At 41.3% G+C, this 57,671-nt stretch carries 41 protein-coding genes (2 of these 41 cut by a window edge); 20 read left to right on the forward strand and 21 right to left on the reverse strand.

Annotated features, from left to right (window positions below):
• Positions 1 to 381, reverse strand: the 5' portion of a protein-coding gene (locus ACXAC4_RS22615) for a GNAT family N-acetyltransferase (protein ID WP_475165755.1). The gene continues 126 nt to the left of window position 1, outside the view; the window shows 381 of its 507 coding nt (coding positions 1-381); the start codon lies at positions 379 to 381; the stop codon falls past the left edge of the window.
• A gap of 248 nt (positions 382 to 629) precedes the next feature.
• On the opposite strand from ACXAC4_RS22615, the gene ACXAC4_RS22620 reads away from it, so the two are divergent.
• Both ACXAC4_RS22620 and ACXAC4_RS22625 read left to right on the forward strand, forming a co-directional pair.
• Positions 630 to 1,193 carry a hypothetical protein gene (locus tag ACXAC4_RS22620; RefSeq protein ID WP_475165759.1) on the forward strand — a complete coding sequence of 188 codons (564 nt, stop codon included), beginning with the start codon at positions 630 to 632 and terminating at the stop codon, positions 1,191 to 1,193.
• Between the two features lie 78 nt (positions 1,194 to 1,271).
• Positions 1,272 to 2,558, forward strand: coding sequence for an oligosaccharide flippase family protein (locus ACXAC4_RS22625; RefSeq protein WP_475165761.1), 1,287 nt, complete (start codon positions 1,272 to 1,274; stop codon positions 2,556 to 2,558).
• 56 nt (positions 2,559 to 2,614) lie between these two features.
• On the opposite strand, the gene ACXAC4_RS22630 is transcribed toward ACXAC4_RS22625, so the two are convergent.
• Positions 2,615 to 4,744 (reverse strand): cation:dicarboxylate symporter family transporter, encoded by a 2,130-nt coding sequence (locus tag ACXAC4_RS22630; protein ID WP_475167714.1) that lies wholly within the window; start codon positions 4,742 to 4,744, stop codon positions 2,615 to 2,617.
• 554 nt (positions 4,745 to 5,298) lie between these two features.
• Between ACXAC4_RS22630 and ACXAC4_RS22635 the strand changes: the two genes are divergently transcribed.
• Positions 5,299 to 7,209: a pre-peptidase C-terminal domain-containing protein gene (locus ACXAC4_RS22635; protein WP_475165764.1), complete on the forward strand. Its 1,911-nt coding sequence runs from the start codon at positions 5,299 to 5,301 to the stop codon at positions 7,207 to 7,209.
• Between the two features lie 118 nt (positions 7,210 to 7,327).
• Here ACXAC4_RS22635 and ACXAC4_RS22640 read toward each other — a convergent pair whose 3' ends face one another.
• Positions 7,328 to 8,707, reverse strand: a complete 1,380-nt coding sequence (locus tag ACXAC4_RS22640) for a M28 family metallopeptidase (RefSeq protein WP_475165768.1) — start codon at positions 8,705 to 8,707, stop codon at positions 7,328 to 7,330.
• Positions 8,708 to 9,323: 616 nt separating this feature from the next.
• Between ACXAC4_RS22640 and ACXAC4_RS22645 the strand changes: the two genes are divergently transcribed.
• A complete protein-coding gene (locus ACXAC4_RS22645; RefSeq protein ID WP_475165770.1) occupies positions 9,324 to 9,929 on the forward strand; it encodes an arylesterase in 606 nt (201 codons plus the stop codon).
• 37 nt (positions 9,930 to 9,966) lie between these two features.
• Entirely contained in the window at positions 9,967 to 10,293 is a 327-nt protein-coding gene (locus ACXAC4_RS22650) for a hypothetical protein (RefSeq protein ID WP_475165773.1), read from the forward strand.
• A gap of 84 nt (positions 10,294 to 10,377) precedes the next feature.
• Here the strand turns inward: ACXAC4_RS22650 and ACXAC4_RS22655 are convergent, their stop codons facing one another.
• Entirely contained in the window at positions 10,378 to 12,240 is a 1,863-nt protein-coding gene (locus tag ACXAC4_RS22655; protein WP_475165776.1) for a DUF885 domain-containing protein, read from the reverse strand.
• A 372-nt stretch (positions 12,241 to 12,612) separates the two neighbouring features.
• On the opposite strand from ACXAC4_RS22655, the gene ACXAC4_RS22660 reads away from it, so the two are divergent.
• The 6 genes from ACXAC4_RS22660 to ACXAC4_RS22685 all read left to right on the forward strand — a co-directional run bounded on the left by ACXAC4_RS22660 (position 12,613) and on the right by ACXAC4_RS22685 (position 18,804).
• Positions 12,613 to 12,780 (forward strand): DUF2986 domain-containing protein, encoded by a 168-nt coding sequence (locus ACXAC4_RS22660; RefSeq protein WP_083496681.1) that lies wholly within the window; start codon positions 12,613 to 12,615, stop codon positions 12,778 to 12,780.
• 68 nt (positions 12,781 to 12,848) lie between these two features.
• Positions 12,849 to 13,949, forward strand: a complete 1,101-nt coding sequence (locus ACXAC4_RS22665) for a hypothetical protein (protein ID WP_475165778.1) — start codon at positions 12,849 to 12,851, stop codon at positions 13,947 to 13,949.
• Between the two features lie 87 nt (positions 13,950 to 14,036).
• Positions 14,037 to 14,696: a hypothetical protein gene (locus ACXAC4_RS22670; RefSeq protein ID WP_475165781.1), complete on the forward strand. Its 660-nt coding sequence runs from the start codon at positions 14,037 to 14,039 to the stop codon at positions 14,694 to 14,696.
• A 1-nt stretch (position 14,697) separates the two neighbouring features.
• Positions 14,698 to 15,441, forward strand: coding sequence for a DUF3307 domain-containing protein (locus ACXAC4_RS22675; protein ID WP_475165784.1), 744 nt, complete (start codon positions 14,698 to 14,700; stop codon positions 15,439 to 15,441).
• Positions 15,442 to 15,540: 99 nt separating this feature from the next.
• Entirely contained in the window at positions 15,541 to 16,308 is a 768-nt protein-coding gene (locus ACXAC4_RS22680; RefSeq protein ID WP_475165786.1) for a substrate-binding periplasmic protein, read from the forward strand.
• Positions 16,309 to 16,497: 189 nt separating this feature from the next.
• Entirely contained in the window at positions 16,498 to 18,804 is a 2,307-nt protein-coding gene (locus tag ACXAC4_RS22685; RefSeq protein ID WP_475165788.1) for a collagenase, read from the forward strand.
• 113 nt (positions 18,805 to 18,917) lie between these two features.
• On the opposite strand, the gene zapE is transcribed toward ACXAC4_RS22685, so the two are convergent.
• Positions 18,918 to 19,997 carry a cell division protein ZapE gene (gene zapE / locus ACXAC4_RS22690; protein WP_475165791.1) on the reverse strand — a complete coding sequence of 360 codons (1,080 nt, stop codon included), beginning with the start codon at positions 19,995 to 19,997 and terminating at the stop codon, positions 18,918 to 18,920.
• A gap of 210 nt (positions 19,998 to 20,207) precedes the next feature.
• Positions 20,208 to 23,006 carry a pullulanase-type alpha-1,6-glucosidase gene (gene pulA, locus ACXAC4_RS22695; protein WP_475165793.1) on the reverse strand — a complete coding sequence of 933 codons (2,799 nt, stop codon included), beginning with the start codon at positions 23,004 to 23,006 and terminating at the stop codon, positions 20,208 to 20,210.
• Positions 23,007 to 23,294: 288 nt separating this feature from the next.
• Here pulA and ACXAC4_RS22700 point away from each other — a divergent pair, with 288 nt between their 5' ends.
• The 3 genes from ACXAC4_RS22700 (at position 23,295) to ACXAC4_RS22710 (ending at position 29,088) form a co-directional block, all read left to right on the forward strand.
• Positions 23,295 to 26,087, forward strand: a complete 2,793-nt coding sequence (locus ACXAC4_RS22700; RefSeq protein ID WP_475165795.1) for a TonB-dependent receptor — start codon at positions 23,295 to 23,297, stop codon at positions 26,085 to 26,087.
• Positions 26,088 to 26,161: 74 nt separating this feature from the next.
• On the forward strand, positions 26,162 to 27,661 hold the full coding sequence (locus ACXAC4_RS22705) for a tryptophan halogenase family protein (protein WP_475165797.1): 1,500 nt from the start codon (positions 26,162 to 26,164) through the stop codon (positions 27,659 to 27,661).
• 179 nt (positions 27,662 to 27,840) lie between these two features.
• Positions 27,841 to 29,088, forward strand: a complete 1,248-nt coding sequence (locus tag ACXAC4_RS22710) for a glutamate-5-semialdehyde dehydrogenase (RefSeq protein ID WP_475165802.1) — start codon at positions 27,841 to 27,843, stop codon at positions 29,086 to 29,088.
• 236 nt (positions 29,089 to 29,324) lie between these two features.
• Here ACXAC4_RS22710 and ACXAC4_RS22715 read toward each other — a convergent pair whose 3' ends face one another.
• The 8 genes from ACXAC4_RS22715 to ACXAC4_RS22750 form a co-directional block, all read right to left on the reverse strand.
• Positions 29,325 to 35,129 carry a DNA repair ATPase gene (locus ACXAC4_RS22715; protein WP_475165804.1) on the reverse strand — a complete coding sequence of 1,935 codons (5,805 nt, stop codon included), beginning with the start codon at positions 35,127 to 35,129 and terminating at the stop codon, positions 29,325 to 29,327.
• Positions 35,130 to 35,344: 215 nt separating this feature from the next.
• A complete protein-coding gene (locus tag ACXAC4_RS22720) occupies positions 35,345 to 37,507 on the reverse strand; it encodes a flotillin family protein (RefSeq protein ID WP_475165807.1) in 2,163 nt (720 codons plus the stop codon).
• An 84-nt stretch (positions 37,508 to 37,591) separates the two neighbouring features.
• Entirely contained in the window at positions 37,592 to 38,194 is a 603-nt protein-coding gene (locus tag ACXAC4_RS22725) for a DUF1449 domain-containing protein (protein WP_475165810.1), read from the reverse strand.
• Between the two features lie 38 nt (positions 38,195 to 38,232).
• On the reverse strand, positions 38,233 to 38,565 hold the full coding sequence (locus ACXAC4_RS22730; RefSeq protein WP_475165814.1) for a hypothetical protein: 333 nt from the start codon (positions 38,563 to 38,565) through the stop codon (positions 38,233 to 38,235).
• Between the two features lie 5 nt (positions 38,566 to 38,570).
• Positions 38,571 to 39,257, reverse strand: coding sequence for a PspA/IM30 family protein (locus ACXAC4_RS22735; protein WP_130255954.1), 687 nt, complete (start codon positions 39,255 to 39,257; stop codon positions 38,571 to 38,573).
• A gap of 14 nt (positions 39,258 to 39,271) precedes the next feature.
• Entirely contained in the window at positions 39,272 to 39,682 is a 411-nt protein-coding gene (locus tag ACXAC4_RS22740) for a YjfI family protein (protein ID WP_130255955.1), read from the reverse strand.
• Between the two features lie 198 nt (positions 39,683 to 39,880).
• Positions 39,881 to 40,354 carry an NYN domain-containing protein gene (locus ACXAC4_RS22745; protein ID WP_475165818.1) on the reverse strand — a complete coding sequence of 158 codons (474 nt, stop codon included), beginning with the start codon at positions 40,352 to 40,354 and terminating at the stop codon, positions 39,881 to 39,883.
• A gap of 98 nt (positions 40,355 to 40,452) precedes the next feature.
• A complete protein-coding gene (locus ACXAC4_RS22750; protein ID WP_349286896.1) occupies positions 40,453 to 40,659 on the reverse strand; it encodes a hypothetical protein in 207 nt (68 codons plus the stop codon).
• Positions 40,660 to 40,916: 257 nt separating this feature from the next.
• Here ACXAC4_RS22750 and ACXAC4_RS22755 point away from each other — a divergent pair, with 257 nt between their 5' ends.
• On the forward strand, positions 40,917 to 41,432 hold the full coding sequence (locus tag ACXAC4_RS22755) for an RNA methyltransferase (protein ID WP_475165823.1): 516 nt from the start codon (positions 40,917 to 40,919) through the stop codon (positions 41,430 to 41,432).
• Between the two features lie 11 nt (positions 41,433 to 41,443).
• Here ACXAC4_RS22755 and ACXAC4_RS22760 read toward each other — a convergent pair whose 3' ends face one another.
• Positions 41,444 to 41,977 carry a DUF6436 domain-containing protein gene (locus ACXAC4_RS22760; protein WP_475165827.1) on the reverse strand — a complete coding sequence of 178 codons (534 nt, stop codon included), beginning with the start codon at positions 41,975 to 41,977 and terminating at the stop codon, positions 41,444 to 41,446.
• On the reverse strand, positions 41,967 to 43,448 hold the full coding sequence (locus ACXAC4_RS22765; protein WP_475165830.1) for a methyl-accepting chemotaxis protein: 1,482 nt from the start codon (positions 43,446 to 43,448) through the stop codon (positions 41,967 to 41,969). Before ACXAC4_RS22765 ends, ACXAC4_RS22760 begins: the two co-directional genes overlap by 11 nt.
• Before the next feature lie 344 nt (positions 43,449 to 43,792).
• On the opposite strand from ACXAC4_RS22765, the gene ACXAC4_RS22770 reads away from it, so the two are divergent.
• On the forward strand, positions 43,793 to 46,570 hold the full coding sequence (locus ACXAC4_RS22770) for a hypothetical protein (protein WP_475165834.1): 2,778 nt from the start codon (positions 43,793 to 43,795) through the stop codon (positions 46,568 to 46,570).
• A 39-nt stretch (positions 46,571 to 46,609) separates the two neighbouring features.
• On the opposite strand, the gene ACXAC4_RS22775 is transcribed toward ACXAC4_RS22770, so the two are convergent.
• Entirely contained in the window at positions 46,610 to 47,398 is a 789-nt protein-coding gene (locus tag ACXAC4_RS22775; protein WP_421965565.1) for a thioesterase family protein, read from the reverse strand.
• Between the two features lie 244 nt (positions 47,399 to 47,642).
• Between ACXAC4_RS22775 and ACXAC4_RS22780 the strand changes: the two genes are divergently transcribed.
• The gene (locus tag ACXAC4_RS22780; RefSeq protein WP_421965564.1) at positions 47,643 to 47,780 is read left to right on the forward strand and encodes a hypothetical protein; all 138 of its coding nucleotides are present in this window, start codon (positions 47,643 to 47,645) and stop codon (positions 47,778 to 47,780) included.
• A 147-nt stretch (positions 47,781 to 47,927) separates the two neighbouring features.
• Here ACXAC4_RS22780 and ACXAC4_RS22785 read toward each other — a convergent pair whose 3' ends face one another.
• A complete protein-coding gene (locus ACXAC4_RS22785) occupies positions 47,928 to 48,056 on the reverse strand; it encodes a hypothetical protein (RefSeq protein ID WP_475165843.1) in 129 nt (42 codons plus the stop codon).
• A gap of 101 nt (positions 48,057 to 48,157) precedes the next feature.
• On the opposite strand from ACXAC4_RS22785, the gene ACXAC4_RS22790 reads away from it, so the two are divergent.
• Together ACXAC4_RS22790 and ACXAC4_RS22795 are read left to right on the forward strand one after the other, a co-directional pair.
• Complete coding sequence (locus ACXAC4_RS22790) at positions 48,158 to 49,594, forward strand: chitinase (protein ID WP_475165845.1); 1,437 nt, start codon at positions 48,158 to 48,160, stop codon at positions 49,592 to 49,594.
• Between the two features lie 261 nt (positions 49,595 to 49,855).
• The gene (locus ACXAC4_RS22795) at positions 49,856 to 51,679 is read left to right on the forward strand and encodes a PKD domain-containing protein (RefSeq protein WP_475165846.1); all 1,824 of its coding nucleotides are present in this window, start codon (positions 49,856 to 49,858) and stop codon (positions 51,677 to 51,679) included.
• A gap of 73 nt (positions 51,680 to 51,752) precedes the next feature.
• Here the strand turns inward: ACXAC4_RS22795 and ACXAC4_RS22800 are convergent, their stop codons facing one another.
• The 3 genes from ACXAC4_RS22800 to ACXAC4_RS22810 form a co-directional block, all read right to left on the reverse strand.
• Positions 51,753 to 53,855: a PDC sensor domain-containing protein gene (locus ACXAC4_RS22800; RefSeq protein WP_475165848.1), complete on the reverse strand. Its 2,103-nt coding sequence runs from the start codon at positions 53,853 to 53,855 to the stop codon at positions 51,753 to 51,755.
• A 277-nt stretch (positions 53,856 to 54,132) separates the two neighbouring features.
• Positions 54,133 to 55,995, reverse strand: coding sequence for a S8 family peptidase (locus ACXAC4_RS22805; RefSeq protein WP_475165850.1), 1,863 nt, complete (start codon positions 55,993 to 55,995; stop codon positions 54,133 to 54,135).
• A gap of 203 nt (positions 55,996 to 56,198) precedes the next feature.
• Positions 56,199 to 57,299 carry an MBL fold metallo-hydrolase gene (locus ACXAC4_RS22810; RefSeq protein ID WP_475165852.1) on the reverse strand — a complete coding sequence of 367 codons (1,101 nt, stop codon included), beginning with the start codon at positions 57,297 to 57,299 and terminating at the stop codon, positions 56,199 to 56,201.
• Between the two features lie 121 nt (positions 57,300 to 57,420).
• Between ACXAC4_RS22810 and ACXAC4_RS22815 the strand changes: the two genes are divergently transcribed.
• Positions 57,421 to 57,671: the 5' portion of a TetR/AcrR family transcriptional regulator gene (locus ACXAC4_RS22815; RefSeq protein ID WP_475165854.1), read on the forward strand. It continues 352 nt past the right edge of the window; the window shows 251 of its 603 coding nt (coding positions 1-251); it begins with the start codon at positions 57,421 to 57,423; its stop codon lies off the right edge, out of view.

Genomic DNA, 57,671 nt, shown 5'->3' on the forward strand with positions numbered 1-57,671 from the left:
TTCTAGACTCAAACGTTTTACACCGTTGAGTTTGGCATACTGAATAACATGCTCGAGCAATTGACGACCCACTCCTGTGCCTCTAGCTTTATTACTAGTGCGCATTGATTTTATTTCACAGTGATAAGGTGATAAATATTTAATCGCGACACATCCTACGGCTTCATCACCGCGCCACGCACTCCAAAATTTAATGGTCTCACTTTGTAGTGCATTAATATTTAGAGTATGCACGCACTCTTCTGGTGAGGTTGCATACATATCAATAATATGCTCTTTCAAAAGCTTGATCACTTGTCGCTCTTCAAGCCCACCTATGCGTATTTGAGCTGGTAAAAAATGAAGGGAAGCTGTGTTTTGGTAACATAATGCCGCTGTCATAATAAAGTCACTTTTAAATTTATCCGACAACTTACAAGCAACTCCTAGACCATATTTTTCGCTCTGATTTTATTGAAAAAAATTCACTGCTATTTTTGTATTGCACCAACTTAGTATTTTTAACTGGCTATAACAGTGCAATGGCTTTCAAAAGCTTCATATATGCACTTTTCAGCCTGTCGGATTCTTTTGCTTTTTATATCACCTCACCTTTATCGTGACGTTATCAATAATAAAGGGACACTCTCATGAATAAGTTAGCTCTCGGCATAGGCGCCATACTCTCTATTGTTTTACTTGGCTGCCAAGTTACAGACTCAACCAAACTGGATGAAACGCAATGGCGTTATGCAACTGATCCTCACGGTAGCCAAGCTATTTTGAATGGCTCACTCGTCACCACTGAGCGTGTAGAAATTGCTTTTAAACGAGTTCCTCGAGTAGACAAGCTGAACAACTCTTGGGTTGAGCTCATTTACGACCTCCCAAGCAAGCAGTTGCCTGAGCAGGCTAGTATTACTCTGACCTATCAAAGTGATAAAGATATGGTCATCAAGTTATCGCAAAAAGACTATGGGGGAGAAGGCGATAAAACATATGCTCATTACCAAACTGTTTTACCTGCAGCCAGTACTTGGACGACTCAGACGGTCACCCTAAATGACTTTCAACGACCGAGTTGGACACCCGCTTCTTCAATTGATAAAGGCATTATTACAAATCATGTCTCTGCGCTGTATTTTGTCCCAGACTTAACCGATGCTAAAGGTGGTGAGGCTTACATCAAAATACAAAGCGTGAGTGTTAAATAATATCTCAGGCTGTCTACTTCCACATTCTATTCAAAGTTTAGTGATAATTTATTAAAAAACGCGAATTAGGGTAAGAATGTGGAAGACCAAAAAAACTATTTAAGCCGAGGTACCTGGCTACTCGTTTTCTCAATCATCTTTGGTTATGCAGCTGATTATTGGTTCAATGTCACCTTAAGTCAGCACTTAGAAGCACATCAATATGGTGACTATAAAGTCGCATACAGTATCACTATGCTTGCATCAGTATTAGTTTTACTTGGTGGTGACAGACTTGCCCCTCGAATTTTATCTAAGCATATCGCTAATAAAGATAACTCAGCGGTATCTGCGTATTTAGCTTGCTATATAAAACGTGCGTTTATCATTTCAATTTTTATTATCTCACTGATTTGGTTTTTAAGTTATTTCCACGTTATTCATTTCGATGCTGATGGTCACCATGCCCTATCTTTAATGATTGTTGCAGTCCCTATTATTGCGCTGGGTGCTCTACTAAGCCGAGTACTGCAAAGCGCCAAACTACTGGCTTTTTCTAATTTACCATGGCGTGTTGCTCTCCCTCTTTTAAAAACATGCGCAGTCCTAGCGTTAGCGTACTTTTATATTGATATCAGTGTTGAACTTGTCATTTTTGCGGGGATCATGATCGTGATTGTCATTGTGGTATGGCAAATATGGTTATTATTTCAAAAGAATATCATTACTCTCATGCCTTTTGAGCCCGCCACTCCTGACAAAGCATTGCTAAAACAATCAATACCCATGATGTTAGCTATGTTGGTAACGCTAATGTTAAATCAAACTGATTTATTAATGCTTGAATGGTTGGCAAATGAGCACGATGTTGGGCATTTTTCTGCAGCCAATACCCTTGCGCATATCATTCCTGTGACGCAGGTTACAATTGCGAGTTTATTTCTGCCACTCATTGGCAGGCAACTTGATAATAATACAGATTTAGCTAGCAAACTTTTTGGTAAAGCACGGTTTATTACTCTAGTTATGACCACTGTAGTCGGTTCATTACTTTGGTTTATCTCTGATGACTTATTGAAACTGTTCGGTACAGACTATTCTGATGCGAAAAATGCCCTACTGATTTTAATTCCAAGTTATGCGATAACGGCTGTTGCGGCGCTCACTGCAACTTGGCTGCAATATACTGGGCAAGGTAAGCAAGTTGTGGAATTTGGTATGATTGCAGTTGCAATAAATGTGATTGCCAATATGTTGTTTATTCCTAAATTTGGTTTAACTGGTGCTGCGCTTGCCACGGCTCTCTCATTATCGACATGGAGTTTGGCTATTCTTTTGCATCACCGCTTAGATAATAATAATTTACTCAGTTCCGTTGAGAACTAAGTCAAAAAGAGCACGGAATTAACTCGTGCTCTCACTCTAATATTTCTGGTGCTTCGCTACTCTTTCTTGTCGGACTCTATCACATCATCAAGTACCGACCAGCGGGTTTCTTTTGACTGGGTTCCCTGCCCTAAAATCCAATAATTGTAGGCATTATCAATGCTGCCATTGGTTTGTTGAATAGCCAGCCAAGCATCGACATAACTCAATAAGTCTAGATTGCGTTTTGCAACGGCAAAACCAATCGGGTACTTTTGCATTCCGCCTGCAGGCACAACGACACCATATTCAGGGTAGAACATACTCCATGCAAACCCTGCTTCAGCACTAATGACTAAACCATCAAATTGCTCTGATAATTTAAAGTAATCTTGCAAAGTCGTCAGCTGTTTAAACTGAATTGAGCTGGTGCGCTGGCTTACCTGCTTTAACAAAGGGCCATATTCCATATGCGCAAAGTTTAAATCACCTGAGCTTCTAATTTGCTCAATGCTTTTAAAACGCGCGAGTTCATAGTCTTTCGCTAAAATTGCCAATTGCAGTTCTAACACCTTGTGGCTGAAACGCACTTTTGTTAAGTCGGCTACATTTATCTCGAGGCCCGACATCGCAATATCGAAATATCCTTTATTAAGGTATTCGCTCAATTGATACTTTTTGAATGGAATAAATTCGACTTCAACATCTAAGTCACTGGCTAATTTATGGGCCAGGCTAATGTCAAAGCCTACAAGTTCATTTTTCTGATTGAAATAGCTAAACGGTACATTATCGACTACATAGCCAATACGCAGTAAGTTACGTCTCTTAATAACGTCAATATTTGTTAAAGACAATTCACCGCTTTGATAAGCTTTTGGCACATGGTTTAACACATGTGCTGGCACTTTGTCTGACACCACCATGTTCGCTATGACTTCATTCGCTGCTTTGCTGCTCGCAGCCAGTTGAGTGTTAAGGGTAAAACTGGCCAGCATAAAAGCAGGCAATAACGCCGATGGCAAAATAACATAATAAGCCGCTCTTAACCTTTTAAAATGCAGCTGTTTTCGACAATAAAAAATACTCAATAGTACAAAGGCAAAGATATACACCACTGTGGTTGGCGAGACAACTTTGGCACTAAGTACCGACATTGAAAGATAGAGTTGGTAGCTGTCAGCGGGGATCCGCAAGCTGTCTAATAAAAACGGGATCGCAATATGTACGTTTGCAAAATAGCTCAACATAGCCGAGAGCGTCACATTGGGAATATCGCTAAAACTAACGGGATTGCCCGTTAACCAAGCCGCGAACATAACAAATATCAGGGTCGTTAATTTACCTAAACTCGGGAAAGTATATGCAATTGGTACCAAAACCTCGGCAATATGATCTGACTGTTCATCATTACGACCAATTTTACGCATGTGGGCTTTAATCCCTTCGGTGATCACTGGCAGCACAATAAATACATTGCCTGTACTAAAAGCCGTTATCCAGGCATTTCGCATCACATAAATTAAGTCTCTGTATTTTATTGGCGTTGCAGCCGCCACTGACATTGGCAATAACACCAGCATTAAATATAAGCCTAAGCACAGTACCAACACCCAATACACTTGCAAGTTATGTAATTGCTCTACGCTCAATGTACCTGCTGTACTGGCAGTCATTGCAAAAATACCGATAGGGAAAATAGCGATGATTTTTTTAGAGATCACGGTCAGCCCTTGACCTACAACTTCAAGAAAGTCTAAGACTTGGCTTTTTCGTTTGTTAGCAATCAGTGACATACCTAAAGCAATACAGAAAATCACAATAGCCGGTACATTACCTTCAGCTAAGGAGGCAAAAGGGTTATCTGGAATATACTGTGCAACAAAGTCAATCGATGTCGCCGGAGAGATCAGAGCAGGAGAGAAAAACGTACCCGCATCATGCTTTGGTAAAGTGAGGGTAAAGCACCATATAGCGGCTAGACCAACGATCCACAAAGTTACCATCACAGTCGCTGCTTTTACTAAAATGCTTTTTACTTGTTCAGGATTAAATTTGCCAAGACCTACTATCAGGCTCACAACAATGTAAGGAAATATGGTTATTTGCATCAACTTCACGAAGCCGGTACCAATGGGTTGCAAAAATGCCACCCGCTCACCAAATATCAAACCAGTTGCAACCCCAAGCAATAATGCCCATAACATCCAGTTTCGATTGCCTAAAAATGCCAATATGGATTTCACGCTATCACTCACACCTTATTTTTATCTATTAATCATAGTCGTTGTTGAAAAAGTGCGGGGATTATAAAACCTTAACCTGACCTGTATCTGAATATCCCGATAAAAAGCCTACATAAACTCTGTCCTTACCCAACAACTCTGTGTGCACTCAGTTATTTGATGCTTTCGGTCACTCATCACAAGCCAAGTTGAACCCTCAAAAAGCTAATACTTTTGTATATACACCAACATAATATTAAAAAATTTCATCTGCAATATTTTTTATTTTAATAATCGCAACAACCTTACTAATTAACGAAATAACAGAATCGATTCATTTAAAATCATACACTTAAAAACAAACCCAATTTAGACTTAGGAAACCTTGTAGCCGTCTATATTTCTAAACTGAAGGAATTTTAAAAACTTAATATTAAAACATTATTAACATTAAATTTACCTACTGAGTTTTCTAAGCTAGTTTTACCGCCGGTACTTAGTACCAATAAAAATACAAAGTTGAAGGAAACTATAAAATGAAATTAAAAATGTTACTGCCAATTCTTGGCGTTGCTTCTGCCTCTGCACTGGCTCAAGCACCATTAACCGAAGCGCAAATGATGAAATACACTTCAAAAGCGCAAAAAACCACAATTGGTAAAGCCTCTAAACTGAATTTGCCGCTTAGCAGTCAGTTTGCAACGGCGAGCATGAACGGTCAGTCTGTGATCACACAAACTGTTTCGCATCCCAATGCAAGCTATATCAAACTCCACTTCAAAAATATCAAACTGCAAAATGGTGGTAAGTTGGTGGTTCGCTCAGAAGATGGCAGCGAGCGCTATGAATACACAGAATTTAATATGAATGCAGCGACGACTGCGCAAGGTGATGATGGCGTGTCTTCTTTCTACGCTATGTCTGTTTCTGCGGACAAAGTCGTTGTTGAATATACGCCTGGAAACAATGTGGGTAATGCGCTTTTGGCACAGAGTGAAATGAATACAGTAAATGCTGAGATAGACAGCTACTATCATGGCACTGAAAATGAACTCGTTCAGCCAGCTGAGACTGACACGGGCATATACTCAACCTGTGGTGCCATGGAGCGAAAAGATGTGCAGTGCTGGGCAAATTCTAACCCAACTGAGTTTGAGCGCTCACGCCCTGTTGCTCGACTGCTTATGAACGGTGCAGGCTTATGTACAGGTTGGCGTGTAGGTAGTGACAACCGCATGTTTACCAACAACCACTGTGTAGATTCAAGTGCAGAGCTTGCCAACACAGAAGTTTGGTTCAATTATCAGCATACCTCATGTAATGGTTCAACATTAGATACCGTTGTAAAAGTAACAGGTAAAGATCTCCTTAAAACTGACTACACGCTTGACTACACGCTATTTACTATCAATGATTTCGCGAAAGCGGCACCATTTGGTTATTTTGGTCTTGATGTGCGTAATGCCACTCAAGGCGAGCGAATTTACATCCCTCAACATGGTTCAGGTAACCCTAAAGAGTTATCAATTGAATCAGATCGTGATGCGACAGGCTTATGTTCAGTCAATGACGCAAACGCAACAGGTCGTGGAACGGGCACTGATTTAGGTTACTACTGTGACACCATTGGTGGTTCGTCAGGTTCTCCTGTTTTAGCAGCTCAAACAAATAAAGTCATTGCTCTTCACCATTTAGGTGGTTGTACTAACAAAGGCGCTAAAATCAGCCTGATCTGGCCACAAGTATCGAGTCACTTCAACGGACAGATCCCGAATGGCGATAATGGTACTGGCCCTGTTGATCCGGTCGATCCACCAAGCAATGAACTTCAAGATGGTGTTGCAGTATCAATCTCTGGCGCGACTAATTCAGAGCAATTCTTTACTTTTGATGTACCAGCAAACAAAGCAGAAGTATCGTTCAACATGACTGGGGGCTCTGGTGATGCTGATTTATACATCCAACAAGGTACTAAACCTTCGAAGTCGTCTTATAGCTGTCGTCCATACAAAAATGGTAACGAAGAAACGTGTACTGTAAATAACCCAACTGCGGGTACTTGGCATGTCATGGTTCATGGTTATCAAGCTTTCTCTGGTGTATCGTTGAAAGCTCAGACTGCTGATGGCACAAGTTGTGGTGAAAGCTGTTTGCAAAATGGTGTGCCTAAAACCAACCTATCTGGCGCTTCTAACTCTCAAGTAGTTTACACCATTGATGTTCCTGCGGGCGTAACGCTTAATGTAAATACCTCAGGTGGCACAGGTGATGCAGATCTGTATGTTAGAAAAGGTCAAGCACCGACAACTTCGACCTATGACTGTCGCCCTTACCGTAACGGAAATACCGAAAGCTGTAGCTTAAATTCGGGTACCGGTGGCACTTACTACATTATGTTACGTGGTTACAACGCTTACAGTGGTTTAACGCTGACTGCCAGCCACTAATTTCTAAAGAAGTTCATTTTCTTACTAAAAAGCCTCAGTCATGACTGAGGCTTTTTTATTTATGTCTGGAGCATAACTAGCTTTGTATTGTTCTTCATAGCCACTATCAGTACATACTTCAGTCCCCAAAATCTCCAGCATGACCAGGGAACACCACTGGGCTTTCAAACCCGTCTTTACTGACACTGGCAACGCCAAAGAAGTAGTTATCAATCACTACGTTTTTCAGTATATAGCTATTAACTTTGCCAACGAACTTGCTGTATTGCCATTGCGGTGCATCAGTTAGTCGCCAATAAATTTTATAGCCTGCTAGCTGTGGGTTTTCTTTGTTATCTGCCAGTTGCCACGACAGTGTGGTATCGGGTGAAACAGCGCCTTTTATGCTGACTTTTGCTGGTGGCGTCGGTGCCCAAGCCATGCCAGCAAGTGAGACGGCGTTGAGCGCGGTTAATTTAGCCGCATAATCGAAGTTGACGCCATCAATGGTGTCACCATAGACAATACCGCTTTCGGTGCGTAAATCTTGATGCTGTCGGTTATAGTTCTCATTAGTTTCCATAATACGAACACCTGGGAAACCTAAATCATTAAATGGACGATGATGTCCACCGCGGCGAAACCTATCTAAACGATACACCACCATGGTATCTAGGTTTGGAATGTAGCGGTCAGCCATCCAGTCTATATAACGAGCCAGATTACGGCTTGGCGAGTCAACCTCGCCACCTCGAAAACGGCGATTGCGAATATCGTCTTCGCTTTCTGTTTGTCGAGTGCCTTCGGCAAATATGCGTGCTGTAGTGTTATTGATCACCCCATTCACGCCTTCGATATTGCCGATCATGTCGTTATTCAATACCGCCTTTAATCGCCAGCCATCAGCCCTTGCTTGCTTTGCCATGATCTTGCCACCGAACAAGCCCTGCTCTTCACCTGCAAGCGCCGCATAGACAATACTGCTATTAAACTTGTATTTACTTAGTACGCGGGCAGCTTCTAAGGTGCCAGCCAAGCCAGAAGCATTATCATTTGCACCCGGTGCATCATCGGTGAAATTCATCACGTCTGTGATGCGAGAATCTATGTCACCCGACATCATCACATAGCGATTAGGGTCTGTTTGCCCTCGCTGTACAGCGATAACACTCACCACTTCAGTTGGGTTTGGTATGCGCTTTTCACTACTGATAACATCTGATTGATAATACACCTCTAAGCAGCCACCACAGGCTTTTGAAATAGCTTCAAACTCAGCCTTTATCCAGCGCCTAGCTGCGCCAATACCTCGAGTATCCGACTTTGTTTCTGACAACGTATGGCGCGTGCCAAAGCTGACAAGTTTTTTGATGTCTTTTTCAATATTCTCCGCCGATATGGCTTGATTGATGTCATGAAGTTTTTGTTGATCGATGTATTCTATTTGCGTGTTTGCATTCACTGTTGTCGCAACCAGACTGAATAACGATGACAGTGCAATGGGTATGAAGCTCTTCATGTATTGTCGCCTTTTTTATTGTTCTAACGTTTAAGTTATGCCTTTACGGCAAGTCTCACAAGTAGAGTCATCTTGCTATACGGTGAGTTCATCCCGTACGTTTTCATAGTGGAAACATTTTTATCAATGCGCCGTCTGTATCATTAAAAATTAATAATAAAGGATGTTTTTATCTGTATTCTAGCGACAATAGTTGCAAGTTATAAAAATCAGGTGCAAATTTAGGAACTTGATAATGATTCTTAATAAACTTTTTAATAGGGCGTCTCTTTTAAATGGCAAAACAAGTCTTTAAACCAAGCTCATATTTTTTAGCTGCGTTTTGTTTTTTGGCTTTATTGGTATTCAATATGATTGAAGATAACATTTATAGTGTAATGTTATTTTTCTGCTTATTTTTCCTTTCTTTGCTCTTTGGTATTAACCAACGTTTTAACCTACTTAAATTTAAAGAGCAGAAAACGAAAAAGCCTACTACGTTTAACACCTTTCAATAGGTGAATAACGTAATCCTAATTGTTGCTTCTTAAAGCAGTCCTTTATATTCTTTTCAATCGTTTACTTGATGTTGCTAATATCTTGTTTAAAGCAATTTTCTCACAGCTAAGGTTTAAGCATGCAGTTTTTGAAAATATTCAGCTTACTTTTCATTTTCTTTTTAACAGGATGCAGTGATGCGCCTAAGCTAACCCGTTTACAGCAACATGATGTTATTCTGGCCTTTGGTGACAGCTTAACGCAAGGTGTTGGGGTGTCTAAGCAATATAGTTATCCAAGCGTGCTTGAGACACTCTCTGGTGTGAAAGTAATCAACGCTGGTGTGTCAGGAGAAACAACCAGTGAGGGGCTAAATCGATTTACCGATGTCATTGAGCAACATGCGCCTGCTATTGTCATTTTATTAGAAGGCGGGAATGATATTTTACAAAATAAAAACCTTGACGAAACCCAAGCAAACCTTAATGACATGATAGACATAGCGAAAAGCTACGGTGTTGAGGTTGTGCTCATTGGTGTACCTCAAAAAAGTCTTTTTTCGAGTTCTGCGCCGCTTTATCAAGCTCTAGCAGACAAGCATCAAATTGTATTTGAGCCCTCATTAATCGCTAAGCTAATGAAAAAGCCATCCATGAAATCTGATTACATTCACTTCAATAGGGCCGGTTATGAAGCGATGGCAGAATCAATTCATCTACTTCTAAAAGAAAATGGTGCGTTTTAATCAGAGATTATTCTAGATATAGACAGCTCCCCTTCATGTGAGTAGTATTAATTTTGTTCATACTGATAATTTAATAGCTCAAATGAATTTGTCAGATGTGAAAGGAAAAAAACTAAAAATGAAGGATACTAAAATGAAAAAACTAATTTTAACTGCATTAATTGCAGCAAGCACGTTCTCTTTTAGCGCTACCACAGATGCTAGAGGTTCAAGTATAGAAGATTTTCGCTATTATCATTTCCAGTGTTTAGACAGTAATAGTAAACAATTATGGTTTGAAATTTCTTCAACTTATGATCGCTCTATAGGTGCACGTTGTGCAGCAGATGGTGGAACTATGCGAGTGACTAAAGTTTTTTGGTAAGTTGAACCAAAGCTGAGAGACCATGGCCACTTACGTGGCCATTTTTGATCACAAATGTAATGACGTTGTCATTTTCTTTAACTATCAGAGTTTTTGTACTGCAATCCAAGCATCGACATCGCTTTCAACGATCGTAAGAGGTCGCGCTCCTTTAAGCAAAATCAAATCATGAAACGCTTTAATATCAAACTTGTCACCAAGCTCTGTTCTAGCTTTATCACGCAATTCAACAAACTTAATCATCCCTAACTTATAACCTAACGCCTGACCCGGCCATGCAATATAGCGGTCTATTGCCGATACTACATCACTCATGGCTGAACCCGTGGCTTCTGCGAAATATTCGATTGCTTGCTGACGAGTCCATCGCTTGTGGTGCAAACCGGTATCAACCACTAAACGCGCCGCGCGGTAAGCTTCTGCTTGAAGGCGGCCCAGATCGCCAAATGGGTCATTTTGGTACATCCCCATTTCATAAGCGACTAGTTCAGAGTACAGCGCCCAGCCCTCAATAAAGCCGTTAAACGATGCGTTTTGACGCATTAAACCAATATCTGTTTGCAACATATTTAATGCAATTTGGAAGTGATGGCCTGGTACAGCTTCATGATAAGTCAGTGTTTTTAAGCCAAAGCTTGGGACAGCTTTCATGTCTTTTAGATTAATCGCAAAAATACCCGGGCGACTACCGTCAAGTGATGGGGCATTGTAGTAACCACCTGGTGCTCCGGCTTCGACGGCTTTGGGAATGCGTTTTACTTCAACCGCTTGAGGAGGCAAAGATGAGAATAGATTGAGCGCTTTCTCTTCTATGGTTTTAATTTCACCACGTAAAAACGCTAGTAACTCTTCACGGCCTTCATCGCTGTCAGCAAATAAGAAGCGCGGCTCTTCGCTTAACTTTTGCATGCGCTCGCCAACTGAGCCTTCTGTGTACCCGTTCGCTGTTAAAATCGCATCCATCTGCTCTGAAATACGTTTTACTTCAGCTAAACCCACATTATGGATTTCTTCTGCTGTCATAGTTGAGTCGGCTAAATAAGTGATCTCATGTTGATAAAACGCTTCACCGTTTGGCTGTGCCCAAATGCCTACTTTTGTCGGCGCAGTTGCCTCAAGGGCTTGCATATCTTTACTTACTTTAGCAAAAGCAGGATAAATCTCCGACTCAACAATATTCGCTGCTTTTTTAACTAAAACTGCTTTGGTTTTATCATCAAGCGTATTGAGCTCATTAAGTTTCTCAGCAAAACTACTCACCAATGGGTGTTCAGATGCATCTGGTGCTGTGAAATTATTTAAATACCCTAAGGTGTTCGGAAAAAGTGGTTTAGGTAAGATAATGCCTTTGCTAGCATCATCTGCCAACTTGCTGCGTACCTGTTCTGTTAAATTTGCAAACGCAGCCAAACGCTTAAGATAATCTGTTGCATCTTTTTCTGACGTAACAGCGTGCTGATCTTTTAATATATTTGGAATATCAATTAATGGGCCTGAAATTTGATTTACTACATATGGTAAATGCCCGCCCCACGTATCAATATAACCACCACTGAACTGCTTATCACCCGCATAATAACGAGCTATCACTTCATTTACGGCAACATGTAAGCGGTCTTTCTCAGAGAGGTTTTTACTCTGTAATGCGTTAAGTTGCTCCGCCGCTTTGTCCATATCAATTTGCAGGGCTTGCATGCCTGCCAATGAGTAATTTGGTAAACGATTTGCGTACTGACCAAACTCAGCACTATCAAGTTTTAAAGACGTTGCTAAAGCAGGTTGATGATTGATGAAGTTTTTCGTGTAGGTATTAACCACGCTGTCAACTTCAGCTCGACTTACTTGAGCTTGTTGCGCCGCTTCTGACTTTGTTTTATGTGTTGTTTCAGTAGAGCAACTGGCGAGTACCGCACAAACGGCAAGTGCAGTTAGGGCTTGTTTGATCATATTTGGCTCCAAGGTATTCTCATCAATATCCAGATTTTATTTACCTGTGAATATTGGTCATTTTTATTATTAAGTTCACTTTGCACATTGTATACAATTAAAGGCGTTGTGCTAGTACAATAAGAAAGTACTTGTCGCTTTTTTACCTATTGAAAAACAGTTATACCAGCCCTCTTAATTAAGCGCTCTATTTTTAGGCAAGGAAAACTGCTCGATAGCACGGCAAAAATTTTGCTGTTTAGTTGTTCTAAAAAAAATTTTTAACAAAGCTAGCGTCAGTTTTAGTCCCTCAAAATGATTGAGTATTATTGAGGGTTAGTATTAAAATAGCGCTCTATCAACTTAACGGGATTGGCTGCATACGCCCCAACTATGAATAGACGTAAGAAAATCTACGAAAAGCTAAAGAAGAAAGACAAAAAAGCAAATGAAAAATTGCATAAAAGCAATAAGCCAAAGTACATTTCTAAAGCTGAACGTGCCAAGTTAGAAGCCGAACAACAAGCTCAAACTGACAGTTCAACAGAAATTTGCGATTAGCAGTCATTCCTGTTTAATATGCGCTAATCAAAATACGTTTTATGCTGCTTTTAAGGATGAATAGCACAATGAAGTTGAGCCTCTTTTCTTTTACTTTTTTACTTATCACACTTGCATCTACCTCAGGGTGTAACAGCACTTTAGGGCTAAAAAAACAACAAACTAATCGTGCGCCTCACTGGTTTATCAAACCGGTTCATAATCAAATCATCGGATTTATTGGTGCAGCAGCAAAGTATGACAGCCTAGGTAGAATTAATATCTCTGGCAGCAGAAAAGCGGCCTTAGTCAAATTACAAAGCCATCATCAATTCGCTATAACAGAGATAGACGCTAAGCAACTTGCAAATACCGCTAAGCTCCTTTTACCTTCAGGAAACACAGTGCGGTTTATGCCTGAGTTTTTCTATCAAGGGGTTATTTATAGTTACGCAACATTAGAGCAAGATGCTTTTGCCTTGAGCCAACAACAGACCCTCACAAGTTTATCCACGTGCCAATTTAATCAATGTAATCCAACATGGCTATGTGATGAGCAAGCAAACACCATTACTGGCGTAAGTTTTTATACCAGCTCACCCCATCAGCAGCTTTCAATGGCGCAACAAAATGCCAACTTAATCGCTAATCTACTGAGTAATAGCCAAGTACGTGCAACTGAATTTATTAGCCAATCTTCGGACTCTCACTCGAATCGCCACACTGTCAGTTTTAATCAGCAAAGTGATGTGAAAGCAAAGGTGGACCAGCATCATGGTATGATTTTAAATGAGCTCTGTGAGTATCATGGCACGCTGATCGGTAATTTTGTATTGCCCATTAATTCAATTGAACTAGAAGAGAATTGGCAATCTCAAGCTATTTACCAAGACCGCAGTTTGATCCGAGGCAGCTTTGGTCATGGTGGAGCTATCTCGTCAGATTTATTACTCAGTACAGCCATAGAGTTAGCTATTAAAGACGCCTTAATAGAGTTAGCTAAAATCAAAGGGATCGCCATTGAAAATAACAGTACCTTGTCATTTAACGATGGATTTTATTTTCTCTCGAAAAGTAAAATGACAGTCAATGAGCTGGTCTCAGGGCAACTCCTCGATATCAAAATCAGCTATCAGAAAGAAAACCCCATCGTGAATGTCTGGGTTCTTGAAGCAAACAATCAAATTTAAAACCTAGTGATATCTGCAAATAGAAAACCACCAGAAATGTAACCAATAGTGGTTACATTTGAATAGGTAACCAAATTAAGTTACATTATGTCAAGTTACTCATTTTGGTTACTTATTATGCCGATTTCACAAGAAAACTATATGGGCGTGATCACCGCTGACATTGTGAACTCACAGTCACTCCGTCAAAGTGATTATGAGCAATTGCTTGTTCAATTAAAATATTACCTAACCGCTTTAAGAGCTGAATTTGGCGCAGAGTTTCATATTTTCCGTGGCGATAGCTTCCAAATCGCCCTGCCAAAAGCACGAGCCATATTCAAACAGGCCATTGCAATAAGACTATTCTTTATACAGCGAGGTTTAGATGTAAAAGTGAGCCTTGCCCACGGCCCAATTAAATTATCATTAGGTGGACTTGCCACAGCAACGGGTGAAGCATTGGTAAAAGCCGGTCATGGCCTTGATAATATCAAGCATCAACGCTTGGTCTATAACAATGCCTGTGACGAAAGCTTTTTACTGAATATTCGATTTATTGATCTATTACTGGGTAAATTAAGCCACAAACAAGCCCAAGTACTGCTTTTATATCTACAACAAGATAAACCTGAGCATGCGCAGCTTGCAACACAACTCAGTACCAGTAGGGCAAATGTGACTAAATTACTTAATTTAGCTAACTACACCTTAATTGATGCATTTATCACATTGAGCAAGTCTTATATTTTCAGCAAGGAGACGTAATATGGCTGAATGGCAAACACTTTTATTATGGCTGGTCCTTGGTCATGTTATCGCCGACTTTTATCTGCAACCCATGAGTTGGGTGCATGACAGAAATAATCGGCACTTTAAATCAACTAAAGTCGTTTGGCACAGTTTAGTGCATGGTGTACTTGCCTTTATCGCACTGGTGGTATGGCAACACTACTATGACTTTGGGGTCAGTGGTGCAGCTTTTGGTTATGCGACGCTTATAACTATCAGCCACTATTTTATTGATATTGGTAAATCATATTCGAGTAAGGGAGTGATACCGTTTTTGCTCGACCAACTGGCGCATTTATTCGTCATTTTACTCATAACCCTTAATTTATCTGAGTCACTCTATATAAGTGAGCAGTTACTCTCATTCATTAGCACACCTAGTAACCTCATCATTGGAATTGGCTATTTATTGGTACTGACACCAGCCTCTGTGATGATCAGAATGCTACTTGAGCGCTGGGCATACATGGGGAACGAAGAAGAAAGCTTACCGCAAGCGGGTAATTTAATCGGGCAACTTGAGCGAGTGCTTTTACTAACTTGTATTCTTATCGATAGCTGGGCAGCTGTTGGCTTTATTTTAGCGGCTAAATCAGTATTTCGTTTTGGCGATTTAACCGCAAGTAAAGACAGAAAGCTCACTGAATATGTGATGTTAGGCACGCTTGTAAGCATTTTAGTTACATTGAGTGTGGCTGGATTAATTTCAACTTTCTTATAGTATGATAGCCTTGCTCAAAAATTGATAAGAAAAAACAAAAAGCCGAACAGCACATTATTAAATGGACTATGATTAAACCAGTTACAGTAAGGATAAACAATGCTCGTAAAAATCGTCACTTTTTGTTTTTTTCTAATCGCAATAAACATATATGCCACACCAGACTGCCAGCAAATAACTATATCAGCACACCCTAACTACCCTCCTTTTCATTGGCGAAATGGAAATACCCTGACCGGAGCATCAATTGAAGTAAGTGAACGTATATTTGCAGAGTTAGATGTAAAAACACATGTTGTTTACATGGGACCTTGGAAAAGAGTTCTAAAAAGCGCCAAAGATAACAAAATAGACTTTATACCCGCTCTGAAAAAAACGCCTGAAAGAAGGGCATATTTAGAATTTACAGAAGAGAGCTTTGCGGCTAACCCAGTTGCTGTGTTTACTCGAAAAGGAGAAATAGCGCAACTCAATGGTTTGTGGCAACTATCGAATAGTCACGGCAGCATAAATGCAGGGGATAGGCATGGTGAACAGATAGATACTTTTCTAAAACAACAACACAATATTCAGCAGATCCATGGTATTGCTCAGAACTTTCAAATGTTAAAGATGAAACGAGTTGATTATGTGCTCACAGGTTTATTATCTGCCCAAAATTATTTAAAAAGCAACGCGTTAGAAAATCAATTTGATGTTGTATTAAAGCTAAATAACTATGATGTACACAATGCCTTTACTCTGCACTTTTCAAAAGAATGCCCGCAAGTAGTAAAACAGTTCAACTTACGCCTTCGTGAATTAAAACAACAAAACAAGATCACACCAGTAATGCAAGATTATCAAGAGGTATGGTTATCTCTCTGATAAAAATCAGCGTTCTACCTCTTAATTTAATCCCAAATTGACTATCTAAAAACACTGAAACCCTTTGCTTTCAGATCATTGCTTTATAATATAAACGCAATAATTGTATACAATATATGTTGTTCATGTTAAAAAATTATCCCTCTTTAACATCAAGTACTAAAAAACAACAAAAAAAGAGAGCAAAAAATGAATAAGAAAAGATTACTAAGCTTGTGTATCGCTTTAGCATTAACAGGGTGTAACGGCAGTGGTAATGATCAACCTGAGGTACCTAAAGTCGAAGAACAATCTGATTCTGGTAACTCAGGGTCAGACAGTGAAAACTCAAGTGAAAGCAGCTTTCCATACGCAGATGAGCCTAGTTTAACCTTAGATATGGTTAAAAAAGGCCTGACTACATCAGAACCCGTTGGCTTTTACATCGACCTAGAAGAAGCTACCCCAAGCTTATTAATAAGTTTAGGTCGTGGCGAAACTGGCTTAGATCTGGGTGATCCAGATGTTTACATTAAATACGAAGGCCTCCCTGAAGCTGGTGACGCCCCCGTGTTTGACTGTGTGTCTTTTAATAGCCCTAATAGCCAAGAAACTTGCATAATCGATAACCCTCAACCGGGTCGATACAACATTCTCATTGACGCTTATGAAGACTCGGCAGTAAATGATGCAACACTCTTTGCTACTACATCATTATTTGCTAGCAGCGAATTATGTGCTGATATGGTTCAGGTTCGCATTCAAGAAACAATGAATGACGAAGCAAGAAAGCGTATTTGTGACACCTTGATAGAAACCAAAGCTCGTTTCGAAACAGTACTTAATGACAAGCTCTCAGCGGATACTGGCGTACCTGTACCGAATGACTTAAATGAGATCACCAATATAAATATCTTTGCGAGTCTATCGAATCATATGAGCTGGGTTGAACACTTATGGGACTCAGATAACAGTAGCGGTATTTATTTTGAAACTGCGCCTACTGAATGGTATCACGACTCAACCATCCTTACTTTTAACGCCCTAGAGTGGAGCGGCGGCCGTTCAGTTGTGCGGTCACTCGCTCATGAGTATGTACACGCGCTTGATGGCCGATATAACAAAGAAGGTGGTTATAACGGCGACTTAGGATGGTGGACCGAAGGGTTAGCTGAATATGTAGGGACCTATTATCAGCGCCCATATCAAATGTTACTCGATGCTAATCAAGAAACAAGTTATTCGCTCAGCGATATCACAACCCCTACCATTAACTACAGCTCTTTTTATGATTGGGGCACTTTAGCCGTCGCTTATATGATTGAGCAGCACCCAGGTGAAGTTAAAACACTCATTGCGAATATGCGTGCTGGCGAATGGGACACGGTGAGTACACAGTTAGCAGAGTTTTCAACAGCCTACGAAGAAAGCTTTAAAACATGGCGCACAACGACCTTGGTTGATAACTTTAAAGCAAGCGCACACCCTTTAACCTTAGGTGAAGCGATGCCAATTAACGGGCGTGGTGGCTGGGTATATAGTGTCACTCTATCAGAAGAAACACCCGCGTTAACCTTCAAAACATCTGGTGGCTCGACCAACGTAGACCTTTGGGTGAGCAAAGACTCACCTGCACACCCTGCTATAAATCAGGCTGTGCTTTGCAGCTCAACCACAGAGTCATCCAATGAAGAAACCTGTACGCTTGAAACACCAGAAATAGGCACTTACTTTGTCACAGTAGGCTCTGATTTCGCTGGCGCAGATATTTTAGACCTATATTTAACGGCATGTAAGGGCACAGACTGTACTGTAGATTTACCAGCACCTATGCCACTGATCACACCTGTCGAACCATACTTACCTCACTGGCCAGAAAAAGGCACATTGGGCAGCTGTAATTTAGTTGAAACCTATGGCCGAAGCCGCCAGCAGATTGAAGGTTTCACCGTCAATAATAGCTCTGACAAAGATATTCAACTTTATTGGATCAACAACTACTCGGGTACTCAGCCAAGCTCTGCATTCCAAACATTAGCAGCAGGTGAGACATTCAGCGCGGATAATTGGGTGATCGGCGATCGTATGATGCTAGGCGATGTTGCGGGTAACTGTTTAGGGGTTGCCATCGTCAACGATACTGATAATAACTTCGAAGTGGATGCTGAGTTTGTAAAAGATGCAGTGAGCGAAGCCCCTATTCCTGTCGCAACCGCTGAAATTGGTAGCTGCGAATTACTCACCACATATTCTAGACAAAGTAACTATGCCCCTGAGTTTGCAGTACATAATCAGTCTGACACACCTGTGACACTGGCATGGGTTAACAACAGTGATGGGTCTTTATATTATGGTAACTATGGCACGCTCGAATTTGGCGACAGTTACGCAAATAGTAATTGGGTTGTAGGCGACCGTATGGCACTGATGGGCAGTGATGGCCAATGTTACGGCGTGCTCGACCTCAATGACAGCAGTAACATTTATGTGATTGATGAAAGCTTATTTAAAGAATAACGCCTTTTTAAACACAGACCTACTTTGAGTCACCTGCAAGGTGGCTCACACAAATCAAAAGAAGCAAGGATGTTCTTTTCTGACAACTCAAGTGTTGCATACCCTGATAATGTTTAATCAAACGGCCAGCTCTGCATCTCTACTAAACGACTTTTAGTTCGCTCAAACGCAAAGGCCAATTGTTCACCCACATATAATTCGTTTAAATCACACTGTGCATCGATTACCAATAAACAATGCTGTTCGTAGCACTCGTCAACCAGCGCAATAAAACGTCGCGCTTCGTCATCAAAACGGGCATTTTGAATGCTTGAATGTGCGCGTTGGTAACCGTCTTCTATACCTTGAGTTACTTGCTTTTCGTCAGGTTCTGCACCCATCTGTGGCACTTTGTTAATAAATATTACCCGGTGATTTTGTGCCAGCTCGATATAATCTGCAGTTGCTCTTGGGGTTGAGCACAAGGCCATAAAATCAAACAAGTAACCGTGTTCACTTTTACCTAATACTTCGACTTCTCTGCGGCATACCTCGATTTGTTTCGTTTCTAACACACCATGAGCGCGTTCAAATTGAGTTAAAAAACCTGCCTGATCCTGCACAAAGTAATGGGTGTAATTCGCACCATAAGCAAAACGATGATCAACCTCTCCTGCAACATTAATGACTTCACACTTCGAAAGTAATAGATCTATAGTCGGCAAAAAACGTTCTCTTGCTAAGCCATTATGATAAAGCTGAGACGGGTGTGCGTTTGAGGTCGTTACCAGTATCACACCTTCTTTAAATAAGGCTTCAAATAGTCTTGCCATGATCATGGCATCACCAATGTCAGTGACAAAAAACTCATCAAAGCACAGTACCTTGGCTTTACTTGCCCAGTCTTTTGCAACGTGCTGTAAAGGGTTAAGCGTACCTTGAAGTGCGTTAAGTGCTTGATGCACTTGCGCCATAAAGTGATGAAAATGAAGTCTTTGTTTTGTTACCCCCGATAAATGTGCAAAGAAAAAATCCATCAGCATGGTTTTGCCTCGCCCAACTGGGCCATACAAATACAAACTTTGACATGGCTTGCCCTGCTCAAGTGCATTCGCCAACGTATCTAAGGCATTCAATGCGATAATTTGGGCAGGATCTTGGGTCAGCTTTTGAGATTGAATTTGCGAAAAGTAACTGTCAGAGAGAGTTGTCATATCAGAGCGAAACAGAGTAAAGATTATCTGTCGATTATTTTACAGGTTTTGCTAAGAAGATAAGACTACTTTGACTTATTAAAAAGAAAAAAGCGCCGGGGGCAGCCGGCGCTTTTAGATTCGTATTCAAGGGGAATTGAATACCTTTACTCTCAGTAATTTAACCAGTATAGATGAAATCACTAAAAGTCCAGTAAAGTATAGGTCGTTTTACTTATACTTGACTAAGACCACTGTGCTCAGTGCCGGTACATCAATTCCCTCTGCTGTAATTTTTGTCTCTTTGACCACAGGGTCATGACCCTGTTTTAGCACTGGATGTAACTGGTAATCTTGACTTTCGACAACTTTGAATGAATTTTGTTCATTATTAGCGTTGAAGATCACCAAAATACGCGAAAATTTGTTATCTACAGCCTCACCCTGAGTATCATCTAACTGCATAACAATTAGACCTGATTGATGATTTTTATCATTCACTGATTTTTGCGTATTTAAAAATTGGACTTTTTGCTGAACTTGATCTGCGGTTGCGAGACGGAATAACTCAGAACTATTTCTGATTTTCAGCATATCGATAAACATGCCTTTTGCCAGTTTAATATCTGCTGAATTCACATCATCACGATCTTGGTGACCTGCAAGTACCGTTTTGATTAAAGGCCAGTTATCTTTGTCTTTATCGGCAGGAGGAAGACCTACATCATAGTTATTGCTTTGCCCCGCAAAGTCCGTCGCATTAAACCAATCACCATAATCATAGCTATCTCGTAAAAATGACTTTGAACGTAATAACTCAGATCCCATATGAATAAACGGAATACCTTGCCCATACATCACATAGCTCATGCTTTGTGCATGTAAACGCACACGTTCGGCTGTGGTTAAATCAAACGCTAGGCGGTATTGGCTGTTATCCCATAGAGTTTGGTTATCATGCTTAGACACATAGTTAATGGTGTCTGCCGGGTCAAACGCATAGCCCGTAGGCTGGTCGCCATAAGGCACCTCTTTACCTAGCCGTTTATCTAAGCCATTGTATTTATTAGCTAGGTCATATTCAGCAAGATTACCCGCCATACCGATGCGCACTTGATCCATCGCCACAAAGTAGCGTTGCTTAGTTTGTTCATCAGTTTGTAACTCGTTAGGTAGCGTTAACAAACCATTGCCGACACCTTGCGTGTCACGAGTGTTGTTACCCGGACCACGTACTGCATCGCGAAGACGATCGCTAAAAGTACCAATCTCAGTGCCACCCAGCTCTAATTGGCTAGCTTGAACGAACTGTGAATTATTGGCTACTTCACCGAAGTTCCAACCTTCACCGTAAAAGTAAGTATCTGGATCAACTTCACGTACTAACTCTCGCGCTTGTAGCATCTCAGCTTTTGGCTGGTGACCCATTAAGTCGAATCTAAAGCCATCAATCTTATAATCACGCGCCCAAGTCACTAATGAATCATTCATCAGCTTTGCCATCATGGTACGCTCAGTTGCAGTATTACCGCAGGTGTAACACGTTGATTGTTCTACAATACCAGTTGTTGGATTTAAACGGTGGTAGTATCCCGGCACAATTTTGTCGAGCACAGAGTTTTTAGCTAAGCCAAACTGATGAGTATGGTTGTACACCACGTCCATGATCACACGAAAACCCATTGAATGAAAATGTTGTACCATTTCTCTAAATTCAACAATACGCGTTACGCCCATCGAGTCTGTCGCATAACTGCCTTCTGGCACGGTGTAATGGAATGGATCATATCCCCAGTTATAGTTATCAAATTGACGTAGCGCACTGACAAGCTTTTGCGCCTTCGCTGAGTCTGTTGGATAATTTTTTAATACATCGACGACGCGTGTGCCTTTTTCCCAGGTGCTTTGACACTCTTCTAACTTAGGTAGCTGCTTACACACAAACTGTATACTTGAAGTATGATCGATAACCGTTGCTGCATCTTCGTTGATACTGCCTAAATCATAAGTAGGCAGAAGGTGAATGTTGTTTAACCCCGCATCCCTTAGCGCAGTTAAATGCTTCATGCCATCTGAGTTCATATCGGTAAACGCCAAATATTTACCGCGCCAAGCACGGTTGCTCAGCGCTTTGTCACTGGCACTAAAATCGCGAATATGGGTTTCGTATAATACATTGTCTTCAGGCTTATTGATGCTTGGCACCGAATGACTTGCCCACCCCGTTGGTTGCGTGGCTTTGTCATCCAAGTCAACAACTTGTGCATGAGTACTGTTTGTCGACAAGCTCAATGCATAAGGATCTGTGGTAACAATTGTTTCGACTTTTTTCGTTTCTGGATGATAAACGGTGATTTCATACTGGTAATAATCAAGTGCAGCGACAGTATTAGCATTAACCTGCCAAACGCCGGTGTTTTTATCTTCCTGCATCGGTATTTTATTAGCCGGATTATGAAGACTATTACCAAACGCTAGTAAAGATACCTTTTGTGCTGTAGGTGCCCACAGTTTAAATTGCACAGAATCTGCCAGTACGGTGGCACCTAGATCAGACACTTCATTGGCATCATTCGCAGTTAAAGTATAAAGCGAATCTAATAGCTCACCTTGCTGTACAAAGCTCACAAGTGCGCCTTTACTATCAACCACACTGATCTGCCCTTTCGCCCAGCTTTTAGCTTTTTGATTGGTAAGCGCAACTTTATACGCTTTAAAATCAGCTAAATGTGGATAGCTAGCCGCAACCCAAGCCGGTAATTCAACCTTAGCGAGTGCTGCTTGTTGTGACATTTGTCCTTCAAGTAAGGCGCTTTTTAGCTGTAAGTTAGATTGTGCAACTGAAGGCGCCAGTAATAGTAATTCTGAGGTTAACCAGTGCGCTGCATAAGTCGCTTGTGGTGCGAGTTGTTCGGCTTGTTGTTCAAAAGCTTGCTGTGTGTTTACCAGTTGGCAAGCACTTAAAGATGCCACTAGCGGGATTATTGTCATTTTCGGAATTAAACCTAAAGACTTTGTTACTTTACGCATTGGCGAGTCCCATTATTATAGAAGTATTTTCAACTAGGTCATACGTTACTGAAAGCCCTATATTTGACACAACCAAATGAATAGCTTTTGCATACGTATTCAACGCACCTAGTCTAAACTGGTAACTATGAATACGTATGCATTAACTATTCATCAACACAACACGGCTATATATTAAGCTCCGACAACCCATAACATGTTGGCATGACCGAACGATTACATAAGTTACTATAAAATTTGGCATGTTAACGGTATAACCGAACACCTATGGCAACGGGGATAAAACAAATGCAAAAACTAAAACCAAGTAAAGTGACCTTGGCACTTTTAGCAAGTGGCTTTGCTGCAATGAGTGCACCAATGTTTGCAGCTGCACAAGATGCAGAGCAAAAAGCACAAAAAGACGTTGAAGTTATCGAAGTAAAAGGCTTCCGCCGCTCGCTAGTTGAATCTATCAACGCTAAACGTTTTTCTACCAGCGTAGTTGAAACCATTTCAGCTGAAGACATCGGTAAACTACCAGACTCTTCAATCGCAGAATCTTTATCTCGCCTGCCTGGTCTTGCTACACAGCGCTTAGATGGCCGTGCAAGTAAGATCTCTATCCGTGGTTTCGGTGAAAATGAAAGCGGCACAACATTAAATGGCCGTGAACAAGTTTCTATCAGCGACAACCGTGGCGCTGAATTCGACCTTTACCCTTCTGAAATCATGAGCGGCGTAACCGTTTATAAAACACCAGATGCAAGTATCGAAGGTGAAGGTATTGCAGGTACAGTTAACCTACAAACAATCAAGCCATTAGACCAAGATGGTCGTATTATTCAAGTTAATGGCGTTATCGAAAAAACCAGCTTTGAAAAGCTAAACCCAGACGGTGAAGACCAAGGCCACAAGGCAACATTCTTCTACCTAGACAAATTCGCTGATGACACAATCGGTGTGGCATTTGCACTTAACACCATGAGCTCTCCAAACCAAGAAAAACGTTGGAATGCATGGGGTTACCCTGAGTTTGAACAAGATGGTAAAAAGTACTCTATCTTAGGTGGTGCTAAGCCATACGTTCGCTCTTCTGAGCTTGAACGTGACTCTATGATGTTCGTACTAGAAGCGGCACCGCGTGATGACGTACGTATGACCTTCGATGCACTATATGTAGATTTCTTAGACAAGCAGCGCCTGCGTGGTATTGAAATTCCATTTGCATGGGGCCAAGGTACTGTAAGCGCAAATTCAGTAGATGATGCGTCAGGCTTTATTACTTCTGGCACAACCATGGGTCAACGTGTTGTAGTGCGTAATGATTACAACGAGCGTGATGCTGAGATGAAATCGTTAGGTTTCAATACAAAGTGGGATGTTAATACTGACCTAACTTTAGACTTTGACGTAAGCTACTCAAAAGTAGAAAAGAAAATCGTTGGTATTGAAAGCTACGCAGGTACAGGTCGAGGCAATGACCGTGGTGAAGCTGACACACTAAGCTATACACTTGACGGTGGTAACACGGGCGCAAAATTCAATCACAACCTTAACTATGCAGACTACGACCTAATTCAATTAGGTGGCCCTTTAAGCTGGGGTTGGAGTGGCGCATTAAATGATGCGTTCAACGTAACAGGTACTGATTTTGAAAACCAACTACAAGATGGTTTCATTAATACTCCTGAAGTTGAAGACGAACTTAAATCTCTGAAATTTGCAGCTACACAAGCAATCGAGAATGACTTTATCTCATCAGTTTCTGCGGGTATTTCATACCGTGACCGCGAAAAAGCGAAGTTATCAGAAGGTTACTTCTTAACGCTTTCAAGCTTCAAGTACCCAAGTAACACTGGCATGATGGTAGTACCTGAGCAATATCGTCTGGGTACAGCTAACCTAGATTTCATTGGCATGGGCGAAATGATTGCTTATGACGTGAACGGCCTTGTTCGTGACGGTTATTACTATGGTCTGCAAGAAAGCTTAACTAATTCATCTCACGCAACTAAGTCTTGGACTGTACGTGAAAAAGTAACATCACTATTTGTAAAAGCTGACATCGACACAGAATTCGCTGACATGCCATTAAGTGGTAACATGGGTCTGCGTTACGTTCGCTCTGAGCAGTCATCAAAAGGTAATGCATTTAACACCGTGGATGGTAAGGTAGTTACTTCACCTACTGATATCAGTCATGACTATAACCACTTATTACCTAGCCTTAACTTAACGTTAAAACTAGACGACGACCAATCAGTACGTTTTGGTGCAGCGAAAACCATTTCTCGAGCACGCCTTGATGAAATGAATGCGTCATTCAGTGCAACATACAATCAGCAACCTGATTCTAATGGTAACAACTGGTCAATCGGCGGTGGTAACCCTGAACTTGAACCAAAAGAAGCGTTCGGTTTAGACCTAACTTATGAAAACTATTTCAGCAGTGAAGGTTACTTTGCAGTTGCATTATTCCATAAAGACATCACCAACTGGCACTTCGACGGTCAATATGCGGTTGATATGACTGGTGTTGCAGATCCGGCAACTGGCGCTATTCCTGCAAATCCAAATGGTACAGGTAGTGGTAAAGTGAATGGTGGTGAAGGTACGCTTTGGGGTTATGAGCTGTCTGGTACATTACCGCTAAACGTTTTCTCTGAAGCACTAGACGGCTTCGGTATTATTGCAAGCTACACAGGTGTGGAGTCTGACCTTAAGAACCCTGAAGGCGCAGAATACAAAATCCCGGGTCTTTCAGAAAGTATTTCAACATTCACTTTCTACTACGAAAACCACGGTTTCTCTGCTCGTGCTAGCATGCGTAAGCGTGATGACTTCAAAGGTGACGTAAACGGTATCGGTTTCACAGCGACACAAGTAGACATCATGGGCGAGACAATTTGGGATGCACAAATTGGTTATGACTTTGGTGAAGGTGGCTTCAAAGATCTTGAAGGCCTATCTGTATTCCTACAAGGTTACAACCTAACTGAAGAACCATTCACTACGCTAAGCGGTGACAATGCGTTACAGGTACGTGATTACCAAGATTACGGCCGTAACTACTCGTTAGGCTTCGCATATAAGTTCTAAACGAGCGTGATAAAGCTAAGTTAGTTATGATAGCCCTTGCGATGAAAATCCAAGGGCTTTTTTGGGAGTAGAATATGCAAAACAAAATTAACGATGTCGTTATTGTTGGTGGCGGCACTGCAGGCTGGATGACTGCAAACTTACTCGCAAGGGTGCTAGGTAAAAGCATTAATGTGACTCTACTTGAGTCAGATGACATCGCAACTGTTGGGGTTGGCGAAGCTACTATCCCACCGATTATGCAATTTAATCAAGCCATTGGTGTGAATGAGCACGACTTCATGCAAGCGTCTAAAGCCACGATTAAGCTTGGGATTCAGTTCGAGAATTGGCTAAAACCTAAACATAATTATATGCATGCCTTTGGTAGCATAGGCAAAAACTTCCCGTTTTGTGACTTTCATCACTTTTGGCTTAGAGAGCAAAATAAAAATGACCAAGTCGATAATCTCACTTATTGGGATTTCTCACTTAATTACCAAGCCGCTAAACATAACAAGTTCCAAAAGCTCAAACACCTCCCAAACACTAACCTGCCGGGCATTGCTTACGCCTATCATTTTGATGCTGGGTTATATGCCAAGTTTTTAACCGAACACGGTAAGCAGCACGGTGTTAATCATGTCATCGGCACGGTAAAACAAGTAAATCAAAATAACGAAACGGGTCATATCGAAAGCCTGTTATTAGATAACGATACACTGCTTAGCGGCGACTTATTTATCGACTGTACCGGCATGCATGCTCTACTCATCGAAAAGACACTTAGTACAGGCTATGATGATTGGTCACATTGGTTACCTTGTGACCGCGCTATGGCAGTCCCGAGTGAGAATGCAGAGACAGTAGTGCCTTATACGCGCTCTATCGCTCATCATGTTGGCTGGCAGTGGCAAATTCCGCTGCAACACAGGACAGGTAATGGCTTAGTGTACAGTTCAAAACACATGAGCGACGAAGAGGCCAAACAAACGCTGCTTGGTAACCTGCCGGGCAAACCAATAAGTGACCCAAGAATTATAAAATTTAGAACCGGTCGTCGCAGAAAAGTCTGGAATAAAAACGTCATCAGCATTGGTCTATCAAGTGGCTTTTTAGAGCCATTAGAATCAACCAATATTCATCTTGTGCAAAGTGTGGCAACGCGTTTACTCAAGTTCTTTCCGCACAATGGCATTAGCCAAACCTTAGTCGATGAGTTTAACCGCTTGTGCAAAGCCGAAGTTGAAGGCATTCGAGATTTTATTATTTTGCACTACAAATTAAATAATCGTAGCGATAGTGCATTTTGGCGACAATGTCAGCAAATGGACATTCCTGACACACTGAATACTAAAATTGAGCTATTTAAACAAACAGGCAAGGTACACTGCGAACCAAACGATTTATTTACCGAAATCGCTTGGCAACAAGTAATGCTCGGGCAAGGTATTACGCCAACCGATACTCACCCACTTGTTGATGGGTTAAGTGACGAACAAATCAAAGACATGATGGAAAGTTTGCGAACGCTGGTCGATAAAACCGTCGAAAACATGCCAACTCACCAAGACTTTTTAATGCAATTCAAATAATCCCACACGCTTTATTATGCAGCCTGATGATTAAACTTTCAGGCTGTTTGTACCCACTAAAAACACATGCTAACAAAGTATGTGAATTTTCTTCATTGCCAAGCCATTAGTGGTTTAAATTCGAACCGATATAACGTTAGTATGTAATCGGTTTGGTCAATTATTTAGGAGAAAATAACATGGGTTTAATTCAATCATTATCACAACAGGCAGCTAAGGCAGCCAAAGTACTAGCACTTCTCACAACAGAGCAAAAAAACCAAGTATTACACGCTATGGCACATGCACTGCGTGCCGAAACCGATCAGATCCTTGTGGCAAACCAAACCGACCTAACCCATGCCAAACAAAATGAATTAAGCCCCGCAATGATTGATCGCCTAACCCTGACTCCCGCACGCATCGAAGATATGGCACAAGGCATAGAAACCATCGTGTCGTTAGAAGACCCTGTGGGCCAAACACGCAGCATGGGCACCCGGCCAAATGGCATCGAAATCAATAAAATGCGCATTCCTTTAGGCGTGGTCTGTATGATTTATGAAGCACGCCCAAATGTTACAGCCGATGCGGGCGCACTGTGCTTTAAATCAGGTAATGGCGTGATCTTACGCGGTGGTAAAGAAGCACTGGCCAGCTCAATGGCCATTGCCAAGGTCATGCACAAAACTCTAGCTGAGTTTAATCTGCCTGAAGCACTTATTACCGTCGTACCCGACCCTGATCGCGGTTTAATGATGGAGTTGATGCAACAAAAAGAGTACATCGACCTGATCATTCCACGCGGCGGTGAAGGGCTTATCAACTTTGTGACCGAAAACAGTACTGTGCCTGTCATTCAGCATTTTAAAGGCGTGTGTCATTTATACGTTGATAAAGACGCCGATTTGCACATCGCAGAGGCGCTGCTTTTAAACGGTAAAACTCAGCGTACTGGCGTATGTAATGCCCTAGAAGGGTTAGTGGTTCATAAAGACATCGCTGATAAATTCTTAAACCAAGTAGCGCCTATTTTACGTGCTGCCAACGTAAAAGTGAATGCTTGTAAACGCGCTGCAGAATACTTTGACGACGTCACTGTACTAAACGATGACGAATTTGGTGAAGAGTATTTAGCGCTAGAGATTGCCATTCGTGTAGTCGACGATTTTGCAGGTGCAATTGATCATATCGACCAATTTGGGAGCCATCACACTGAAGTGATCTGTACCACAAACCAAGAAACAGCCACACTATTCCAACGCAGTGTTGATGCATCTGTAGTCATGGTCAATGCGTCATCGCGCTTCAGCGACGGCGGTCAGTTAGGTCTAGGCGCCGAAATTGGTATCGCAACTACTAAGCTACACGCCTACGGCCCGATGGGTTTAGAGTCATTAACCACTGAAAAGTATTTAGTGAATGGTACAGGCCAAGTGAGAGATTAATTTGATAACACCTTCTCTATAACGGAATTATCAAAGTTTCTAAATCTGTAGGCGCAGGTTCTCCCCGCTCTTTTTAAGAAATTTCAGTAGCATTGCACTTATCAGAGATGAAATAACTATTACAACTAAAATGGCATAACCAATTATTATTTTTTGCACGTTGCGAATTTTAAAAATTAGCTCTTAAACCTAACTACAAATAAGAAATCAGGGGCACATGGCCCCTGAATCTTGTATTACAGCATATACGGGTTGTTTGAACTACTGCCCTCTTCTTTGCTGGGTAAGTGTTCAAGCTGAGTGAGCTTGGCAAGAATGCCATCAAGCTTGCCTGATATTGCTGGGTCCAGCGCTTGATGTTTATTAAGGTGCTGAACAAAGCTTGGCAGTGTCACTTGTAGCAACTCAGTGAGTGCCGTTAATGATTGACCTTCGCTACTTTGTTGTTGCGACCGGGCAGTATCAAACTGAGTATGCAGCCCCTCTAACCTTTCAACCAGCTGGCTCAACACCGCACTGTGTTGTTGCTCACTTTGCTCGGCTTGTTGCTCTGCCTGTTGGTTAAGCTGTTTACTGTTTGCCTGTAAAGCTGCTTCAGCTTGAGACAGCCTATGCTTGAGTGCATCAAATTGCGTGTTCAATTCAATATCAAACTCCGCAGAAGCACTCGCCGCATTGTGCGCTTTAAGGTCTTGTATGCCCTGAGTAAGCGAGGTAACCCCTTGTGCTAAAGCTTTATTGAGCTGCGATGAAGACTGAGCCTGACTGTTCACTAAGGCATCTTGCAATGCTTGTAAGTCCGACGCCTTGGGTTTGCCTTCGGTATTGGCAAGCAGCGCTTGGAAAACGTCAGTATAGTTATGACTCAGCTGGGTTTTATTCAGCTTATTAGCAATCACATTAAACGCCCGTGCAATGTCCACCAGCTTGTTGGCCATAAGCTCACCACTTTGCTGACTTTGTGCAACTTGGTTTTGCAAGGTCTGATTAATACCGTTCAGACCCTCATTAATTGCCTCAGCACTCTGTTGGTTTTGCTGTGCGCCAATTAACTGCGCTAACGCCTCTGAATAATCAAAGCTTAAAGTATCTTTGTTCAAGTTACCCGCAATCGCTGTCATAGAGTTATTTAATCTGGCTAGCTCTTCGACAGCTAAGAGCGCCGGGCTGCCTGCATCATTCGCTCTATTGAGTCGTTCATAGTCACCACAAATTTGCGCCCAACGGGATTGCTCTTCAGCCGTTAACGTACCGCGGATGGTGCCCAGTTTAAGCAAGTTTTCTTCACTGCCTTTACTGAGGGTTTGTGCTTCGCCACGGTAATGATCGCGAATAAGGTTTTCGAGTTCATCATCGTTCATGGCTGCAACGACTTTTTCGGCCATCTTATTCATGTTTCGATAACTGCCTTGCAGTTTAAACGGTGGCTCTACGCGGTAGTCATTATCTTGTGCGGCTGAGGCAATGTACTGAGCATTCACTTTTAATACGGTGTCGCGAATGGTCAGAAATTTTTGTAACACCGAGACAATTTCGTTGGCTTGAGCTTGTGAGTAACCGTACTCTAGCTCGTTTAACGAGATATCTTCACCTTCGGCAATACGTACCAACTTGTATAAGTCTTCCATATTGCGGTTCGCCAATGGGGCTAACACGGCATTCGAGGTCAATGCGTTTTCTACAAAACTCATGGCAAATTCTTGCTCACACCCACTGAGTGTGTCACCTAAGTTGTAGATATCGGCACGGTTTGCCAACATGTCTGGGATCTTAAAGCTTTCACCTGACTCGGTATAAGGGTTACCGGCCATCACAACCGCAAATTTCTTACCGCGCAGATCATAGGTTTTACTGCGACCATTCCATACACCATCAATACGACGAGAGCCATCACACAATGAAATAAACTTTTGTAAGAACTCAGGGTTAGTATGCTGAATATCATCGAGATACAGCATGACATTGTTACCCATTTCAAAACTTTGGTTTATCTTTTCTATTTCTTTGGCTGCGGTGGCATTAATGGCCTGCGATGGGTCGAGCGATACTTGATCATGTCCTATCGACGGACAGTTCACTTTGACAAAAGTTAGGCCTAAACGGTTTGCGACATATTCGATTAATGTAGTTTTACCATAACCCGGTGGAGAAATGAGCAGCAGCATACCCATTAAGTCGGTACGCTTATTACCACCTGAGGCACCAATTTGCTTGGCAAGGTTATCACCGATGATCGGAAAGTAGACCTTATTAATCAGCTGATTTCGAACAAATGAACTCAGTGGTTTTGGCTTAAATTCATCAAGCTGTAAACGCTCTTTTTGAGTCGCTAAAATATCACTCTTAAGAGATTGGAATGCAGAGAAGCCAGTCACATGCTGCTCAATGTAGGCATTAGTACGGGCAAAAAATGCCGCATAATCAAGTTGTAAAGTTTGATCTTGAATCGTACGATGCTGCCCCATTAAACCGGTTACTTGCTCAGATACATTGGCATCGTGGGCATAAAACCCTGCCAGTTTGTCATTGCTCAGCAACACCACAGTCGCCGCTTCAAGGGCGATGTTGATGTTAAATGTGCTGTTTTGTTCATTATTTTGCGCTTGGCTGTTTTGCGAATAAGCCACTAACCAACTGAATAATAATTTAGCTTTGTCACTCACATTGCTTGCAGCTTTTAGAGCATTTTGTAACTCGCCCCAAAAGCCTTTGCTTTTCGCACTGCTTTGAAACTGCTCAGCTAAGTTTTTAACTTTACCTGACACAATAAACTTTGCTTCAGTATGCCTTTTAGCTAATTCATCTAATAGATATTGCGCACTTAACTGCAGCGAAAAGTCATTAAATACCGTACAAATATCCGAAATTTGTTCAGAATACGCTTTAATGTCGGCAGCTAATTGCTGAATTTGAGCATTATAGAAGGCGGCATCATTAAACATGGTCTGCATTAAATGCGCTTGCTTAGCTGACTGCTGCAATGCTGTAAACGCTTGTTTTGACAGTTGCACTGCATAAAGCTGAGCAATAATCCGTGAACCAACCGGATAAATCAGTAAATCTAAAGCCCGCTTTTGCACTAATAGATTCGTTAAAATCGCGCACGCATCATGATCATGAATGCCCTTTTCGTATCCTTCTTGGTACCTTGGCTCGGCAAATTTTTGTACCAAAGTCAGCAATTCATCTTTTTGAACCGCCTCATTCAATACATCAAAGCTCAAGCCTTGCTCACCTTTATTGGCGCATGCCAAAACCTGAGCGGCCAAGTATTCACCACGATAAACTTCGGCATTTTCAGAAACAAGGTTTTGCTCCCAATAGGCTTTGCCCGTTTCAAGCTGCGAACGAGTTGCTTGATCTGGAATTGACTCAAAATACTCAGTACCAGTAAGGTGCAGCATTAAGGTATCGTCACGAGGCAAAAGCGTTAAATCAAGTGCTTGCTTATTAACGCTAAAACCGTGCTTGCCTATGTTTACAAGGTTGCCACCTTGCACATAAATGTCTTGTTTATCACGTAGGGCACGAATGCCCTGATCTTTACATGACTTCAGCTTAGATAAAATATCATCCGCTTTAATTTCATCGCCAATCTCTTGCAGCTCTTGGGTTAACCCGCGTAGTTTGCTGATCATCGGATCTGACGCAAAGTAACTGTTGATCTGTTCAAGCTCAGTAAAGCTTTGCGAGCGTCGAGTCACGCCTTGTAAAATACGTTCAGCGGCATTAGCAATATTTAAAGCTCTACGCTGGCGCTCTTCCATCAACTGTTGCTTATGCGCTTCAAAGCTTTCGTATACATCGTCGCGCTTAGCCATGATCTCGGCTAAGTATTCGTCGTACTCGCTAAAGTGAGACTCCAGCTCTTCTAACTGAATTAATAACCGCGACAGTTGTTCGTCACACTGCTCTGGGGTTTTGGCATTGTTTAAGCTGCTGGTAATACTCTGGCTAAAGAGTTTAAAGCGTGCCGAAAACTCCGCCTTAGCTTCAACAGAGCCTAAGCTCTTGCGGCGAATTTCAATGCTTGCCTTAGCCCGGTTAACCAGACCATACACACCGCTGACATCTTCAAGAATTTGCGTGCGCACTCGACTGTCTTCGATGTCTAAATCGAGCATAGTGTGGTTAAGTAAGTCGAGTTCCTCGCTTAGCGTATCTAGCTGAGCTAAAAAGCCATTTAACTCAGTCACCGCCTCGCTTTTTTCAGAGGCAGCAGTGAGCTCATCAAGCTTATTATGATAAGGTGCAAGCGCCTTGTCTTGTTGTAAAAACTGCGCCGTTGCTTGACTGAGCTGTGCGGTTTTTTCATCAACGGTTTTAAGCTCAGCTTTTAAACCTGCAAGGTCAATGTACTTCACCTCTTCAAGGCTGATGATTTTGCCTTTTAATAGCTTTAAAGCATCTAACCCAGCTACAAATTCGCTGGTTAACTTAAAGCTATCGGGGCGAATATCGCGCAGGGTGTCGACCACCGTTTGCTTTATATCAGCGAGAGACTTTAACGCTGTTTCTTGAATTTGTTTTACTTTTTCAAATTCATCAAGCACTTGCTCTGAGGTTTCAAAAATCTCATGTATCAGCGCAGTGAGCGCCTCGAAATCTGCTAACCAATGATATCTATCAAGCACACTCCGTGCTTGTGCAATTAAGGCTTCATAATGGTTGATATTTGGGTTTTGTTCACTGATGGCTTTGCAAACTGAGTATAAGTCTGAAATACCACGAACTAAGTCTGGGTTACCTATTTTGCCTAGTATGCTGGTTGGTGCTGGCGCATTTGCGGCAAATTCGACAGAGCAAAATGGGCTTTGCCAAATTTGAATGGGATGAACACGCTCAGCTTCTTCTTTGTCCGCTTTGAAAGTCAGCGTTAAACCATCATCATACACGCCATAACCATGACAGTAGATTGGGTTTTGTAGATTCTTTTCTATTAGATTATAGGCAAAGAGTGCGTAACGACCTTCGTTTGGCTCGTAAAACACATACAATACATCTTCACCGTTGGGTGATTTAACCTGACGATGAAACTCTAGTTTCTCAATTTGATCATCAAAGTAGCGCGTTTGACCCGACTGAAGGTAATATCCACCCGGAAAAATAATACCGTGGTCATCTGGTAATTGAATACAGGCATCGCCAATGGCATCTTGACGAATAACCGCCTCAGTGCGGCAATTGAAGATAAAGAAACGCCAATCTTTTTCACGGTAAGGCTGCACTTTAAGTAAGATCAATTCACCCACTTGAGCGTATTCAAGCTCACAGTCGGCCAACGATTGGTTTTTATCTTCAACAGGCTCTGAATAGATCCCCTCACCACTATCGGTGTTATTTTCGACTTTAATGGTTAAGTCGCCACCTGTGGATTCGACAAAGATTTTATCGAGTACGTTAATATGACCAAAGCGCCCTTCAACATGATCGGCACGGTCGGTTTTTACCCATTCAAAGTCATAATCTTGCTTATCTTGTAAGTCTCGCTCACCGCGATTGTCGATATACTCAAGGGTGTTATCAGCTGCGATTTCCCAACGAAATACACGAACATCAGTGAGTTTTTCACCAATTTGGAAGCAAGCAAACACTTTGCCCGCTTGTTGGAATAAATGCTGTAAACGGGTTTCTTTGTAGTAAGTATAAAGCTCTTCAAAGTCTCTTAAAAATCGTGGATTTGTCAGGAACTTAGTTTCGCTTGGATAAGGCTCTACTTCATAGTGATCGTCCTGCTCAACCAGTTTTTGAACCGTGAAGACATCACTCACATGAATGTTTTTCTTTAGTCCCAAGAATACGTTGTAAGCAAAAATCAGTTTATCGCCAATTAAGACGATGTCTCTTGGAATACAGTTGTGCTCTGTACGTACACGCGCACGGCCTTTTACTTTCAGCTCAGTACTACCAAAGGTATCAACGCGTTGTTGGTTTAAATCATTGGCGAGAGAACGTAATTGTGTACCTGAGTTACTCAATCTACGTTTAATTAAGTCATAGGAGCCCTGTTCGAGCGCAGCTTCATTTGCTGGATCTGCCATAATCTCTTTGTCCTAATAATCTTTAAAGAAGTTGCCCTCACAAAAAGAGCAAAGTACGTGTAACAAGTGAAGTGTTGTCGTAGCTGAGTATGTGTCGCCGTAAACGACGACCTACAATTAAAACCCTATTCTTCTGTAGGTTGGTGTTTAGCCAACCTACATCGTTTGCACAAAAAGTATTTTGTTCAGGGTAAACAACTCGCTACTAAGCTGCGCTAGTCTTGCTTTTCAACTTCTTTGGCATTGCCGTTTAACAATGAGCCGCCTAACATACCTAATAACTGCTGCTTTTCAGTCTCTGATGAGTTACTAAGCTGCTGCATAAGTTTGCTCATGCTAAGGTTTTTCATCGTTTCTGACGACGCGTTCGCACCCGCTAACACCCCTTTTAGGTCATCCATGATGTTTCTGTCACCGTTTAAGTGATCTTTAAACAAAGTTTGAACTGTTTGGCTTTCATCGACTAAGCCATCGATTGATTTACCTACCGTAATGGCTTTCATGAACTGATTGAAGAACTGGCCGTCACCACCCATGATGTTGATATCTGCATTACCCAATGTCTTAGATAAGATCTCAGCTTGGTTCGCTGCAATGTCTTTTTCAATGTCTAGTTTCGCAAGCGTTAGCTCTTTTTGCTGATTCAGCTGTAACGTGAAGCTCTCGTAATCACGGGCGTCTTGGTCCATAGCATTAAGCGCTTGTAGTTTCTCTTCTAGACCTTTCGCTTCTGCTGACATTCTGCGTTCAAGGTTGATTGCTTCTGCTTCACCTTGCTTCTCAACAGCTTCTGCCATGGCAGTTTGTACTTGTGCATCTGCAAGACCAATTTCACGCTTACCTTCAGCTTCTGCTTCAAGCTTCTGACGCATCACGACAGCTTCTGATTCACCAATGTTACGTTTACCTTCTGCCTCGGCAGCTAATTTTTGTTGTAACACTCTTGCGTCTGTTTCACCTTGAATTGCGCTTGCTTCTGCTTTCGCTTTGATAACATCGGCTTCTGCAAGACCAGATGCCGCAATTTCTACTTTTTCAGCTTCGGCTAAAATCTTCTTAGATTCAGCTTTTTGGTTTGCAATGCGAAGCTCAGCTTCTGCCATTTTCTCTTGCTCACGAGCCTTAAATTCAGCCGCTTGCTCTTTGGCTTTAGCAGACTCGATATCTTTCACTAACGCTTCTTCGGCTTCTGCACGAGCTCTAATAACAATCGCTTCTTTCTCACGCTCTGCTGCTGCAAGTACTTGTACATCTTTGATACGCTCTTGCTCTTCAGCCACGTTTTTTTCAACCGCGACGCGATCACGACGTACATCAGCAATTTCTTTTTGCTCAACTTCTAGCGCTTTTTCTTTATTAATACGCAAGATAGAAGTCTCTTTTTCGCGCTCAATCGTCTCAATCTCTCGCGCTCTGGCTACTTTTTCTTCTTCAATCGCTAGTACACGTAAACGGTTTTGCTCAGCAATATCGATTTCACGCTGTTTATTTTGCTCTGCAATTTCTAACTGTTCGTCAGTTTTCAGTTTTGCTTCTTCGGCTTTTAAGCGCTCTTCTTGTTTAACACGCTCAGCTTCTGAGGTTTCACGCGCACGCACGGTTTCAATTTCACGTTGTTGTTTAGCTTGTGCATCTTCTTTTTGGCGTTCAATTTCTAGTGATTTCTCAAGTGCTTCTTGGTTTTGGATCTCGATTTGCGCTTTTTCATCACACTTTAATTGATTGGTTTTAACATTCTGCTCAGCGGTTTTTTCGGTGATACGGCGAATACCTTCTGCATCAAGAATATTATTAGGGTCTAGTTTATTGATTGAGGTTTGCTCAAGATAATCAATAGCAACGTCTTCAAGGGTATAACCCGATAAGTCTTGACCAATGACTTCTTTGATTGAATCACGGAACTCATTACGGTGAGTAAATAGCTCTTCAAAGTTCATCTGTTTACCCACTGTTTTAAGGGCTTCTGAGAATTTAGCTTCGAACAGTTCTTGTAACGTTTCTGGCTGAGAAGCGCGCTCACAACCTACTTGCTTTGCAACACGAAGAATATCGTCTTTGTTTTCGTTGACGCGAATATAGAAGGTAATAGCAATGTCTGCACGAATATTGTCTTTACAGATCAAGCCGCTATTTTCACGACGCTCTAGCACCATGCGCTTGGTTGAAATATCCATCACTTCCATTTTGTGAATAACCGGGTAAACAATACCACCCGTGGTGGTGACATCTGGCTCATTTTTCATTTTATTGATTATAAGCGCATGGCCCTGATCGACCTTACGGTAGAACTTACCAACAATCATAATAACGGCAAAAATAACCGCGATTGCAACGCCGACAACTGTTAAAATCGGTCCTAAATTATTAAGAAATTCCATGTTTTCTTCCTAAGTTGTGTTTTCTTGACCGGTATAAACCCAGTCTATTTTCCCAAGTGTTTAATTTTGTGTTTTAAAAGTGAGTTACCAAGGCTTTTGAACCACGGTGTAAGTGTTAGCGGCATCGTTGTGTTCAATTAACACCGCAATATCACCTAGTGAGAAAGCCTTGTCTTCATCACATCTAATTTCTATTAATTGCTCTGTGCCATTGATTTGAACTTTGCCCTGACCAAAGCTTGTAGTGACTTTGCCTGTAGCTATGACACATTCCAAACCAATAAAATCGCTCTTAGAGGCAGCCTCTTTACTCTGAAAGAACTTACGCAACGGCTTAACTAATATGGCTGTGACAAGCAGTGAGACAAAAAAGCAGCCCAACATCATGGCAATACCCAGCACATAAAACATCACACCATCACCTAATAAATAGGCAAAGAATTTGTGCGCATAGAAGCTACAAAACCAGCTAATCACAATCGCTAAACTTAACGACACGGTCAGTGGTACGCCGCCGAATCCTAATGAGCCTGTATCTGACTCACCTACATCCACATCGACATCACCTTCAAGCATGTCGATATCAGCAAACCCTAGTAAGGCAATTGACCAAAAGCCAATGACTATCAGTAATAAAGTACTGAAAATGGCTGTGGGGAAAGTGAGTGCAATGTTTAAAAATTCCATAAGCTCCCTATATGTTTATTAATTTTCAGAGGCTAGCTTTATTTATTTTGCTCTGTAAATTGGATCAGCAAGTCGGCCACTTGTTGCTTGATTAAGCGCTTTTTACGCGCTTCATCCGGTTCAACAATGCCGAACTGCACTCCGAGTTGATTTAGCTCTTCATCGCTTAAGTTAAAGCTCAAACGTTGTCGGGTCTTTTTTGATTTGACTTCAAGGCCAAGAATTCGGCGGATCATGTCTGAGGGAGTCACCTCGTCGTCGATCGCCTGCTTCTTAATATGTTTTTGCACCTCTGAACTGAGGTCAAAGGCAAGCTGTGTTGCCCTGACCGCGCGCTCCTGCTTTTGCCAAGTATCCTTCTTAATGTTCATGGTATTTAACTATTTTTTTTCGCTTTAATACGGGCGAGAATATCGGCGCTACTATCATTGGTTTCACCAATGCCGGCGGCTTTCATTTTCTGTTCTAATGATTGCGCTTCATCGGCAAGCTCTCTTTCAGCGGCTAATCTATCTTGTCGATCAGCTTGGCGCTGTTTAATTCGTTCAAGAGACTCTTTTGCCGAAGCCATTGAAGAGTCACCCGCAGTCAGTGTATCGCTCACAGCTAACGTTGCTTGCTGAACACTCTCTGTGGTTTTAACAATGCTCAGTTGGCGCTGATTTTCTTGCAGTTGCTTTTCTGCATCTTTTATCTGTTGCTTCAGTGCCGTAATGTGCTGTTGATACTGGCTTAGAGTGGGTGACTGTGCAGCTTTTTCTTCTTCAAATTCGGCTATTTTACCAGCAATTTCTAATGCTAATGGTTCTTCGCCTTTGTCGAGTGCTTGAGAAGCAAACTCTTCATGTTGTGCGATCTTATCTTCTAAGGTCTTAATATGACGTGTTAGCTGCATTTCTTTAGCCATTACTTCTGTTAAGTTACGTTTGGCAGCGGTAATGGCTTCTTTGCCTTCATGGATCTCTTGTTCAAAAATGCGAATGGCATTGGCATCAACAATGCTTTCACCTGCTTCACGAGCGCCACCCTTAACTGCTGTAAATAGTTTTCTTAACATACTCATAATTAACTCTCCTTTTACTCGACAAAGTATTCGCTGACAGCTTCTAATGCATCAATGGCATTACCAGATAAAGTCACTATTTCATGACTTAGCTGCTCAAAAGTGGAATTGGTAGACAAAGCGCCAAAAATGGCGACTTTATTATCTATTTTCGCAAATGCACTGAGTGGCATTGGCACATTTAAACGCAGCAAGGTGTCGTTTAATTCTGCGCGTAATTCAGCTTTGACTTCTTGCTCTTCAAACAAGTAACAAATACACAAAACTTGCTCATCGGTTTGAGTAACAAAAATAGGTAACTCATCGTTGCCATCAACAATGACTTGCAGCACATCTTGACCAGTGCGGTTGATAAAAAATGATTCAAAAGAAGCACCATCGGCTTCTTGTTTAGAAAGTTGCAGGGCGAGTTCATTAAGATCCATGTTCGCGATTCCTTAAATTTCTTTATCCTAAGAAAATAGCAGCAAGGTTTTTATCGATTGCTGCATCCTTGTCTCTCAAATTCGCACAACATGACATATTATGTCAATGCTTTTTTTATGAACAATTGAAGTTTAATTTTTACGCTTTAATGTAAAGTTAAGAATTTTTACTCTAGAACTGACCTAATTATTAGAAACCTATAGTAACCACTTACTTTCGATTGGAATAAACTGACTCGAGCTATTAATCAATGAATTCGCTGTAAGTTGCTCAACCCCAATCGCCCATGTTTCGATGCCGTGTTTAGCGGCAACTTTTTGCATCAATAAATCAAAGTCACCGTCACCCGAAAGCAAGCAAATCACGTCTACATTTTGCGCATACTCCAACACATCTATGGTGATCCCCACATCCCAATCGCCTTTCGCTGAGCCGTCTTTACGCTGAATAAAAGGTTTGAGTTTTACATTAAAGCCAATGTGTTTGAGGGCCTTTTGGAACTTATGTTGTGAGTCGTCGTTTGGGGCTATGGCGTAGGCGTTTGCGAGGGTAATATCGCCTTGCTCAGATAAAAACTGCCAAACTTTTCGGTAATTGAGTTGGCGTGAAAACGCGTCTCGTGTGGTGTAGTAAATGTTTTGTACATCGACAAAAACAGCAATTTTTTTCATTTGGCGCTCAGGGCAATTTAAAACCCCATGCTAACCAAAAACTTGCCTAGATAAAACCACAAGAGGCTCAGTTACCTAAGCCTCAAAGCTATCATGTATTAATCACACATAAAGTAGCGATTTGTAAATGCGCAATCTTTACCATTCCAACATGAAATCACACCCGTACGGCATTCTGCTCGGTTTGTTGGAATACAGTCCGGCGTATCAGAATTGAAGTAACCACCAGCCACATTGGGTGTTGCTGCATTAGCGAGTACTTTTTCAGATGTTAAGTTTTTCAGCTTTTTTTTGTTCAGTTTCATAATAAATATCCTTTTAGTGCCGTTATTGGCAAAAAAAGTGTAATGAAAAAGCACAGATTAAGTAACCCCTTCAGTAAGAACAAGTGATTATAAAATAGGGTAAGTTTAAGTAGTTTAGTGCTATTGAGCATTTAGAATTAATGACTCAATCACACTATGCAGTTTATTAGCTTTCAGCAAAGCTCAGGTTAAGTTAGAGAAAATATCTTCAGAAAGGTTTATAATGCGCCGGTTTTTGTCATCAATTTAGTGTCATTATGAAAGAGCAACATTCACCTTACTGCGCCATCGGCTTATTCAACCCTAAATCACCGACGAATGTTGGCGGTATTATGCGTGCAGCTGGCTGTTATGAGGCCAATGAGGTGTTTTTTTGTGGTAAACGTTACGCCATCGCAGCAAAGCATCAAACCGATACTAAAAATGTCAGTGAGAAAATTCCGCTTACGCAAGTTGAAGACTTAACTCAAGCCGTTAGCAAAGATATTCCCATTGTCTGTGTTGAACTTGTTGAAGGGGCAACGCCACTGCCTTTGTTTGAGCACCCAGAGCAAGCACTCTATATTTTTGGCCCTGAAGATGGCAGTCTACCACAAGAAGTGGTCGATAAAGCCAGTGCCGTCGTTTATATGCCAACCACTGGCTGTATGAACTTAGCCGCCACGGTTAATGTGCTTTTATATGACCGTGCTGCAAAACACACGCAGCAGTTTAATACACAGCAAATTTTAGATTCACGAGATAATAATAATCGATTGAAGTTTAAAGCTTAAATAACAAATATCTACAGAGAGGTTAGGTTGCAATAACACCCCTGACTCTGAGATATCACGGTTGCACCAGATCTAGCAAATTTGCCTTTTTCAATAAATGGCTCAACCAATCCATCCCCCTCTGTGCAAAACATACCGGACGAATATGGGCCGAAATAGTTTAACTTGCCTGCTTTGTCGATCACCGCAACCGCTGGAACTGAGGGAACAAACGCTTTTAGTATGCCCGGCTTATCTAGCGTGACAGTGACATTGTTAAACTGGTGTTTTTCAGCGAGCTTTTCTACCGAATTAATATGACTTTGCGCAACAGTCTGACAAAAGCAATCACTGCGTTGAAAATGGATTACACTGCCAGCAAGTTCTAAATTATCTTTCAATAACGCTTCAACAAATACAGTATCGAAAGATAATGATAGCGCCGACTGATGTAATACATTTTGAGGGTCGAAATATTTGGCTTTGTTACTTGCTGCATATAAGACTGCAAGTAATAAACCCGCAGTCCAAAAAATTAATAGGACTGGCAACCACTTAAACTTCAAATCGACTCATTTCCTGATTTAAGCTATTGATTTGCTGTTGCATACTTGCAAATTTTTGTCCCATTTCGGCAGTAGAGCTTTGCAAGTGCTTTGAATTACTCGCAAGTGACTGAGTTGACTGAGAAATACTGTCAGATACTGTTGTTTGCTCCTCCGCTGCACTCGACACAGACGTCATATTATCGACAATGCTTTGAATACTTTGCACCACGCCTGACATCATACCTGATGCTTCATTAGCTTGCGTCACAGTACCTTGTGCTTGTTCTAAACACTTAGCCATTTGCTCGACTGACAAAGAAGCCTCAGAGGTTAAAGATGCAGTAATATCACTGATCTGTTCGGCATTTTCACGGGTCTTCATAGCAAGCTTTCGTACTTCGTCTGCAACAACCGCGAACCCTCGACCATGTTCACCAGCCCTTGCAGATTCAATCGCCGCATTTAACGCAAGTAAATTTGTTTGATCAGAAATAGATTTAATCGCATTCATAACCTCTTCAATTTGGTTACATTTATTAGCCAGCTCGCTGATTGTGTTTGAGGTATCTGCTAACTCTTGAGTTAAAGCATCTATATTTTGACCCGAGCTGTCGATAATCGCTCTCGTTTTATCTGTATTGATAAAAGCATCATTGGCATTGTCATTTGCACTGGAAACCTGGCCAGATACATTACTACTGGCCACTGTCATTTCTTCTGTAGCCGTAGCTATTAAATTGATTTGATTCGCATTATCTTCACTAGCGCTTTGTGCTTGAGCGGTAAGAACGGCCACTTCCTCTGCCATGTTTGCCACGGAGTCTGATACCTGTTTTGATTGTGTGATCAAACTAGAGAATGAACTGATCAGCTTATTAAAATCAGCCAATTGCTTTGAATCACTAGGCTGGTAGCTAGCTAAATCAAATTTACCATTATTTGCCAAAATGGTTTTAACACTGGACGATAAATCATGTGCTGCAACTGCTTCTCGGTGAGAGTGCTTCGCCACATACATCAACACACCGGCTTCAACAACGGCGAATAAAGCGTGGATCATCAAGATGTAAAACAATAAATGACCCTCTTCGAATATGAAGACATTAGTGCCTTGGATCTGCATCACAAAGAACAAAATATGGTGAACAGCCACAAAACCCACACTCGCCAAAATAACTTTCCAGTCCCGGTAAAAGCTTAAGAATGCCAACATGACAAAGATTTCAAAGTGTAGCTCTGTTAAGCCCATAGTCTGCTGAATATGGAGGGCAGCAAACACCTGAACAGCAACACCAACACTGTATCTTGTGATAGAAGATTGCGGTGCGCTCTTAATGAGAAATAAAGGGAGACTCAGAGTAAACAAGCCAATAACAATGGCCTCAAACCAGGTTTGAGTGAAAAAAGCGATAAAGAGGGAGAGTAAAAACTGCGCAACTAACACGCCAGAGAAAATTCTGTTCGCTTTACTTATCCAAGGGTAACTCATTCCTATCTCCAGCAGGGCTTAGAATATTTTAATTTTATAAGTATAAGCTACGTTTCAAGAAACGCTTTGGATTGAAGTTTTTTCTTTGCTCAAGACTGTTAAGTCAATATATGTTCAAAGTAGTACCTGCAACAGAAAAATTGATGAGAATTTACTCTGTCTAGCACTCTAATCTCCTTACCATATTAGAGATACTGATGAATAAAAAACCTATTTCTGATTGATGGACGGTTAAATGGTTGTTTGATAAACCTCGACCTATGCAAAATTACATAAAAAGCTGACATATCAGAGCATAAACCTTAAAAACCAGTTAGAATTCGTTCCTCTTAAAGGAGCATATAATGAAAACAATACTCTCAACTTTTACCGCTTTAGGCATTTATCTATTTAGTACAGATTGCTTGGCGACAATTAATACGAACAATCTCACACTAAAAAAAATTAATTCACATGAGATAAATCAATACGAAGCAACTTCTTCAAAAACTTTATTAAACGCATCTACGCTCGTTTTATATGGTCGAGATGGGCTAAGCATTTTTGAAGTAACCGATGATGACTTTATCTTAAAGTCTGAATATCCTCATTTGCATTTTGCCTCAGATGCAAGAAATACCGTGGAATATGCGCTCTCTGAAAATGGTAAATCACTTCTGTCGGTTGATTTCTCCGGTAATATCATTGTTTGGCAGATCACTGAAGAATATAAGCTAGTTGAAAAGCAAATCACAGAGTTTAATCCTGATTCATGGAGTACATCGGGTCAGCTAACCAGCTCTGCTTTTTATGCTTACGAAAATAGTGAAAGAACAGTCACCAAATTCACACCTTATTATTGGGACCCTGCAAACTTTTCAATCTCTAAAGGAAACAGTGTCACCATAAATGATGAAGATTTCGACCAAGGTAAACAGCACCATTACCCAGATTTAGGCTTGGTTTTACACATAGCTAAAGATGCCTTAAAGGTGTTTGATTTAAATAACAACTATCAAGAAATGTTTAACGGTTCTTTTGATTTCAGATACCCAGGAAGGATTGCCAGTGCATATGATCCAGTAAACAATGCTCTGCTTATACATAATTACGACACTGTCATTGAGCTGACACTAACAACCGATAACCGTGTGGCTAACCACCGTGAAGTTTCTCGCGAAACTTTCTTGCCAGAAAATTTGTCAGTGCATGGTATCTTCAGCACTGACAATCGTTTGCTTGCGTATAACTATGCACAACTTTTAGAGCTGACTTTAACTGCTGATAATAATTACGCTGCGACCGAAGTATGTGCAGGCTGTGTGCCGAGTAGCCCAAATCTTGATAAAGAAACACTTCGACTTTATTCAAAAAGTACAAGCTTAAAAGTCAATACCATTAATAATGATGGCTCTTTTAGCTCAATAGAAAGACAAAAAGAGCAAGGCAGACTCAAAACCAGCAGTCCTGATTATTACCCAAATCTAGTAATTGGAGACAGCAGTAGCTTAAACTTCAACGGTCGATTTTTCACTTTATCTGCTCTTTCATCTGAGCGTGGACAAACATTCACTAAAGATATCCCACTGACTGATCAGCTTCATAATCAAACTACTTCGTATAAGGGTTTTTATAAATTAGGGAAGCAAGTTTTATTTGTTAAAAATGACTCTTATACATTAATTTCGACGAACGCAGACGAGACTGATTTAGATTTCAAAAAAGGTAAATTAGTACTTGAAAACAGCTCTGAACTTGCAGAGTGGCAGGCTGTTTTTGCATTAACTGACACTCAAGTCGTGTTTGTCTCTGCTGGTGACTATTACTTATTTGAAGCGAGTGAAGAAGGCTTAACATACAAACAAGTATTTGACTTAAATTTAGCTTCGAGCACAATGCTTAACAAACATACAAGTTATATTATTGATGGCATTAATATTTATGCATTTGACAGAGATTTACAAAAATTACATCACTTACTCTTCGATAATGCTAAATTAAGCCTTCATAAAACTATCGACTTACCCATATTTACTAATAGCCTGACTGATTACTATGGAGAAGTTACTTACGTTAATAAGCGTTTTTATTTACCTGCATATTGGGGGTTTGGCAAAATAAGTGAACATGGTATCTACCGTCTTGAAGAGAGTGGGTTCGTTAAAGAAGATATTGCATTACCCCAAGTTCCCAAAATGAAGCCAGCCCAGTTGAGTGACACTCAATCTTTGTGGTTTTTTGATGTTGGAAACTACGACACTTTAGATACTTACCTGCTTGATACTGAAGCTGAAAACATATTTTCACGTGTTGGTGAGTTCAATCTATATGAGGGAAAATATGCACAAAAAAACCATTACTTACACTTTTACTCAAAAGGTACTATGGTTATCACCAATGAGTTGTCACCAACCTCTGAGTCAGTCGAGTTAACTCTAAACCAAGGCAATCCAGCTAGCTGGGATTTAACCACCTACTTTAGCGAACAACAGCGTCAGGACCTTAAGTTTGTCACAACACAAACACTGCCGGGCGTGTCATTATCTGAAAAGGGTTTGTTAGAATTTGATGGTCAGCCTTCAAACTCTCAAAGTCTCATTGTTTCTGTCAGCAATTCACTGGAGCAAAATGCAGAGCTGTCATTGCAACTCACATACAATAGTGCGCCAACAGCGATAAACAATTTAGAGTTTACTGCGAAAACAAATGAAGAGTTAACAATCACATTTGCCGAGCACTTTGTTGATGACAAAGACTTACCGATAATCGTTGAGTTAAATGGTGTTTTAGACAATATGACACTATCAAAAAATACGTTAACCATTACTTTCTCTGAAGCAGGCGAATTTAAATTACCAATCACCACTTATGACATTGAAGGCGCTTCAAGTAAGCATACTTTAATGTTTAAAGTAGAAGAAAAAGAAGATAGCTCTGGTGATTCTGGCTCTGGTGACTCTGGCTCTGGTGACTCTGGCTCTGATAGTAGTAGCACAAACACAGGAAGCGACAATAATAATTCATCGTCTTCCCAAAATGCTGAACAAAAAAGTGAGACCCAAGGGGGAGGCTCAGGTGGTAGCTTGTTCTACTTGCTAGGCTTAATGTTCGGCCTAATTACATTAAGAAATAAACAATCATAGTCAATGGGGCTTCACTGAAGCCCCATTTCTTTTCAGGCGTTAAGCAAACACCGCAACCGTTTGTCGACTTAGTGCCAAAAGCTCCCCATCAGGGTGCCAAATTTTCGCTTCTTCAATCGCATATCCATCAGCACTATTATGTGTCACCGCTTCAAAACCAAACCACTGACTCTGTTCTAATTGCACTGGTTTTAAAAATTCAATATACCAACTCATAGTGCTTGCAGGTGCTGGGCGAGGATACATTTGCAGCATAGTCGGCGGCCATGCATCGCTCAATGCCAGCAATTGCAGCTCATCTTGAAAACCTTCATGCTCAGCAAAACGCATCCAACCACCTAAGTGAGATGTCATAGCGCCCGTAAATGGCATACCACCTTGTTGCAAGCAAATTTCAACATGCTGAAAAAACTCTGGCGTCATATTTGGAATATAAGGAATGCGTTGTTCAGGCTTAGGCGCAACTAATTGATGGGTTTCATCATTGCTCACCAGTAACTCAGACTTACGTGATTCACCAAAACAAAATTGCGCCAGTACACAGGTGCTGCCATCTTGTTCAATACGCGCCAATACTTGAGAGGCGCTTTTACCTTCACGTAACACTTCAACTTTAATATCGAACGGCTGCTCAGCAATCAGCGGACCGATAAAGTTTGTACTAATAGATAAGACACGACGCGTTGGTTTTACAACTTGTTTTACTGCTTGGAAAAGTAGCGCACCAGATACACCACCAAATGCAGTACGACCTTGGCACCAAGAGCTAGGAAGGACAATCCCTGACAGTCCTTGTTCTAATTGCGAGAGGACAGTTTGTAAATTCATAGTAAAAACCTAAAGTGGAATCAGATAAAATGTATGTGTTTTTTATAACACAGATAAACTGGTACGACCACACTGCAGATTTATACTACTTTCTACCTTTTCTGATTTTAAAAATCCCGTAACAAACACTGAAAATTCATTTGCAGCCCAAATACAATTTGAATTAACACAACAATAAGCTAGCTTTTCTATTAATTGCGCAGGCCCTGCCACCGATGTACTCTGGAAAAACCATGGTCAATACGTGAGCTGCGTAGCCCATGCTAAGAATATTGAAGTGAATAACGGATTACTTACTGAGGAGGAAGGAGATGCCCTCACAGAAGCCGCTGGTGAAAGTAATTGCGGCAAACAATCAAAAGGAAAAGGTAAAGGAAAGTAAGACCCTCCATAAGCGACTGATAAAGGGGCATGATGCCCCTTTATTTTTGCATCAAAAATCCTAAAATTCGCAACAAAAGATGCATTTTGCTTCGTACATTCAGATGCCTTTTTTCTAAAAAATCGAAAAGCTATTAAGATCATAAGTTTATAAAATTTGAAAAGTTGGCACCCAACCTGATACACGTGACTTGAGTAAATGAGAGTAAGCTAGATACCAGCACTCATTGGCAAGGCCTCCCCACACAGGTTCACCTCCAATGAGTGCTAATTTCATAATGGTTCACATGCGCACTTGACAGCGATGTCATTTGACATCTAATGTTAAAAATAGGTTAAGCGACCTATTTCAGAAACATGCGATTCAAAGGAACTCAAATGAAAAACCATTCTCTCAAACTGCTTGCTTTGCAAGTTGGTTTAATTGCTTCAGCCAATGCGCTAACTATTGTTGATGATCCAAACAACCCAAACGGTTATTTATTATCTCGAGCAGAAATTAATGCTGCTCGTGATGCTAAAGCCTCAGACCCTATGTATCAGATTTGGGCTAAAGCACTAGAAACACGCGACAACAGCATTGTTGAAGCGATCACGCCTAGCAATGCCAATAATCCTGAAAACGTGAAACGAGTTGAGCGTGTTTTTGGTCAGCAAGAATGGGACTTTTTAACCGGTATGGCTGCCCCTGAATATACTTATACGCGTTTCTTACGTGCCATAGGTAAATTCCCAGCATTTTGTGGTGAATATACAGATGGCCGTGACTCTGATGCCATTTGTAAGAAGTCTATCATCACAGCATTTGCACACTTTGCACAAGAAACTGGTGGACATATTGCCAAAGACAATATTTCTGACAATCCACAGCAGTTAGAAGAGTGGCAACAGGCACTCGTGCATGTACGTGAAATGGGGTGGTCTGAAGGTCAACCTGGTTACACGACAGGGTGTGGGCAAAACGACTGGCAAAACCGTCGTTGGCCATGCGCTGATGGTCAAGGTTATTTTGGCCGAGGAGCAAAACAACTTTCTTATCACTTCAATTACGGTGCTTTCTCTGAAGTCATGTTCAACGGTGATGCAACTGTACTACTAAACAACCCAGGTTTGGTTGCTGATTCTTGGCTCAACTTAGCTTCAGCTATTTGGTTTTTCTTAACACCTCAAGCGCCAAAGCCCGCCATGTTGCATGTTATCGACCGAACTTGGACACCTTCTCAAAAAGAACTCGCTGCCGGTATTGGTTATGGATTTGGCACCACCATAAATGTGATCAATGGGGGCATTGAGTGTGGCGAGCAAAACCGTACTAAAGGTCAGCCAGTAAACCGTATTCGTTACTGGGAAGGTTTATCGAACTATTACAACATCCCAATTGAAGCTGACGAAGAAAATACCTGTTGGCAGCAAACGCCTTTTGGTAGCTTAAACCTAAACGGCTCTGCCGATGTACTTTACACAAACTGGGAAGCTGACTGGACTTATCACTCAGACCGCCCAGGAGGTCAGTCATTCGAGTGTAAATTAGTAGGTTACCAAACTGCTTATTCGGCACTTGTACCAGGCGACTATGAAAAGTGTGTCACGAATTTTTATCAATCTCATGTTAATTGGCCAAATGTAACTGTGGTTGAAAAACTTGACCCTCCTAAAGACAAACCGCCAGTGGGGGGAATTGCGGCATGGGATGCAACAAAAGTTTACCTAAAAGGTGACAAGGTCAGCTTCAATAAAGCAATTTACACCGCGAAATGGTGGACACAAGGCGACCAACCTAAGGCTGATAGCGGACCTTGGGCGCTAGTCAAATAAGCCATACTCTCCCGTATTAATCTATAAGATTACGGGCTGACACTCAATTAAACTACCCGAAAGGTGATTGATATTTATGTTATTAATCACCTTTTTTATTACCTTGTTTTCACCACATTAAAAAATCGACTGCGTAACCACCATCCAATGTAAAATTAAAGTTAAGGGTTTTTTTAACGTTTATTTTACACAACAATTAATATGCGCTACTTTTATTCTCGGTTCCCAAAACCATAAACAAGTAATTGTAAGGATATGATAATGAAAGCACGCCACATCTTGCCGCTGTTAAGTGCGGTTTCACTGTCTGTAGCAGCTCAAGCGCCACTGACAGAAGCACAAATGATGAAATACACATCTCAAGCGCAAAAAACCACAATAGGTAAAGCTGCACAGCTTAACCTGCCGCTTAACAGTCAATTTGCAACTGCAAATACCGTGAACCAAACGGTCATTACGCAAACGGTCTCACACCCAAATGCCAGTTACATTAAGCTGCACTTTAAGAATATCAACTTACAGAATGGCGGCAAACTTGTCGTGCGCTCTGAAGATGGTAGCGAGCGTTATGAATACACTGAGTTCAATATGAGTACCGCAACAAAAGCGCAGGGTGATGATGGCGTTTCATCGTTTTATGCTATGTCAGTCTCAGCAGACAAAGTAATTGTTGAATACACGCCTGGTCAAATTAATAATACCTTCGCTACGCAAAGCCAAATCTCGCTGGCAGATGCTGAAATCGATAGTTACTTCCATGGCACAGAGAATGACTTTGCACAGTCTATTGATACCGATGTTGGCATTGCCTCTACTTGTGGTGCGATGGAACGCCGAGACGTGCAGTGTTGGGCTAATTCAAACCCAACAGAGTTTGAACGCTCTCGACCAGTTGCCCGATTACTTATGAACGGCAGTGGCTTATGTACTGGCTGGCGAGTTGGCAGTGATAACCGCATGTTCACCAATAACCATTGTGTGGAATCTGCATCTGAACTGGCAAATACAGAAGTCTGGTTTAACTATCAACACACAAGCTGTGATGGGAATACGCTAGAGAGTGTTGTTAAAGTCACAGGTAAAGATCTATTAAAAACCGATTACACCCTCGACTATACGTTATTTACCATTAATGATTTCGCAAAAGCGGCACCATTTGGTTATTTTGGGCTAGATGTACGTGATGCAACACAAGGTGAGCGCATTTACATTCCTCAACATGGCTCTGGTAATCCAAAAGAGCTGTCGATTGAATCTGACAGAGATGCTAACGGTCTTTGCTCTGTAAACAATGCAAACGCGAATGGCCGTGGCACAGGTACTGACTTAGGCTACTACTGCGATACGATTGGCGGTTCATCAGGCTCTCCAGTACTTGCTGCAGCAACGAACAATGTTATCGCACTTCACCATTTAGGTGGATGTACTAACAAGGGCGCAAAAATCAGTTTAATTTGGCCTCAGGTTTCGGGTCATTTCAATGGTCAAGTGCCTTCTGGTGATAATGGCACGATTGATCCGCAACCTATCGCAGACTTCGATATTAACTGTAATCTACTGAGCTGTAGTTTTGATGGCAGCCGCTCTACTTCGCCAAATGGTGCAATTACGCAATACGAGTGGCAATACGGTGATGGCTCAGCCAACGGCTTTGGCTCTAGTGTAAGCCACACTTACGCTTCAGCGGGTCAATTCTCTGCAACGCTCACGATCACTGATGAAACTGGCGCAACAGCCAGCAAAACCTATACTCTTGCCGTCGATGATGGTTCGGACCCTAAACTACTTAAAGATGGTGTAGCTAAAGTTGATTTAAGTGGCGCTAGAAACAATGAGCAATTCTTCTACTTTGATGTGCCAGCTGGCATGTCAGGTGCCACCATAGTGATAACAGGTGGTTCAGGTGACGCTGACTTATATGTTCGTAAGGGCAGCGAACCAACTCGAACAACTTATGATTGCCGACCTTATCGCTGGGGTAATGAAGAGACTTGTACTGTGAGCTCTGGTGCAGGTAGATACCACGTTATGCTTAGAGGCTATAGCGCTTATAATGGCGTAAGCATAACGGCTACAGCTAACTAATTTTACCTTTATTAACAACTGCTAGCAAAGGCGACCATGAGGATACATGATCGCCTTTTTTGCAATTTGAACTTTAGTAATAGGTCAGTATAGTGATAACAAAAATTGAGATTGTCATCACAGGCCAGAACCAAATATTGGCTAGGCGTTTGTATATTCGTCCATCTCCGGTTTCTTCTTTCGCTTTGTAATATTGATGTGCTATCAACATAAACAATGAAGATACTAAATAAAGCAAGAAGTAAAAGATTTCAAAATAGACGACCTCATCAATTTGTAAATGCTCTCTAATACTGTAATGGGCAAGTAAAATAGTAAATACAACTGCGGTTATATTGTTACGCAAGTCACCATAAGGTGTGTACTTCATACTCACAACACACGCATATAACAGACACACCATGACCATCACTGGCAAAAGGGTCGTCACAAATGGTCCGATAAATTCACGCTCAATATTAATGTTATAGTTAAGCTCAGGTGCGACATTTTGGTTAAAGAATGTATCAAGACCAAAGTTCGTGTTGTAGCTCTCAAACCGGTACTTGAAATAGCTACTCTTTAATAACCATTCATCAAGCACTATATCGGGAGATACAGCCGGGTTGTCCATCTTTGACAGCTTTTCATACGACTCAAGATCTGGCACTAAAATGACATTGCCACCCATATCGGCTTCATTAAAACTCAGCTCTATGCTCTTATGATCAAACGGGTATTTGCTGTAATCAAACTGCTGCCTTGTTTCTATCGAAAAGCGCCAGCCAACTAACAAACCACCATCTTTTAAATCTTGTCGGTAAGCCTCTTCAACTTTGCTGCTAACGGTGTGATTAAAAGCCAACTTAGGCTCAATAAAGGCTTTCTGAGAAGCGGTTAGCTTTTGCCAAGCATGACCTGTCAAATGCACGTTGTTGGCATTTACAAATTCAAGAGACTCAACATACAAACCCGTTGCCACATATTCAGGCTGCGCAACATGCATTGTTTCCATCCTGTCACTATAACTTGATGAAAACGCCTCTCTTTGCGCTTGTGTTGTGATCACAACATTGTCAGTTTGCTCAAGAGTTTTAAAGCTTCTTGCAAATTCAAGCACCAACGAAGTACTCAAAATCAGCGTTACTGATAAAAGTACATTGTTTTGAGTCCAAGTCAGCTTTCTTACTTTCGTCATCAATAAAATAAGAAAGATAAATGAAGCTGCGCCCCAAGCAATAATATGAATATTATTTTGGCGACGTTCGTCTCTGTCCATGTAAAACATGTCAGAAGACATCCGAGTTATCAATGTCCAATTTGTGTGAGGCACTTTTGTACAAGCAGCATAATGCTCGCTGTTATCAAGTGTTTCACCATTAAAAAACAGGTAATCTAAATCGCTTTCAAAGCACCCTGATATTTTAGAGAGATAAGCAAACTCAGTCTCTGACACTAAGTCTTGTAAGTTTTCCATTTCTCTGACATGGCTAAATACAGGGTGAGAGATTAGGTTTTGTTGCTTAGAAAATAAAATACCATAACCACCTAAACCCAAATCAAGCTCTTTGAGTGAAGCAGTTAAATGATCCAACGATATATCAGAGGGAACCACTCCCACTGGCATTTTCCCTTCTCGTTTGGCATTTTTATATTGATAAAAAGGCACTGAGTAAGTCGTCATCAATACATTGTTTTGCGGCTCATAATAAGGTTCAGTCCAGATAGGACCCTCTTTTAACGGCCTGTGATACCAGCTAAATTCTTTATAAGGCTTGTCATAATCAACCAAGTTATATTTACGCTCGACCCCCGTTAACCTTTCATAATAAGGGCTAAAATAGCGGATATTAGGCTGGTATTGATATGGATGAAAGGTCACATTTAAAGAATAAATATCTTCATTGACGGCAAACTCATCTTCTAACAGCTTTAACACAAATGTTTTATCTGGCGTTGCCGTGACTTCACGGGCAAACCTATCAACACTTGTCATGATTTTTTCTAGTTCACTTCCCACTTCTGCCGCGGCATTTAAAGTCTGTGTTTTGACTTGCTCACGAACACCTTCACTAAAAGACCGTGTCTGCTGGATTTGATAAAAGCTATTTAAGATAAAACCACAAACAGAAATAATTAAAAATAAAGTCAAAAGTGGTTTCGTTAATTGGTTATCCCAGGGATCTTTTACACGCACGCTGTTTTTCCAATCTGTGTTTAAATTTTCAAAAATATTAATTCACTAAACTTCAGGCGATATTGCCCTATCAGAACAAGTCTAATATGGAATTAAGGTAGAAATATGAAGCCGAAGCAATACATATTGTTAACATTTTAACTAAAACAGAGAAATAATTTGAGTTTTGCGCAGATTTTTACCTGAAAGGGTTATAAAGAATAAAAAGCGCATAAAACAAATTGCTTTATGCGCTTTTACTTAACGACTTAATTAATTGGATTTAAAACGTTTAAATTTAGTAGCTAGCTTGAAGCGTCAAACCACTATACGCACTGTAGCCACGAAGCATGATGTAGTAAGTACCACCTGTACCAGAGCTCAAGCTACAGCTCTCATTGTTACCACTACGGTAAGGACGGCAGTCATATGTACCAGTTGTTGGTGCTACTCCTTTACGAACATAAAGGTCTGCATCACCAGAGCCACCTGATGTATTTACATTTAGTGTAACACCTGCAGGTACATCAATTGTGTAAATAATTTCAGAGTTACGTGATCCAGAAACACCGGTTACTGGTACACCATTGTCAAGACAGTTGGCGCCACAGCCACCACCCGATGAAGTTTGTGCTACCAGCGATACACCAGCATACGCACTATAACCACGAACCATTACATGCCACGTACCAGCAGCTGGGTTATTAAAAGTACAGGTTTCTTCATTGCCATTTTTGTAAGGGCGACAGCTATATGATGACTGTGTAGGCTTAGTACCTTGTTGAACATAAAGGTCTGCATCACCCGAACCACCAGACATATTAAATGTCACACCCGACGTATTCGCTGGTACTTCAAATGTGAAGAAGCTTTCAGAGCCATTAGCACCAGAGATACTCACAGCAACACCATCTTCAAGCACTGGATCAGGGTCAACTGGGTCAACCGGACCACCATCACCCGATAAGCTGTAAAGAAGTTCATTTGGCGAACCTGATTTTGCATCACTTACTTTATTTTTCGAACTACGGCTACTTAAAAGTGAATCAATTTGCGCTGGCGTACGCGTACTATCTTCATCAAGGTATAGTGCTGCAACACCTGCGACGTGAGGTGCAGCCATTGATGTACCACTGATGGTATTAGTCGATGTGTTAGAGTTGTACCAAGCAGACTTGATGCTTGAACCCGGCGCGTAAATATCTAAACAACTACCATAGTTAGAGAAGCTTGAACGACTGTCACTGCTCGTTGTTGAACCAACTGTAATTGCATCAGCAGCTCGTGCTGGTGAATAGTTACATGCATTTGAGTTGTCATTACCAGCTGCAACAACAAAGGTTACGCCAGCAGCAACTGCAGAGTTAACAGCATCATCAAGTGCTTGTGAAACACCACCACCTAAACTCATGTTCGCAACAGACGGGCCAGAAGCATTGTTTTTCACCCAATCAACACCTGCAATAACGCCCGAGTTAGTACCTGAACCAGAACACCCAAGTACTTTGATACCAACGATATTCACATTCTTTGCAACACCGTACTGGCTACCGCCAATTGTACCCGCTACGTGAGTACCATGGCCGTTACAGTCTGTTGCATCTGCATCGTTATCGACGAAATCGTAACCATGTGACGCTCGGCCACCAAATTCGTTGTGTGAAATAAGCACACCTGTATCGATAACATAAGCCGTTACACCCGCACCGTCATAATCATAATGATAGTTTGAGTTAAGCGGCAGTGAACGTTGGTCAACACGGTCTAAACCCCAGATTGCATTTCCCTGATCAACATTGGTTGCTGCTAGAGGAGACACACTCACAATCTGATCTTGCTCGATATAGTCAACATCAGGGTTGTTTAGTAAGTCTTGAACTTGGTTTGCAGATGCATTCACAACCACACCATTTAAAGAACCAGCAAACTTGCGTGATACATCTACGTTATAGCTATTTACGAGTTTTTGGCTGGCCTGCTCAGCATAACTTGCTACTGCATCAGCGCTTTGAATATTTAAAACTGAAGGGGTTTTAAATACTACAATGTATTGATTTGGAATGGCTTTGCTTTCAGAAACTTGTTTTAGTTCCGCTTGAGCTAAAGCTTGACCAGATACAATTGCACCGATAGCAAATGCTAGAGTCGATAATTTACGCATAATGATTCCTTTTACTTTGTTGTTTGATTAAAAATCACTCAAACCATAGCGCAAGGAATCTTAAAGATCACATTTTATTTACATTAATTTAAACTTCTTCATCTTTAAATTCGTACCCATAACTTTACATATAAGCATTTTATTCATTAAATTCAGTTGTTTAATTTAATAAATTTGACACAATTAACATTGTTAAATTTTAGTTACACACTTGGCAAAAGTGGCTTCCACCAAAAAGTTTGTACAAATTGCTTATCTGAATTGAAAATTTCTCCAGTTATTGGTGTTCTAATCACAGCATTATGCTTATCCGCCGCTTTTGACACCCTCTCCAATGGTTCGAACCATGCATGAAATGCTAAATCAAACGTGCCATTGTGCACCGGCACCATCACTTTACCTTGTAAATCAAGGTGTGCTTGTAAGCTTTGCTCTGGTGTCATATGAATATCGGCCCAGTCTTTATCATAAGCGCCAGTTTCAATTAAAGTTAAATCAAACGGGCCATACTTATCGCCTATTTTCTTAAAGCCATCAAAGTAGCCAGAATCACCGCTGAAATAGATACTTTCTTTAGCGCTTTTGATCACCCAAGACCCCCACAGGCTTTTATTTCCATCTGATAAAGCACGGCCAGAGAAATGCTTAGTTGGGGTAAAAGCAACCAGTGCATTGTCTGTTTCTAGCTCTTGCCACCAATCAAATGACAAAACTTTTGACGGCTCTACGCCCCAGCGCGATAAATCAGCCTCAACTCCTAATGGCACTAAAAACTGCTTGGTTTTATCGGCCAGCTTCTTAACACTGGCTTTATCTAAATGGTCGTAATGGTTATGAGAGATAAGCACTTTATCTATCTGAGGTAAATCATCAATACTGATAGGTGTCTGTTGAAAACGTTTAGGGCCTAAGAAACTAAATGGCGACGCACGCTCTGAAAATACCGGATCAAGCAACCAAAATTCACCATACACTTTAAGCAATATTGACGAGTGCCCTAGCTTGACCATATGGATTTGCTCATCTGAAAGTGCCAGTAACTGTTCAGTACTCAAGGCTTTCATAGGCAGAGGCTGGTCTGGCACTGCATGTTTTTTCTCTTCAGTGATATAACGACCGATCAACCCTAGCACTTTGCCAAAGCCATTCGCTTCCATCGTGTCGTCGTTATGAAATTTACCATTATGATAATGGCTCGACCCTTGCGACAAAGTTGAATCTTGTGTTGCTAATTGATTATTCACTGAACATGCTCCCACTGTTAAAGCAATAAAACCTACACCTAACCATTTACTGATTTTCATAATGCACCAAACAAAAGTAAACTACACGGTGTAGTTTTTCACTAAAAACATAAAAAGTAAACTACTGAGTACAACTTTTTTAATTTGGATTTAGAATATGGCGATTATCGAGAGGAAAATTATGAAGTTATCTGATCAAAAGAAATTGCACATTTTAACTGCCGCAGAGCAATTGTTTTATGAACAAGGCGTCGATGCCACCAGCATGGACGACATAGCCAAACTTGCCAAAGTATCAAAACGCACAGTTTATAATCATTTCGATACTAAAGATCAGCTGTTTCACGCCATTTTATTCAAAATGAAAGACGAATTAATGGCGACCGAAGCTGTGGTATTTGACCAGAGCAAACCCTTACATGCGCAATTGCA

This window comes from Pseudoalteromonas sp. AWM4_233, from assembly GCF_056158285.1.

Bases quoted from the DNA above. Each gene is read 5' to 3' on its own strand.
- ACXAC4_RS22620 (WP_475165759.1), top strand. From the start codon at position 630: ATGAATAAGTTAGCTCTCGGCATAGGCGCCATACTCTCTATTGTTTTA.
- ACXAC4_RS22630 (WP_475167714.1), bottom strand. From the start codon at position 4,744: ATGTTATGGGCATTATTGCTTGGGGTTGCAACTGGTTTGATATTTGGT.
- ACXAC4_RS22635 (WP_475165764.1), top strand. From the start codon at position 5,299: ATGAAATTAAAAATGTTACTGCCAATTCTTGGCGTTGCTTCTGCCTCT.
- ACXAC4_RS22640 (WP_475165768.1), bottom strand. From the start codon at position 8,707: ATGAAGAGCTTCATACCCATTGCACTGTCATCGTTATTCAGTCTGGTT.
- ACXAC4_RS22645 (WP_475165770.1), top strand. From the start codon at position 9,324: ATGCAGTTTTTGAAAATATTCAGCTTACTTTTCATTTTCTTTTTAACA.
- ACXAC4_RS22655 (WP_475165776.1), bottom strand. From the start codon at position 12,240: ATGATCAAACAAGCCCTAACTGCACTTGCCGTTTGTGCGGTACTCGCC.
- ACXAC4_RS22660 (WP_083496681.1), top strand. From the start codon at position 12,613: ATGAATAGACGTAAGAAAATCTACGAAAAGCTAAAGAAGAAAGACAAA.
- ACXAC4_RS22665 (WP_475165778.1), top strand. From the start codon at position 12,849: ATGAAGTTGAGCCTCTTTTCTTTTACTTTTTTACTTATCACACTTGCA.
- ACXAC4_RS22670 (WP_475165781.1), top strand. From the start codon at position 14,037: ATGTCAAGTTACTCATTTTGGTTACTTATTATGCCGATTTCACAAGAA.
- ACXAC4_RS22675 (WP_475165784.1), top strand. From the start codon at position 14,698: ATGGCTGAATGGCAAACACTTTTATTATGGCTGGTCCTTGGTCATGTT.
- ACXAC4_RS22680 (WP_475165786.1), top strand. From the start codon at position 15,541: ATGCTCGTAAAAATCGTCACTTTTTGTTTTTTTCTAATCGCAATAAAC.
- ACXAC4_RS22685 (WP_475165788.1), top strand. From the start codon at position 16,498: ATGAATAAGAAAAGATTACTAAGCTTGTGTATCGCTTTAGCATTAACA.
- zapE (WP_475165791.1), bottom strand. From the start codon at position 19,997: ATGACAACTCTCTCTGACAGTTACTTTTCGCAAATTCAATCTCAAAAG.
- pulA (WP_475165793.1), bottom strand. From the start codon at position 23,006: ATGCGTAAAGTAACAAAGTCTTTAGGTTTAATTCCGAAAATGACAATA.
- ACXAC4_RS22700 (WP_475165795.1), top strand. From the start codon at position 23,295: ATGCAAAAACTAAAACCAAGTAAAGTGACCTTGGCACTTTTAGCAAGT.
- ACXAC4_RS22705 (WP_475165797.1), top strand. From the start codon at position 26,162: ATGCAAAACAAAATTAACGATGTCGTTATTGTTGGTGGCGGCACTGCA.
- ACXAC4_RS22710 (WP_475165802.1), top strand. From the start codon at position 27,841: ATGGGTTTAATTCAATCATTATCACAACAGGCAGCTAAGGCAGCCAAA.
- ACXAC4_RS22715 (WP_475165804.1), bottom strand. From the start codon at position 35,129: ATGGCAGATCCAGCAAATGAAGCTGCGCTCGAACAGGGCTCCTATGAC.
- ACXAC4_RS22720 (WP_475165807.1), bottom strand. From the start codon at position 37,507: ATGGAATTTCTTAATAATTTAGGACCGATTTTAACAGTTGTCGGCGTT.
- ACXAC4_RS22725 (WP_475165810.1), bottom strand. From the start codon at position 38,194: ATGGAATTTTTAAACATTGCACTCACTTTCCCCACAGCCATTTTCAGT.
- ACXAC4_RS22730 (WP_475165814.1), bottom strand. From the start codon at position 38,565: ATGAACATTAAGAAGGATACTTGGCAAAAGCAGGAGCGCGCGGTCAGG.
- ACXAC4_RS22735 (WP_130255954.1), bottom strand. From the start codon at position 39,257: ATGAGTATGTTAAGAAAACTATTTACAGCAGTTAAGGGTGGCGCTCGT.
- ACXAC4_RS22740 (WP_130255955.1), bottom strand. From the start codon at position 39,682: ATGGATCTTAATGAACTCGCCCTGCAACTTTCTAAACAAGAAGCCGAT.
- ACXAC4_RS22745 (WP_475165818.1), bottom strand. From the start codon at position 40,354: ATGAAAAAAATTGCTGTTTTTGTCGATGTACAAAACATTTACTACACC.
- ACXAC4_RS22750 (WP_349286896.1), bottom strand. From the start codon at position 40,659: ATGAAACTGAACAAAAAAAAGCTGAAAAACTTAACATCTGAAAAAGTA.
- ACXAC4_RS22755 (WP_475165823.1), top strand. From the start codon at position 40,917: ATGAAAGAGCAACATTCACCTTACTGCGCCATCGGCTTATTCAACCCT.
- ACXAC4_RS22765 (WP_475165830.1), bottom strand. From the start codon at position 43,448: ATGAGTTACCCTTGGATAAGTAAAGCGAACAGAATTTTCTCTGGCGTG.
- ACXAC4_RS22770 (WP_475165834.1), top strand. From the start codon at position 43,793: ATGAAAACAATACTCTCAACTTTTACCGCTTTAGGCATTTATCTATTT.
- ACXAC4_RS22775 (WP_421965565.1), bottom strand. From the start codon at position 47,398: ATGAATTTACAAACTGTCCTCTCGCAATTAGAACAAGGACTGTCAGGG.
- ACXAC4_RS22785 (WP_475165843.1), bottom strand. From the start codon at position 48,056: ATGAAATTAGCACTCATTGGAGGTGAACCTGTGTGGGGAGGCCTTGCC.
- ACXAC4_RS22790 (WP_475165845.1), top strand. From the start codon at position 48,158: ATGAAAAACCATTCTCTCAAACTGCTTGCTTTGCAAGTTGGTTTAATT.
- ACXAC4_RS22795 (WP_475165846.1), top strand. From the start codon at position 49,856: ATGAAAGCACGCCACATCTTGCCGCTGTTAAGTGCGGTTTCACTGTCT.
- ACXAC4_RS22805 (WP_475165850.1), bottom strand. From the start codon at position 55,995: ATGCGTAAATTATCGACTCTAGCATTTGCTATCGGTGCAATTGTATCT.
- ACXAC4_RS22810 (WP_475165852.1), bottom strand. From the start codon at position 57,299: ATGAAAATCAGTAAATGGTTAGGTGTAGGTTTTATTGCTTTAACAGTG.